Here is a 42,644-nt window from a genome sequence, read left to right as displayed (position 1 = left end):
CAGTCCTCCGGTCGCTGGAGTTACGGAAAAGTCGGATCCTTCCATGCTCGTGCCGTGCGAGGCGGCACCTGCGTCTCCGACCAGTGGTACACCTGCCCATAGGCAGCTGATCTAGTAGGGCCCACGCAGGCCGGTTGGTCGAGTCCCATCGCCAGAATTCTGTCGTTTAAGGATGATGTCCCGTTACGTGCCCTGATCCGCGAGGGCGAAAACCAAGGCAATCCGTAACTCGTCATCGCCTAACGTCGCTTATCGGGGGTTCGATTCCCCCCGCCTCCACTTTTTTTGCCTCGCGAGGTGGAGGGCGGACTTCGCTCAAAAGGTTGGGAGTTGACCTCCAGCGGGCGATTGCATGTCCTGCCATCATGTCCCGATGGCCTTGACTGCAAAGCCGCCACTTTGTTTTGCCTTGTGCGGCCAGACCGGAGCCTCCTCGGGCTCAGGGCTGGAGCAATACCAGTTGGCGGCGGCAAGGCTCGTTCGGTTACTTTCCCCGGGGGGGCACCGCGACGAGTAGCGGCTCCACCCCGCAGGTCTTCAGGTTCCGGCCGCCCTGCTGAAAGAGCTCGAGGCGCAGTCGCCGGGGCAATTGTCGGCGTCCATTCACCCATTCGACCTTCTGATCCAGATGGCCATCCACCGGAACGTCCCCTTCGAGTCGAATTCCCTTCCCCGCGCAGACCTTCGTTTCCGCGGCGCAAATATTGAGGCGCAGCAATTTCGAGGTATAGGCTCCAAGCGCCGGCCACGGCTCCGGTCCGGAATTGTGAAATCGCAGCTTGATCAGAAGCTTGTTCTGATTCCACGGGGGGCGAACGATGCTCAGAAGCTCGATCCTTCCCGGACAGCTTTCGCTTACGTCGGCCCGGGGGTTGCCTTCCAGTGTCCGAGCGCGGCTGAGAAAAAGGTCGCGCCGATTATCCTGCATGGGCAACACCACGCGATAGAGATCGCTCGAGCCATAGCCGCCGATATACTGCAGGCCCGGCATATCCCGCTGGGGCCACGGACGCATGGGTCGCCCCTTTTCCTTCCGGTGGATCACGATCCAGCCGATATCGACGGTGTCGACAAGGCGTTGGAGGGCGGATAGTTCAGGAAGCTTTTCTGCCAGAGTTTGAATGAGACCGTTTGAGTCGGGGGGATGACCGCTATAGCCATCGACGATCGGTTGCCAATGGGTCGTGCTCCCCAGCATTCGCTTCGCTGCCGTGACTCCCCATTCACCCTTGGGTAGCTCCAGGACGGCGCGGCCGTCGCCTGATTCAGCGAGCGCCCGGTAGACATGACCGGGTTCGGCCCCCCGATCGACCTTCCTCAAGGGATGCTGCTCGGGTGCAAAGATACCGATAAAGGAGACGCCAATTAGCACAGCGAGGATGCGCCGGGGCCAGGACGGAAGCCGCGCGAAGACCGCTTGCATTCCCAGTCCGGCCAGCAACGCAATCGAGATCTCGACGAGAACGAGAAAGCGCGTCGGGGAACGAACTGTCGACATGCCCGGAATCATATCGGCGGCAAGGGTGTAGACCCATCCCGTAGGAACGCCGATCAGCCGGCCGTGCGGTCCGGCGGCGAGAACGAAACCGAGAATCCCCACGAAAGATGCCCCCACGATCGCAGCCAGAGGCATTCGGCGACGGGGAATCAGCGCTACAAAAGCAAATGCCCAAACGAACCACGGTACCCAGTTGGCATTGAAATTTCGTATGGCCGCGAGCGTGCGCCGCTGGGACATATTCCAGGGAAGGTCTGCGCCTTGGATATAATCGGGAAGTTCCGCGCCCAGGGCGAGACGCAGGTAGGGTAGGTGCAGGGGTACCAGGATGATGACCGCGAGGAGCGCCGCGCCGGCGAGGGCAAGGAGTCGGCGCGCGTCCAATTGCGACCGGTAGAACCAAAGAGACGGTAATGTCCACGCCACCACTCCGAACATTGCAGCAAAGGCCAGATATACCGATGTGGCTGCCTGCATGCCGAGCATCAGCCCAAGCCCCAACATATCGCGCCAGCGCGCCGAGGCGAGAAGGCGATCAATGAAGAAGAGCGCAAAGATCAGGCCGAAGCTTGCGAGCAGGTAAAACTTGACGACTCTGGCATCAACGCTCGGCGAGAACGTAAAAAAGAGCGCCGCCAGAATGGCCGCCTCGGGTCCCGTATAGCGACGGAGCAAGACCTGGACCGAGAGCCCACGCAGGACAAAGATGGCGAGAATCGTGATGTTGGTCGAGAGGATCGGATTCGCCGTCGCCCAGTAGGTTGGCGCATACAACGGGAGCAGCCCAAAAAAGTGCTCCGAAAATGTCAAAGATTCGGGCATCGGGTAGAAGATATTCGCGTCGAAAATTCCCAGGGGGTCTGTGACGAGGGCCCGAGCCCCCCATGCGAGAGACCAGACGACCAGTTGGAGATCCTCAAAAACGAGAGCAACGCCATCCATTTGGCCGGTGAGGTGATCGTCGATGAACCAGACGAGGGGATCCAGCCACCAAAGAGCGAGACAAAGGTAGAGAAGAGCCGAACAGGCCAACTCCCGCCACGATGCTCCTTCCGGTTCGAGACCGGTCGCGCTGGGGCTCATGAAGGTCCGCATCCCGGACAGCGGCAGACTCCGCTTCGGCGCAACTCGTGCAGGCGAGCTGAACTCAGGTTAGCCCCCCGCCAGATAGAGTTTTGGGTTGCCGCCTTCATATTCCTTCCACCGGGACAGCCAAAGCGCCCGTTGAGCCTGAAGTTTTGCCGGAAATATGCGTGGACCGCAATGACTCGCGACGCGCTCGCTCCTTCAGGAAATATTCTTGCCCGCAGAGGCGATCGCGCATCCGGTCGGGGGTTGACCGCCAAGAGTCACTAGGGGAAAAGTACCACTCAATGATGACCGCCGTCAAGATTGTCGGGATGACGGCAGCAGCGTCTGGCCCCGCTGGACGGCGCCAGGTGCGAGTCTTTGCGTTTCGCTCCAGGTTCCTGCTTGCCGGTTGCGAATCTCGATCGACCGGATCGACAAAGGTTTCCCGTTCGATGCGAGGCGAAGCGCGGGCACTCTCGAATTCGTCATGCCGACCACACCTCTCTTCACTCTCCGAGCTCCGTGGCGACACAGCGTGGTGAGGCCTGAAGGATCACGGTCTTGTTAGGCGGGGTGGAGCGAGCCGGGAACGCCTTGCCTGCGCGTAAATTGCCGGGTGGGATCGAAACCTTTGGCTGGACTTTACTCTACCTCGCGGCCACGGTCCTCCAGACATGGCCGCTGGCCACGAAGATGACCAGCCACCTTCCCAATTCTTCGATCGCCGGGCTCGACCTTCTGCATATCGGTTGGTCCATGGCTCACCAGAGCCGCGCCCTGGTCGAGTCTCTGGGTGCCTATGCCGACGCAGGCATCTTCTATCCGGCGTCTCACTCGCTTTTCTACGGGCAGACGGCCATCGGGGCACTGCCGGTTTTCGCACCGACCTATCTTGCGACGGGTAATCCGACGCTGGCACTGAATATCCTCTTGCTGGTTGGCTGCACCGCGACAGCCCTCTCGCTCCACCTGGTGCTTCGTTTTGCCACGGGCTCCAACGCGGCCGGTTTTGTCGCCGCATGGACTTTTCTGATGTCTCGTTGGCTCCTGTGGACCTTCGTTCCATCCGTTCCGAACTACTCGCTGCTGTTCCTCTTTCCGATTGTGATTCTGCGTGTCTCGCAACCGTGGAGCAGCTTTCGCGCCGCCCTCTGGGTGCTTCCGCTGATCGTGGCGCAATGCCTGCCCGACGTCGCCTATATGGCCTTCTCCCTGCTCGCCGCTCTCGGGGTTGTCGCCGTGATGAACCTGGCCACCCGCTCGCGACGCGCGGACGGGTGGCGGCTCATGACGATCCTCGCGATGACTGTGGTCATCCTCGCTCCCCTCTACGCGATGTACGCCTATATCTCGTCCATCAATCCCGAGCTGGCAACGCAGACTCGATGGCTCGGCATGGGGCAGGGGCCAACCGCCTTTCCCTGGGCCTTCTATCGCTCCGGACATCCCGCTTCGGTGCCGATCCTGGCAACGCCGTTGGTCATCGCAGGCAGCTTGTTCCTGCTTTTGCGATGGCGCGAGGAAGGTAGCTCCCTTGTCACCCGCATTGCGGCTGTCTCGATGGTCTTTCTCCTGGTGGGGCTCTGGATCTCGCTCACCCCCAGCATCCTCTGGTTCGAGACCACGGTCGAAATGCCACATGCCTGGTTCGCGGAGATCTTTCCGCTTTATGAGCGCTTCCGCGTGCCCGCACGGCTGGGCATCAGCGCGCTGATCGGCATCTGCATGTTGGCGGGGCTGGCGACGGCAGAGATCATCCGGCGCCTTGGCGCGCGCAGGCAGGCACCCCTGTCACCCGCTATCGCTGCGTCCATTGCCATTGTCATCGGCGCGGTCTGGGCCGGACAGACCTTTTTGGGAATCGCCTCGCCCGTCGCGCCACCGGTGCGGCAATCTCTGCTCGCTTATCCCATGTTGAAGGCACCGAGCCGCGATTCGGACTTGGTGCAAGCTCTGGAATCGGGATCCGGGACCGTTCTTGAACTCCCGACAAATCCCCGTCGCCCTTTGCGCGATTCCGAGGCCATGTATCGCGCAATCTTTCATCAACGCCCGTTGGTGAACGGCTACAACGGCTACTGGCCGTCGGGCTACCTGGACCGAGTCTCACTGGCAAGGAAGCTTCCCGATCCCGAAAGTCTGGCCGAGTTGGTGCGGGGAACCAACTTGACGCATATCGTGGTCCACCCACGAGCCCTTGCGCCTGTGGCGCGGCAGCGTTGGCAAAAGCTGCCGGCGATACTTGACGGAGTTCTTGTCCGCGAAGCGCAGGACCCCGACGGGCGCTGGATCCTGTTCCGCGTGCAGGAACCAGATAGTCACCAACCCACTGCCCGGACGGGAGAGTCGAACACTTCTTTCCCTCCGGACCGCGAAGCGACTGGCGTCCAATAAGGAAAATTTCGCACCAATCAGAGCCCGGCCTGGTTCCCGAGAACCCGCTCGATTGCCCCCGGCGATTGCAGGAGCCCTTTCGCCGGTCTCTAGTCGGTGTAGCCGAGTGCTCTGAGCTTCGCTGCGGTATCTTCCGGTACGTTGTTGGTGTTGTCCGTCAGGTTGCCGCTCTGACTTTCGGTCCGGTATTGCGCGATCAGGGCTTTTCCTTCACTGCGCAGGGCTGGACTGTCGATGAGGGTTTCGGTCCCTGATTTCTCGTTGATGGCAAAGATCTGCAGGGCCCGCGGGTTGTCGCGGTGGCGCACGAAGCGATGGGTGTCGGTTCGTGCGGTGATGTGGTTGGCGATTTTACGACGGTTTTCTCCATACACGACACGCTTGGGTGGATTGGTCAGATCCTCGACATAGCGAAGCAAGGAGATGCCATTGGCCTCTGGCAGCGCAGGTTGGCCGGTAAGCTCCAGCAGGGTGGGCAGGATATCGACCACCGAAACCACCGAATCCACTCGAAGATCGGCCGGCAGTTTCCCGGGGGCGCGAATCATCAATGGTATGTGCATGACGGATTCGGGGAGGAAGCGGGAATGGCCGACGTGGCCTCCCACACCGAATGCTTCGCCGTGGTCTGATGTGATGATGACAATCGTGTCGTCTCCGATTCCGATCCTCTCCAACTCGGCAAGGAACTCTCCGACCACTGCATCGGTGTAAAGGACCTCACCGGTATAGGCGTTCAGTTGGTTGAGGTGGATCCGCCGAAGTTTGGTCGATAACCAATCGGGCGAGCCCGTGAAGCGATCGTGTTCTTCCGGCGGAAAGTAGGGAGAGTGGACCTGATAGGTGTGGACGAACAGGAAAAAGGGGTCCTTGCCGTGTTCTCGGATCCATCGGGTTGCGGTTGCCAGCGTCGCCTCGATGAAGCCGAGCACATGCTCATGGCTTGTGCCGTGTTCTTCACGGTAAAAATCGAATCCGCGTTCGAAGCCGCTGCTCGGCGAAATCATGGCGTTTTCCGTGACGGCCCCGGTAAAGTAGCCGGCCTCGGCGAAAAGCTGAGCTGCGATAGGGATTTCCCCCGCAAGGTGGCGATCCGGACCGACAACATGATGCTTGGAGGGGTAGACGCCCGTCAAGATGCTCATATGCGAGGCGGTGGTCGACGGGTAGGTCGTCATTGCCTTGGAGAAGGTGACGCCCTGGCGACCAAAGGCATCGATGTTCTCCGTCAGGCTGCTGCCGTCACGAACTTGCCCTACGAAATCGCCGCGCAGGGTGTCGAGTGAAATCAGAATCACGCTGGGCGGCTTGGGACCCTCCACCTGGCTTGTCAGCAGCGGCGATCCGAAGAGAGGCGCGATCAGGTTCGCACCCGGCCCCGATTCGGGTTCCGCCTCGAATTGGAAGACGGCTTCCTGCCCGGAGAATTGTTCCAGTGCCAGGCTATGTTTCTGCCAGACCGCAGGCTCGTCTGGCCGCAGAACCTTGTCCAGAAGATCGTGTCGCTTGCCCCCGGACTTCGCGATGATCCGGAAGCGAGTGGGTCCGGCCCCGACAGCGACCGCTCTGGGGTCCAGGCCCAGATGCACGACAAGCGTCTGGGCTCGGTTAATCTTCTGCGGCATGGATTGCCAAACACGTCTGTCGTCGGAGAGCTTCTGGATGCGAACCCTGACCTTGATGCTCTCGTCAGGGTCCCCGGCGCCTGGCAACGCTCCTTGCAGGCGGTCGGTTCCGGCGGGAAGCAGCAAGGGGGGCAGGGCACCGTCGTCGAGCAGGTTCCTCGGGTTGCGAACCGATTTGACCAGCGCGGCCTGACCTTGCAGTGATGGCGGCCGTTCCAGATCGAGAAAAGCGACGCCTTTCTTGTCGGTGGTCAGGAGGCCGTCAAAGATCTGTTGGCCACGCGAGCAGCCGAGGGCCGGCCGCAGGACGTCACCGACCGCGCAGCGTGGCGACTCTCGGGAGCCGACGTTCATGTCCTCCCATAGCCGCAGGGAAATGCTGCGCGATCGATCAGGGTCTGAACCCTGCGGGCAGCCGAGGAGGAACGCGGCTGTAGTCAGTACCAGAATCTTGGAAGGCAGGCGCACTGCCGCACCATAAGAAACCCGCGGCTTCAGGACAACCAACCGGAAATCTCCCGCCAGGGGCCTCCGGTGACGACCTAGGGTTTCTGGTCGTCAGATCCCCTCGGTGATGCCAGTCCTGAAAGTGGGGCTGCCAGTTCCCGCGATAGCACCGACGCAACGATCCCGTAGCCCTTCGCCGTCGGGTGCCTGTCGGGGAGAAAAAGCGGATCACATTCAGCTTCATTCCGACATACCACCTCGAAGGTCCGGTTGACGTCGATCAGAGTATCCTGCGCCTTCATTTCTGATCGAATGACTTCATTGGCCAGTTGATACAGGCCCTCGCTGGAGGGGTAGGTCAGCGCCACCAGAAGCGCGCCGGACTCGCGTGTCATCGCTGCGAGCGTGCGCAGGCTCTTTCTCAGGCCGCGTTCGGCTTGTCCCGGAGCCGCCGGTTCTCCGCGTGCACGAAAACCAACCGGGAAGCTCTCGCCCGAAATCGTGATGGTCTCCGACACATTCTCCTGCCGAAGAATCATTCCCTGGACCTGATCCTCCGCCTCGCGTGTGCGGAAATTCGGAGTTTCAGAAGGGGACTCATTGTCGCCGGCACGAGCAATGCGCCAAAGGCGATAGAGTCTGGACTGTTTGAGGAGAGTCGACGGTCCATCAAATTTTTCGGGAGACGAATCAGCAGCTGCAGGAAGCGCCCAGTAGTCGTTGGCCCCGACGAGCAGCAGCACGACGTCGGGGCGAAGCGTCGAGAGCAGCCTTTCGTAATCCCTCAAGATCGCTGCCGTTCCGTTGCCCGGGTAACCGAGGTTCAGGACTTCGATCTGCGCCCCTGCCGGATGTGTGGCATTCCAGAGCGCTTCCAGCTGGCTCGGATACGAATCCTGCTGATCGAGGTAGAGGCCGTAGGTGTTCGAGTCGCCCACGGCGAGCACCCGAAGACCCTCGCCCTGCCAGGCATTCTCGGCTTGTCGGCCTGTTTGCCGAATCACCCATGCCGCTCCCTGCAAGGTGCCCTCCAGAACCGCGACGGTCAACGCGATCAACGCGATCAGTCGGAGGCCGCGTCGGGCGAACAGGGCCATGGCTTACCTGCTCCGGGATCCGCCCAATTGCCGGCGGAGCGTGATCAGGCGTCGCCCGAACCTGAGAAATTCGGGAAGATGCTTCATCTTGGACGAACCAGTGGACCGCGGGGTGTAGGCCACCGGAGTTTCGACGATCGGAACCCCCGCAGAGACGAGCCGGGCAGAAAGCTCGAGCACGAATTCGAATCCTGAACTTTGGAGGTCATCGAGGGGCAAAACCCTGCGATTGAATGCCCGCACGCCCGTATAGAGGTCCGTCAAGTCTTGCCCGAACAGGAGATTGAAGAGTCCGGTCACCAAGCCATTCCCGAGCGATCTGTAGCGCTGCATGTCGATCGCAGAGGCTCCCGGGTTCAGAAATCTCGAACCGATCACGGCATCCGCATGGTCCAATCTGGCAATCATGGCCGGAATATCCTCCGGGCTGTATTCCAAATCCGCATCAATCACGACGACTCGTTCGCCGCTGCCGTACCGCATGCCGTCGAGAAGGGATCGGCCATAGCCGAGGTTCTCCGAGTGTTGGAGAATGTCGGCGATCCCGGCCTCCCGAAGCAATTCGACAGTCGCGTCGGCAGAGGCGTTGTCGACGAAGATGAGTCGGGCGTCCGGGCAGGCGTTGCGAAGTCGCAGCAGCAGATCCGGGATGGTCGAGGCCTCGTTGCATGTCGGGATGACGATGTCCGTGGGTCCCTTCACCTGCTTGCGTGCCTCCAGCATCTCGTCTACCCTCGGGCCGTGCCTGAGTTGTATGGCGTCATCCCTGCTGCCGGTCGCGGCGTCCGGGCCTACCCCTATACGAAGACGATACCGAAATCGCTTCTGGAAGTCGACGGAACGTCACTGCTGGAGCGCAACGTACTTCTCCTTCGCGACCAGTTGGCGATCAGCAAGATCGCAATCGTGGTAGGGCACCTCGGTGCAGCGATCCGCGATCACCTCGGCGACGGTTCGCGGCTTGGTGTGGAAATCGTCTACGTCGAAAATGACCGACTCAATCTCGAGCTTCCCTATTCGATCCACCTTGGATGCAGCCAATTCGACGGTCCCTGCTGCGTCATGCTTGCCGACGAATGCTACGCGGACACCAATCACTCGGAGTTGATCGGCCAGCCTGATGCACTGATCACCTGCACGTGGATTCAGGCCGAGTACCCCAAACACGTCCGAAACAACTACGAGGTCGAATTGGAGGGTAGCCGGATCCAGGCTCTTCGAGAAAAACCCGAGAAGGTGACGAGCCTGCGCATGGGAACCGGGACGTACCTGGTGTCCCCGGACGCCCAGCATCGCCTGGCTGCGACGTTTGCCGACGGCGCTCCGGGGCCTGGCGACTGGACGGGCTGGATCGACCGCCTCGCTCGATCCGGGGAACATATCGGCGCTCTTTGTCTGCGTGGCCGATACGTCAACGTGAATAGCCGCAACGAACTCAACTTCGCCAATCACCTCTTGCGAGAACGATCCTTCGAGGATCGCAAAACGTCGCTCATCTACGTCTGCGAGGGAAGGGACGAAGCCGAAGCCCTCGGGATTCGGCCTTTCGTCGATCGACAGGAAATAGCGGAGGTGATCGTCGTCGCCGGTCGAACGACGCCTTCGCTCGACCGGATCGCCGAGGAAGAGAAGGTTCGGGTCATCATCCCGGAAAAATCCAGCCCGGCACTCGGCGAAATGCTCCGACTCGGCATGGACTCCGCGACAGGCGATATACTCGTAACGACCATCTCCGACGATACCTTTTCGCCGGCCGACATCGCGAAATTACTCGTCTATCTGCAGGACGCAGACCTTGTTACCGGGACGCGGACAACTCGCCAGATGATCGAGCAGGGTGCAAATATGAGGGGCATCGTGCGCCTCGCGCATCTGGCTCTGGCGAAACTTCTGGAACTTTTCTGGTGGCGACTGGAGCCGCGCTTTACGGATATCTGCTGCGTCTATCGCGGCATGTGGGCGAACACGTACCGATTGATCAGAGACCAGCTCGAAAGTCCGGGAGTCGAGATCTTTCCGGAGATGATCATCGAAGTCCTCCGCGCTCGCAAGCGGGTCATTGAGGTTCCGGTCAACTATTTCAGCCGTGACCTGATCCACCCACACGTCCGATCAAGATACCAGACCCCCGGAACGTTTCTCCGTGTCCTGCGACTCATGGTACGCAAGCGTTTCGATGAGACCCGGCGCCTCTCGGGAGGTCGGTTCCAGGAAGGAAAGCCTCCCACTTGAAGCACGACGACCAGAAACTCACCAAGGGTGCCGAGGCGGATGAGTTCCGCCGTCTCGAGCGGGAGTGGCAAAATCAGATCGGCAAGGATCTGCTCGACGTCCCCTGGCAGCAGGAAGGAGCACGAGAAGTCTTCGAGCGGCAATTCGAGCGCATCGCTGAATGCCTCGACTTGAATTCCGCTGGTCTGATGGTGGAGATCGGATGTGGCAAGGGACACCTGCTCGAATTTCTTCAGGGACGCCGCGGTCCCGATGGACCCATGCTCGTGGGAATCGACGTATCCGAGGCCGCCGTTGGAGCCCGGGAGAAGGGCCTGCTCGCTCTTCGAGCGGATGGGGAGTTCCTGCCATTGCCGGACGAAAGCGTGAGCGCCTTTGTCTACGATGGGGCTCTCCACCACCTCATCGACTTCGAGGCCGGTCTGCGCGACGCCTATCGTGCGCTCAAACCTGGAGGCTCGTTCGTTCTTTTCGAACCAGTATCCTCGCCCTTCAGTCGTCTGGTGCATCGTATTCTTGACCCGATCGTGTTCAAGAAAGTTGAGTATGAGTCTCCGATCGATCAGCATTACAAAGACTTTTTCGAGGAGCGGCGCGTTTTCGGGACCCTTCGAGACCTTGGTATGCAATCCACGCATTGCCGAACGGATTTCCTCGCCTACCCATTGACCGGTTGTTATGCCGGATCGGCCTTTGGGCGATCGCCCCGGCTCATGAAAACGCTGCTCGCGATCGAGAGCGTCGCTCGCCGGATTCCCGTCTTCCGCCAGTTGGCCGGAGTCGTCAGCTGGCGTTTCCTGATCGTGGCAACGAAACCGGACGGCTGAGTTCCGTTCCCTCGTCTCCGTGTTGGCCCGTGATTCCTCCGGAACGCCGGGAGCTTACCTGACGTCCGCCGCCCCGGCGCGATATCGAGAGACGCGGTAAACACCCGGCTTGGCCACTGTCTGGTAGTTGGCATCGAGGAATCGTGCGACCTGCGGAAAAGCGGTTCGGAGATTCTCTGTGAAGCTGGACCCCGGTTGATCGATGAGCAGCGGTTTTGTCTGGCGGAGGCGCTCAATGACAAGTGCCTGGTCTACGCGCTTGCGTGCGCTCTCGTCGGGGAGCAATCCGAAGGCGACGAGATAGAGCGTGAATTCGTGCTCTTGCAGGGGCGAGGCTCGGTCGAGGAGGAAGTAGAAGAGCTGCTCGCCTGAAAATACGAATACGGGCTGGTCTGGTCGGGCCAGCTTGTTGACCCGTCGAATCACCCGATTGGTTTGGCGAAATTTCGTTTGGTTCGGGGAGCCACCCATCCATCCGATCTCCGTGGCGCGAGGCAACCAACCAATCGCGGCTGGCGTTTCGATTCGACTCCGCAGCAGGTCACGTACGGGAGCGGCCCCGAGCGCGAGAACGATGAGTGCAACGATCAGGCCCGGCCCGAAACGCCGGATCCCGTTTCGACCAAGCTCCTGGTCGGAGGAATTTCCGAGCCGATCGAGGATCGGGGCGAACAAGGGAAGGACGATCGGGATGACAGCGACAGCGTGCCAGATCTCGCCCGCGGGATAGAGAGAGAGCAGCGCGAACGAGGCGAAAATCGTGAACGCCAAATAGGACCGTTCTGCCGAAGAAAGTTGGACCCGGGTGTCTCGCCCGATCAAATGACGAACCTCGACCAGAGAGAACCAGACGAGGACAAAGGGCCCAAAGACCAGAAGATCGGACATGCCCAGAGTCCAGGGTCCGGGCCCGAACGCGTTTTGGGCGCAGAAGATCCAGGCCGCGAGGGCGGCCGCCGAGACGAGAGTCAGAACTCTCTTGCTCCATGGGAAATCTGGCGTGCCCGGCGTGTCTCGAGTCGAAAGCCAGCGCACGCCGAGAGCTGAGGCCAGTGCGACCACCCACAGGAGTCCTGTCGTCGTGTCGAGGGGCAGAGGTTCGATCCAGTTCACGAGGGCAGGGAGCCCGGAAACCGTGAGAAAGGTCTGACCGAGGCCCCGGCTGAAATAGAACGCTGCCCAGCAAGCGGTCGGAAGAAGGAAGCTGATGGAGAGGACGACCCATGCCCGGAATGTTCGCAGCTGGGCTCCCCTCTCCGGAGGCTGGCGAAGCTCTTGTCGTCCGAGAAGAGCGATGCAAAACAGAATCGGTGCGATCAGAAAGACGAAGTTGCTCGCCGGATTTCGTGGCAGGAGGTAGATGGCCGCCACCGCGGTCGCGATGAGCAGCACTGCCCATCGCGAGAATCGAACGACTCTATTCAGGAAAGCCGATGATTGCCGCTGTTCGCCGTCGGATTCCGTCAGAAGGTAGAGAGCGAGTGCCAGAAAACCGAAGGCACCGGCTGTCTGCTTGAAAGTCGTCGCAAAACCGAACATCAGGCCTGCCACGGCGCACGCCACCAGAAGGCGGCCCCGCAGCGCGAGAAACGCAAGGAAGCCACCGAGGCAGAGGACTGTGCCTACGAAACTCGGATAGATCGTGGTGAGAATGGGAAAGGGTGCCCCCCAAAGGGCCGTCAAGAGCAGGAAGACGCCCAGAGAGGCGATGCGACCCGAGACACGGCGCGCCGCCATGTAGACCAGAACGCAGGCAGTCGCCTTGAGGGTCAGTACCAGCATGCGCAGCACGGCCAGATCCTCACCAAACATCGAAAAGGCGCCACCCCCGAGGAAGAAAATGGAGGGACCGTAGAAAATCTCGAAGTCCTCTACCGGTAAATCGCCGTTGGCAACGCGCCAGGAACCGTAGGCGAGAAATCCCTCATCCAGTAATTCCAATGGGAGAAGAATCCCGAGGCTCATATAGGCAAAGGCGAAGGCGAATAGAGCGCCTCTGCCCGCGAGGCTCCCCGGATTCATGGCCGCGCCTCCATCGTCCGTCCTGCCTTATGCCTCGAGATCGAGAACCTGTATGCAGCGTTCCTGATCCGAAATGCCGCGTGCAAGGATATGATGATTCGATGGCTTGAAGCCATTGAGCAGCCGCCGACAGGACGACCGACAAGACGACCGAGAAGACGCTCGGGAAGCTGCTGCGGCGACATGCTCGGTAAGTTGCCAGCAACGAGGGGAAAAGCAAATCAACTTCCGGGTGTTCCGCTCGGAAGTACCGTTGGTCGGGAGCCTTGCCCGATGCTGCTGTCTGCCACGCGAGAAATGACCACAAGACGCAGGGGATCGCGTCTGATATCCTTCCCGGGATGGTACGCGCCATAACCCACCTGAAAGGGCAATCGACCCAGTGGCTCCGGTGTATTCAGTGCTTCCGGCTGCTCCAGTGGCGTCCGGAGAATCAGGTTGCCTCGGGGAGGTTTCCGACGTGAGGATCAAGTCCCTGCTGCTGCTCGGTTTACTCTTGGTCGTGGCGTTCCTCGGCCGAGGCTTCTTGTTCGAGGACAGCTCGCAGCCCTCAAGTCCGGCGCCTCAGGTCCAAAAGTCCTCCGACTGGAAGCATATCTTTCTGATTGTCGTCGATACTCTGAGGCGCGATCATGTCTCGCTCTACAGCGATGTTTTGCGGACCCCGAACATGGAGCGCCTGGCCGCGGAAGGACAGACTTTCGAGGCCGCCACGGCTTCGTTCCATCAGACCACGATGTCCATGGCCGCTCTTTTCACGGGTCGCACTCCCAGCCTGGAAAAGTCCGGAGGCGGAACACTGGACTGGAATGGGAAGACGTGGTGCGGGCTCGCCCGAATGGCCGAGGAAAATTTGGACTCCTGCATTCCGCGGGGCCTGCCGACCCTGGCCGAGGGTATGCGCGCGGCCGGCTTTCGCACGATCGGGATTTTAGCCAACGAACTCCTCTACACGCCAGGCGGTTTCGAGCGCGGCTTCGATGAATGGGTCGAGATCGCACCGGTCGACGGGAAAGCATCCACTTTCGGGAACGTTTCCAAGAAAATCTCGAGACGCCGGAGCGCTCCCGCAGTCAACGCGGAGCTCCTCCGGGTCCTCGACCAGCAACCGGCCGACCAGCGGCTCTTCGTCTACCTCCACTATATTGACGTCCACGAATATCTGGTGCTCCGACGACCCTACGCGGAAACGATCACCTCTTTCGACACACACCTGGGCGAGCTGCTCGACGAGCTCGAAGCACGAGGCCTTCTCTCCGACAGCCTCATTGTTCTAACCTCCGACCACGGTGAGGCTCTTGGGGAGGAGCACGCTCTCCCCTCGACAAGCGGGCATTTCGGCAACCCGTCGTTTCAACCCGTTCTTGAAGTCCCGCTGATCACTTCCCGCCCGATCCCCGTGCCCAGCGACACTCTCCTCCGGAGTCAGGACATATTTGATCTTCTATTGCGCCTCGCTGGCGAGGAGACGGCGGGTCCACAGGACGTGTCAGCGAGCGAACTCTTCGTCAGCGAAAACAACTTCCAGACGTATCGGAACGGCCGTTGGAAAAGTACACGCTCCCGCTCGGACGGCGTTCTGGCCCTCTTCGACCTCCAGACAGACCCTGGTGAAACAATCGACGTGGTGGGCCAGCATCCGGAGATCGCCGCAGAACACGAGAGCCGTATCGACGAAATCGCGACCAAGCTCGCCAACGAGACGGAAGGACCCACCGGCCTCAGTGCCTACGACGAAGAGCGACTTCGCCGCCTCGGATATATCGAGTAGGCGGTCGGCCCGGCGGGCCAGTCCGCAGGAGCACACGCAGGCCCGTGCACAGGACCACTTGCAGGATCGCTGACCGGCCAGGAAATCCGGCTCGCTCTTCCCCGGTGCCATTTCGGCGCGAGTCAGGAGCGGTTCCGGAGCAGTTTCCCGAGGCAACGGCCGAGTTCGGTGTCTGTCGGATCCCAGAGTCGCTCGGGGGCCTTGTCCACATTCGCCGGCCGCGCGTTCCAGCCACAAGGGTAGGCGCGGACGCCGACCTCCATCGCGGCAAGTGACCAGAGCAAGGCAGCGACAAAGGCGACTCGCGCGGGACCACGGCGCAATGGCGGCGCGATGGCGAGCCAGAGCGCGAAGAAAGGCAGAAGGTCGTTCATGTAGCGAGGACCGAATACCCACCCCGCCCACCATGTGGCGATGAATCCGTAGAGCGCGAAGACCAGCAGGCCCGCTACGGTGATCGCCTGCAGCGGTTCGGAAGATCGACTTCGTAGGCCGAGGAGAAGGCCCGGAAAAGCGAAGAGCAGCACCGGGCTGTAGACAAAGAGGCCTCGGCTGGGGGCCACCAACATGCCCAGAAGGTGTGCCGGTGAAAAGCTGAAATAGGAAGTGACGGAGTGACTCGTCGCGATCCCGGAAACGATCTCGGCGCGGCCTCCAAGCAGGGATCCGTGAAGGGCATAATTCGCAGCGAGTGCCGCCCCTCCGATCGCCGTCACGACTGCGCCGGTGAGCAAAGCCGATCGCCGATCGCTGTTGCGGTAGGCGTCGAGGATCACGAGGATCGCGGCTGGAACGAGAATCGGTCGACACGCCGTCGCCATGGCAAGTGCGGCGCCCGCCCAAAGGTAGGCGCGAGGAGTCTCCCGCGCCCGGGTCCATGCCCAGAGTCCGAGGACCATCCAGAGGGCACTGGAGGTGTGCTGCCAGAGGCCACTCGCATTGAGCGTACGATGGCTGGACGCAAGCGCGAAGATGACCGTCACCAGAATTGCGCGACCAGGGGAAACCGTTTGCAATAACCAGAGGAGAAGCAGGAAGACGGTGAGCGCTGCGGTGATCGCAGATACGCGCACGAAGTCATTGGGTCCCAATGGACCCTGCGCGGTTTCGACCATCCAGGCGATCGGCGCGAACGTCAGGGGGGAGGCGAGGGGCTCGATCCCCAGAAGTCTTCCGTCCCTCCAGACGACCGCATAGTTCGGATCTTTTCCCTGTTTGGCCGAGGGGTAGAACTCATCGAGATCGAGATCGCCGCGCTCGACCAGAGAGCGGGTGGTCTGCCAGCCCGCAATGGTTTCGCTGACGGCACCGAGAACCGGGTTGCGCATATAGAGAGAGACGAGCGCGGGAAGCAGCAGGATGGCGAGGACTGAGATCGCCAATATCTTTCGCTTGTTGGTGCGCTCCGCCGGGAGGATGCCCGCGGATTTGAATGGGCCGGATTGCATCGGAGAACGATTTCCAGTGCTCCGCGTTATCAGCTTTGTCGATCGGGGGGAAGTTGGATCCCGGGGTCTTCCCTCGCGGGGGCGTGACTTCGATGTGATTCTCTCCGACGACCGGTGCTATCCTGAAGGATCTTTTTTGCCCCTCCCGTCTTCGGGGAAGAAATAGAGGATCGTCCCGTCGAGGTTGGCTTCGGGCAGTTGTTTTGACCAGGTCAGCCAGGCGCGCTTGAACCCCTCGGCGGTGCCCGGACTGTTGGAGAAAAGTTTCTCGGTGAAGAAGAGGCCGGCCCAGATGGCTGTGCAGGCAGAGAAAATCAGCAACGCCTTCCGTGCTCTCGGCACGAGTGCGGTTGCTGCTCGGGCAAAGAAGAGCGTACCCGCTCCTGCAATGGGCAGCATATAGGAGCCCTTGATGGCGGCCGCCGACGGCGCTCGCAGGGAGAAAGCCAGAAAGAGAAGGACTCCGAAAGACCATAAGACGACCAGCGGGGTCCACCGCGAGCGTCCTCGGCTTCGCACCGCCGAGCCGACGGCGAGAAAGAAGCCCGCGAGCATCCCGGCTGCCGGGACGAGGCCGAGCGTGGCAAGCAGAAAGCCCCAGGGCGATCCGTCCCGGTGGAAGTCGTCATCGGTGCGATGGAGGAAGGGATCAAACCAGATCGAGGCGTGGGTCAGTCCCCAGACGTTGGCCATTGCGGGGTTCCGGTTGGCGAGTCTCGCCCGGAGCGGTCCCGTCTGAAAGAGTGAAGGGCGCCGGATGGCCATCGGGTCAATCCAGAGGTAATCCGTCACCTGGCGCGGCCGGATGATCATGCTGTTCTCGGTTTTTTGCATGGGGCCGATCTCGCGTGTCATCGGTACGGGGGAGCCCGTCACCAGGAAGTTGCGGAGGTAGACGGGGCCGGCGACGATCAGGAGCGTGACACCAAGGGTCGCCAGAGCAGCGAGTGTCCCGGGATTTGGTCGTCGCACGACGAAGGGCACCAACACGGCTGGGAGAAGAGGCAAAGAGTTGTATTTGGTGATGATGGCCAGACCGATTGTCAGGCCGGCAAGACAAGCGGCCCGACGGTTGGTGGGATCTGCCTGCAGGGCGAGAATCGGGGGGATCGCGAGCACCGCCATTGCGGCGCACAGGGCCTCGTTGCCGATCATTACGGCAGCCATCTGGTTGCTTGGTACAAAGAGGAAGAGGGCAGTGGCCACCCAGGCCGTGGGCCCGGACGCTCCAAGCGAGCGAGCGCATCTGTAGAGCACTATTGCAGCAAGAAGTCCCGCCAGCGCCCCAATCATACGAAGGCCGAACTGAACGACATCGGGTCCGAGGGGAGCCAGGAGCTTCCATACGCCTGCGCCGAGGACGTAGTATGTGGGCGGATGGAAGGTCGACCAGCCCTCGGTGGGATGTGGCAATCGCCCCTCGTCCACCAATGTGAAGACATAGGCGGCATGACCTGGGCCGTCGTACCCGCGCAGCGAGGGGATGGCGGCTGCATTCCAGGCGCGTTGGCCCGTCGCTGCGACCAGCAGAAGAGCGAGAAAGATCCACTCCGCGCGGGGCCGCCGTCGCGTTCTTTCTGTATCCTTCCTCGCTGATGTCACTTGCGCCCCAATCTCTTCCGTCGACCGGTCCCCGTGTTCGGCCGGACCTCGAACGGGTTGGCCTCATGGCCGATCGGTGTCCGTTGCCGATCCATGCCTGAACCCGGGGGTGTAACACATGGTGAGGTGCGACGGGAACGAAAGGAAGGATCGGGACCGGGCTTTACTCGCCAGGAGACCGCAGCTCCGGGGTGGAGAAGAACCCATAACTGGCAGGGGCCCGTATGTCCGCGGCGGCCCGGCGATGGATCAGAGCGTTGCCCTCGTCGTTCCGGAAGGGATAGAATGCCGCCGATGAGTGCCACATGGGCTATTGTTCTGATCGGTGCGCTGTTGGGCACCTTCGGGTTCTTCATGGCGCTCGTCAGTGAGGACGGCGGAGACACTCTGCGCGGAGTGTTCCTCATGACGGCCGCTTTCGGCTTGACCTCGGCGTGGCTGGCGTTGAAAGCCCTTCGTTGGCTCTGGCGGGAAATGCGAACCATCAGGATCGTCGAACTCGACGACGACGGAAATCCGAAAAGGTAGGGTGAGTGAACGCGCTTAAAGGAAGGAAAGAAGGACGAAAGGGGGCAGAGGCCGCCGCGTGCGAGGTCGGGAGTGGACGGCTGGAAGGCAAGTGCGGCAAGAAGGGCCTTGGTGTCAGCTACCGTCGACCCGGCCAAATGTGATAGAGCTTCCCCATGACGCGACTTTCACGACGAGAGGTACTGCGACTCGCGACGGCCCTCGGCCTGCTGCCCATCGCCGCCTGCGGCGATGGCAGCACGGCGGCCGACGGGTCGTCTCTGCCTGAATACGAATCCTCCGGGGAGGTCGGTCCCGAGGGGCTGTTCTCGCACAGCGTCGCGAGCGGGGATCCGCTCGCGGATCGTGTGATCCTCTGGACGAAGGTGTCCCCCGGACGCGACGGCACGGTCGACGTGTTCTGGGAGATGGCCGAGAGCGAGGACTTCGCCGCTCCCATTGCGGCGGGGTGGTTCCCCACGGACGAGTCACGCGACCATACGGTGAAGATCGACGTCTCGGGCCTTTTGCCCGGCGCGACGTACTACTACCGATTCCGCGCGCTCGACCGCGCGTCTACGACCGGCCGCACGCGCACGACTCCCGTGGGCGACGTCGAACGCGTCCGCATGGCCGTTGCCTCGTGCTCGCGCTACAGCTCGGGCTACTTCCACGCCTACAGGGGCATCGCCGCACGTGACGACCTCGACGTCGTGCTGCATCTCGGGGACTATATCTACGAGTACCAGAGCAATGGCCGCGATGGAGAGCGCGCGCATCTCCCCGACCGAGAAATCGTGACCCTCGATGACTACCGGGCGCGCTACGCACAGTATCGGTCCGACCCCGATCTCCAGGAGGCCCACCGCCGCCACCCTTGGGTCGTCGTGTGGGACGATCACGAGTCGGCGAACAACGGATGGCGTGATGGCGCGCAGAACCATCAACCCGACGAAGGCTCCTGGGTCGAGCGCCGACTCAACGCGGAGCGCGCCTACTCGGAGTGGCTCCCCATTCGCGACCAAGCCGATGGACGCATCTTCCGTGCCTTCCGCTTCGGCGACCTCGTCGATCTCACCATGCTTGACACCCGACTGTGGGGCCGCTCGGCGTCAGCGGAGGATGCGGCGGATCTCGCAACGATTCGTGATCCGGACCGGACGATCCTCGGCTTCGATCAGGAAGAGTGGCTCGACCTGCAGGTGCGCGACTCGAGCGCGCGGTGGTTCGTTCTCGGGCAACAGGTCGCGATGTCCCAGACCAAAGCGATCGGGCTTCCCAACTCTCAGGGAGGCGGCACTATTTTCAACGTCGATCAGTGGGACGGTTACGAGGCCTCGCGCACTCGGTTTTTCGATTCGATCGAGCGACACGGACGCGACAACCTCGTCGTTCTGACCGGCGACTTGCACGTCTCGGGCGCCGGCGACCTCACCCGCGATCCGAACGAGCCTTCTGTCTACGAAGCGGGGACCGGCCGGGGCACTCTGGGCGTCGAGATGCTCACTACGAGTGTGACCTCGCCGAGCACATCGATTCCGGCGGGGGTCGAGGAGATCATCTTCGCCCAGAACCCCGCGGTTCGCTACGTCGAGCTCGATTCGCGCGGCTATCTGGTGCTCGACGTCGATCACGAGCGGGCGCGCGGCGAGTGGTACCTCCTCGACGACGTCTGGGAGCAGGAAGCGGTCGAGAGACTCGACGCGGCCTGGATGACGCGAAGCGGCGCCGGCTACATCGAAGAAGCCTAGCCTCGGGAGCGGATCGCTCGAAATCTCAGGCTCCGCCTGATTTTACGTGCCGGGGCAAACCGACACGCCACCTCCGGGAGGGGCAAAGCCTTCCGAGTCCCTGATCCATCCCTTGACGGCCATGCAGCTTGCGAACATGCCGCCATTGAGGCAGCTGGTTTGCTTCGAGCCGGCGCTACCGAAGTCACTATTGATGTAGATGCCCAATTCGGAATACCGCATCATATTTTCCTGCAGGCACTGGTGTCGGGTCTCGAGGTATTCCTGATAGCTGCCACCGGGCTTCGAATACCTGCTGGCGCAGCCCGAAATCGCGACGGCCAGCAACAGGAGCATCGTGCCGTTTCCGAATCCTTTTCTCATGATGCTCTATTGTCCGACTTCTAGCCGTGCCGTCAACTCCATGTCCTCCCTGCCGATTGGTGAGAGGCTCGGACGGCTGGCGCCTCTTCGCGTGTGTCTCCGGTGCCGGTGGGAGCAGATTGCACGCGCTCGCTGTGCTGCCGGTCGCCCGCGGGGCAACCGGCAGGAATCCCGGCGCAGAAGGGTTCCTGATCGGAGTTGCCACCAAAGCATTTGCAATTCCGGCAGGCTGATGAAGGACTGGAAGGGGCGTCCCCGCAGCAGGATGCAGGCACAAGAAGGCCGGACAGGTTGAATCGAGGAGACAGAAGATGAAAGCACTCAAATATGGAGCGATCGCGATCCTTGTCTACATGGGCATCGTTTTTACCTTTGAATCCATGCTGGGGATCTTCCAGCCGGAGAGCGAATCGACCATCGTGATCATGACGGTGGATGCTTCCGGTCAAAAGGAATCGCGGGTCATCTCTCCGGTGTACGATGACGGCACGCTCTATGTTTCGGCCAATCACTGGCCGCGTTCCTGGTATAACCGCGCGCGCGAAAACCCCGATGTCGAGGTCACCGAGAAAGGCATGACACGGGCATATACCGCAGTCCCGGTAAGCGGTGCCGAGGATGCTCGCCTGCAGAAAGATTATGCGCACCCACTCTTCTTCCGCATCCTGACCGGCTTCCCGTCGCGCGATTTCCTGCGACTGGACCCTCGATGAGCGATCATTCGGTCCTGGTTGGTGCGACGTCTGCGGGGACCTTTCTCGAGGGGGCGGTTGGGCGCAAATTTTCGGGAACGCTGACGAGATTCACCCCAACTCGATTGATTTTTGCGGAGAAGAGAAGCCTTTCTCGTTATTCTCCAATGTATTGCGGCGGGGTTGGTTTCGTGGCCCCTTGGATGCGACGACTATGAGTGTGCGAAAATTAAATTATCAATTGATGATTGTGGGGCTCGGTGCGGTGCTGGTCTCGAGTTGCGCAGACTCGGCGCGAGGTCCGCAAGAACAGGCGATTACGTCTTACGTGATCCTCGGCGGGGCCGCGGACACCGGGCCTGCGGCTTACGCACGTGCCATCGTCACCGCGCAGAGCCGAGGCTGTCCGGAATTGATCGACGACGGCGGCGGCCGCCTGCCGATGAGCCGTCGCGAGAACCCACATGGGTTTTCTGTCGGCGTCTGCGAGGCCATCCTTCCGTTCGAAAAAGAGTTTCGGGTCTCCTGGTCCGGACAGTCGTTGCCGTTGGCGGCCCTCGCCCCCGAGCGGTTGCTCCTGGCTGGGGATACGGGGTGTGATGCCGACGATTGCCCCCCGGGTACACCGGCCCAGCCGCTGCAACGGATGGCGCAGAACATCTCTACCCTCGATCCAGCTCCGCAGGTCATCATCCACGTCGGCGATGTGAACTATCGAGGCACTCCGAAATATGCCGATGACGAAAAGACTCTGCTGATCTACGATGCAGGCGACCACGTCGACGGTCCAGGATGCAGCCTCGATCGCCCCTACATCAGTCAGAACGCAGCCTATAGCGATTTTCCCGACAACTGGGAAGACTGGTGGATCGAGTTCTTCGAGCCCGCAGAGCCACTATTGCGTGTGGCGCCGCTGGTGATCGCACGGGGCAACCATGAATTGTGCAGTCGCGCGGGTCCTGGCTGGCTCTACTTCCTCGATGCAGGAAGCAATCTCGATCAGTCCGGTCAGACTTCATGTCCGGCCCAAGGTGGGGCGGTGCCGCCGGTCGGCGACGTGCTCGACCGCGTCCTCGTTCTTCCGCCCCGAGTCATTGATCTTGGCACCCGGCGCCTGGTCGTCATCGATTCGGCCAACGCCTGCGACTATTTCGCTCCAGAGTCGACAACGGAGATCTACGCCGGCCAGCTGTCCGAGGTTTTCGATGCAACGGATCCGGATCCGAGCCGGCCGACCTGGATTGTCACCCACAGACCCTTGATCGGCGTTGTGGGACTCTGCTCCGTGGAGAGCGATCCGGATTGCCGTCCGGAGATCAACAACCGGACGCTGCAAGCCGCCTGGCTGCGGGCCTTCGGTGGACCCGCGGGCCTCTCCCCCGTGGAACTCGTGGTCTCGGGCCATATGCATCTGTTTCAGGGGTCCCGCACGACCGAGCCGGGCTCCGGCCTGTGGCCTCCACAGCTTGTGGTGGGCAACGGCGGCGTTGCGGCCGAGAGCGGCCCCGGTCCGGGATCGCTCTCCCTCGAATCCGGAGATCTCTCCATCCGTGGACTCACTTCAAGCGCTCACTGGTTCACGACCGTCACGGTGGAAAAAAGTGGAGGTTGGAGCGGGTTGGTTCTCTCCAGCCCGGACCGACCGGCAATCGCTGTCTGCAAGGATGCCAGTCCGGAGATCCGGCTCTGCAGCCCCGCAGGGGCTTCATGAATCGGCTGCTGCGAATCGCTCTCGTCATGCTCGGCGGAGCGGAGATCCTGATCCTCCACTGGGCCTTGCTCGTCGGGGGCGGCGCGGGGCTTTCGCCTGAGACAGCGGCTGTCGGGTTCGTCGTAGCATTCGTCGCGAACGTTCTTCTCCTGTCGCTGGCGCGCCGCCAAATGCGCGCCAAGGGCCTCGGCCTCGTGTTCAGCCGGACCTGGATTATCGGCAGTATCGCGGCCTTGTGGGCGGGGCTTCTGCTGGCGATATCCTTCGTGGCTCTGGGTCTTGGGCTCTTGGTGGTTGGGCTATTTGTCGATGTGGGCGGCTCGACGTCGGCGGCGTTGCTGAGTATCGGCGGTGGCGTCGCGATCGCGTTTGGTTTCGGGTCGATCCTCTGGGGGTACCTGATCGGACAGCGATGGGTATCGGTGAATCCTGTCGAACTGCCGCTGGCGGGGGCCGGTGATTCCCTCTCGGGGCTGCAGGTCGCCCAGATTACCGATCTTCATATCGGGCCGATGATGCGGGCACCGAAGCTCCGAGGTTACGTCGATCGCATCAACCGGCTCGAGCCTGATCTGATCGTCATCACCGGAGATATTTTCGACTTCGATCCGCAATATATTGAAGAAGGGTGCACGGAGCTGGCGCGGCTGCGCGCCAAGCGAGGCGTTTTTGCGGTTCTTGGCAACCATGATGTCTACACCGGAACCGAGCGTGTCGTTGCAGGCATTCGCGAGCATACCGATATCCGCGTGCTGCGCGACGAGTGGGTCGAGATCGACGTGGACGGCACGCCGATATGTCTGGCGGGAATCGAGGACCCCGGCGAGGGCTGGCGCGAGAAGGAGTCGGAGCATCCCGCGCTCGATGTCCTCGCACCGAAGATCCCCACTCATTTACCGCGAGTTCTGCTTGCACACCGCCCGAGCTACTTTGCCCACGCCTCAAGAGCCGGCTTTCAGGTGGTGCTTGCCGGACATACCCACGGCGGCCAGCTCCGTTTTCCTTTCGCGAAGAACTTCAATGCCTCGCGCGTCATCGCCCATCATACTGCGGGGCGTTTCGATATGGATGGGTCGACTCTCTACGTAAACCAGGGACTCGGTGTGGCAGGGCTGCCGGTCCGCCTGAATTGCCCGCGCGAGATCAGCCTGATCCGGTTGGTTGACGCCCCGGCGGTTGCTGTCGCGTGATGAGCTGACATTCGCCATCGGGCGGGGCTGGGTTTGCGGCTCCAGGGCAGGGATGAAGTCAGGCGCCACGGTGAAGTAAGTATAGGGTTGCCGGGTGTCGCCACCCTCGCTAAGCCAAGAAACAGTTGCAGATGTCAGTACGACCTTCTTCCCCCCCGTCCAGAACCAGGAGAAATCATGAAACTCACACTTGTCCTCGCCGTTGCCTCGTTGCTCTTTTCCGTTGGGACCGCTGGCGCCGCTTCGCGCGGGAAACTCGTCCTTCCCCTTGTCAATCCCGACTCGCTTGCAGGGTCCGCCTTGTGGAATAACGACGAAGTCGAAGGAAGCTACGTTTTCAATCGCTGCCGAACACGAATCAAGATCAACAGCCACGGTTCCTCGGGGCTCCCGGGCAAGGACATCGTTTGCCTGCTGAGCAGTGATAGCTACTCGACCACGAGCCCGGAGACTGCGGCTGGATCTACGGCGGTTTTTCGGGGCACGATCGATGCAACGACTGGCAAGCTCGATATGCGATCCGATGATCGCGCGGTAGCTTGCGGTCTCGCGACGCCAACGATTTCTTTGCAGAATCAAATGCAGTGCTTTGAGGACACCGGGTGGAACGCGGCATTGCGTTGCACGAACTCGACAGGAATCTGGCTGCCCGCCAATACGTTGCCTGGCACCGGCAAGTATAATGGGGGTGCTCAGATCGGGGTCTGCGCCGGTCTCACTTCCGGCTTCCGGATGACGCCGCCGGCCGGGGAGTTGCTCTCCGAGACCGGACTGCCCATCCGTTGCAAGAAGTGCTCCTGAGCTGGAACCTACTGGGGGTACTGTTCGGCGATCTCGGCCTCGAGGAGCGCTCGGAGTTGGTTTGAGCCAAACCGGACGAGTGGTTTCCCGTTCACGAAGAACTGGGGTGTTTTGCGGACGCCGAGCGAGCGCCCATCGGCCAAGTCCTGCTGCACCAGCTGTTCCATCTTCGGATCTGCGGCGTCCCGGCGGGCCTGGTCAACATCCACGCCGGCGTTCGGCAGGAACTGCCAGATGGCCTCGGGCCTTGGATCATGGTGGCTCGCCCACAAGGGCTGGGTCTTGTAGAGCACCTCGAGCGTCTCCCAATAGCGCCCCTGCTGGCCTGCGGCCTCGAGAGCCTTCACCACCTCTGCGGAGCCTGTGTGGAACGGTGCATAGCGCAGGACAAGCCGGACCCGACCCGGGTTCTCGGCAAGTAGGCTTTTTACGAAGGGGTCGAACGATCGGCAGGTCTCGCAAGCGGGATCAAAGAACTCGACGATCACGACCTTCGCGTCGGCGGGCCCTTTGCTGCGGGAGTGAGGGCGCTCCAGCGGGGAGTCGGCTGCCGTGGCAAGCGCTTCGATGCGATCAGCTTCGGCTCCCATGTAGAGCCAGGTGGCGATTCCGAAGGCGAGAGCGAGTCCGACCCCGGCGACCAAAACGATAGTAGATTTCTTCATGACGATTGTCTCCTCTTCAATTGCCAGAGCAATCCCGTCACCATGGCAAATACGACCAGCGAGAGCATGGGGATCGAGACAAAGCCCAGAACCTGTAGCTGCGCCTCGGCACACGAGACTCCCTGGCGGCAAGGCGCTGCACTTTCGGGGATGACTCCGATCTGCAGGAGCAGGTGATAGAAGGCGATCAAGCCACCGATGGCTGCCAGTGGCAGTGCGTATCGCACGACACCGGGGTCGTAGGGAAGAAGCCCCCGGAGCAGAATAATGGCCAGAGGGAACATGAAGACCCTTTGTGCCCAGCACAGAGAACACGGCGGCAGCTCCATGACTTCCGAGAAAAACAGGCTGCCGAGGCTCGCTGTGGTCACCAGCAGCCAGCTGGCGAACAGGATGGCCCAGTCGGACTCGGAAGGAGTTGCGTGTGTACTCACCTCGATAGGGATAACGGAAGAACCGCCTTGTTGGGTAGAGGCGATCGACACCGATATCGCTTGTTCCGGTTCGAGGGTCTTGATTTCGGCTGGCGTTGGCCGTTTAGCTGATCTGCGATGGAGCCGACGGAAAAAGTAGCCGTGATTGGCGCGGGGGCGGCGGGGCTTGCGGTCGCGCGCCAGCTTGCGCTGGAGGGGTTTGAGCCCGTGATTTTCGAGGCCGAGTCCCGCCTCGGCGGCACATGGGTTTATACCGAGGATCTGGAATCGGACCCTCTGGGCCGGGATCCCGATCGATATCGCGTGCATACCTCGATGTATGCCGATCTGCGTACCAACCTTCCCCGCGACCTGATGGCCTTTCGCGAGTTTCCGTTCGATGCGGTGGAAGAAGGCGGGGAGGGCGGGCCCGAGCGGCGCGACAAAGGACTCCGCTTCCCACCCCATGTGGATGTCCTGCGCTACCTCGAGCGTTACGCCGAGCGATTCCATCTTGCCGATCGAATTCGCTTCCAGTGCCGGGTCGAGACCCTGGTGCCGCTGGATGCATCGGGAAATGTCTGGACCGACAGGGGTAACAGGGGTGACGAGCCCGCCAGCTGGCGCATCTCTGCGACCGACGCCAGCGGGGCCAGGCGCGACGAAGAATTCCGCGCTGTCGCGATCGGGAACGGGCATTACGCATTTCCTCGGGTTCCCGATCTCCCCGGTGCTGGTTTGTTCAAGGCCTCCCAGCTCCATAGCCATTCCTACCGGCATCCCGAAAAATATCGCGATCAAAAGGTGGTCCTTCTCGGGGCCCGAGCGTCGGGTATCGATATCGCGTTCGAGATCGGCAAATGCGCTCGGGAGGTCTACCTCTGTGCTCGTGGTGTCGAGCAGCAGCAGCCCCTCTTTGGCCGCGACAATATCTCTCTCAGCCCGCCGATCACCTCATTGGAAGGCGGGGCCACAGCTGTATTGTCGGGAGAAGGTCGCATCGAGGATATCGACACACTGATTTATTGTACCGGTTATGAGTACCGTCTGCCCTTCCTCGATCCCGCGGGAGTTGCGTCACCCGTCGTGACTGTCGAGGACAACTGGATCCATCCGCTCTTTCTGGATCTGCTTGCGGCGCGCGCGCCGTCTCTGGGGCTCATCGGCCTGGGCAACCATATCGTGCCATTTCCCCAATATGAGCTTCAGGCGAAATTTTACGCCGGCATGCTGGGGGGGCGGATTGCCTTGCCCGACCGCGCCGAGCGCGAGGGGCTCGCTGGCGCGCGTGCCGCCGAACAACGAGCGGCCGGGGTCGCGCAGCGGCATTTTCTGCAGCAGGGCGACGCCCAATTTGCCTACAACGACGAATTGGCTCGCCGCATTGGTGTCGAGCCTCTGCCTCCTTCTTTCAAGGCGGTCTACAAGGCCGTCGAACAGGCGCGCTTTCGCGACCCCGAGACCTACCGGGAGGAGGACTTCCCGTGGGTGGACCGGTCCGGAAGCGCGGGCGCCGAGCTTCGTCAGTAGGACGGGCGACTCCAGTGGTCGTCAGGAGGAAGCGTTGCTGTCGGCGGGAAAAGCCGTTTGAAGCTTGCTCTCGAGTTCCCCGAGTTTTTCCTGAATCTCGGGTCGCAGCTCGTGGCGCACGATCCCCAGAAAAGCGAGATTGAGGCCGTAGAGAGCACGCGCTTCGAAGTGGGCATCGTCGATCCTGCCCAGGGCCCATTGCACCGATGCAAACTGCGACCCATGCTCAATTTGCCATGCGACCTGCATGCAATTGACCGGCTCCGCGAGCAGGCCGCGTTGCCGGGCCGTCTCGAGAATTCCCGTCAGGATCTCGATGGAATGTTCCATGGGTTCGACAGGGGAGCGCCTTCCGGCGATTTCACCCTCAAGCCAGGCGAGAGTCATCGGCCGGAAGAAGTCGTGCTGCCGGCAGGTCTCGCGGATCGCATGCTGCACGAGGGTTCGGCAATACTCGATCGGATCCTCGGGGGAGGGGTTGATCGAGAGCGTCGCCTTCATGCGATCTCGAGCGTCGAGGGTCAGGGCGCGGAGAATTTCTTCCCGGGTGCCCCATAGGTTGTAGAGCGTATTGACACTGAGGTCGGCCTCTTCCGCGATTTTACGCATCGAGAGTGCCCCGATACCGCCACGGCTCAGGAGTGTTCGCGTGGCCTGAAGGATCTGTTGGCGTCGTGCCTCGACGTTACGCTCCCGTCGTCCGGAAACGGCAGGGCTTGGGCCACTCGATTCTTGCTCCATATCAGGTCATGCCACCGTGGAATTTTGATAGGCCGTGCCCGATTTTCTGTCAACTCGGAGGAAATCTCCAGGCCGTTTCTCGCGCCAGGCGCCGCATCCTCTGGATGTCCGATGAAAGGACGCCTCGGAGGGCTGGGTCGGGCTTGCTTCCGCGATTGATGAAAACGGTCGCGTGCAGGATGCGGTCGTCATGGAGTCCGAGCCCGCAGGCCTGTTTGACGAAAGTGCTCTGGCGGCGCTCGCGCAATGGCGCTACCGACCCCGGGTTGAAAATGGCGTCCGCGTACCGCGCGAGAATGTCACGGTCGTGGTCTCCTACGATATCCAGAAATAACCGAACCGGCACTTCCCGCGACTGGTTGCGAATCACCAACTAGCGGGCCTCGAAATATATTTTTGTTGACACCCGATCGCCACCTCCTGAGGGTTGGTCCTACCGGATGGAGGTGCAAATAGAATGAGACGGTCCTATGGGTTGGTCTGGTTTTTTGCGTTGGTATTTTCAACGGGGTTTCTTTTAACGGCGTGGCCAGGGATAGCGATGGAGGTGGCTGACGGTCCTTTTGAGACCGGGGAGGCTGATCCGTCGGTTTTCTCGAGACGTCCGAAGGCCGATTGTGGTGGAGTTTCGGTTCTTTCGAGTCTCCTTCGGTTGACGTGAAGGGGTCCTACGTTGGCTGTCTTGCCAGCGAGGAGGGGATTGTTCTGTATACTTCTGGGAGTTGCGCTTCCTGGTTTGCGTATGGAGGCGAATCGAACAAGATGCGCCCGGGTGAGACACGTGCGGATATGGACCGGCGGAGTTCGGCGGGTCTGGCGCTGATGCGGGCCGGGGGCGAGGTCGTTGACCAACTCGAATTTGCTCCCGACGCGGATTTTGATGGCGAAGGTCTCAAGCGATTGATCCGCGGGGCGGCAGCGATCTCGATGCCGAGAGCGTGTTCCGTGAGGGTTCCGTTTCGGGCGAATCAGCACGTGGAAGAATATTCGAAGATGCTCTACGCACAAAGAAAAGAGTTCACGTCCATTCGGTGCGAGAGGCTGCGCAATGCGACGACGGTGATCTCTGTACTGTCGATGCGTGTGACGAGACAACGAAGTTGTGCATCCGTTCTCCCTATATCGGTTGCGATGACGACAATGTATGCACGGAGGATTTATGCAGGCAGGGAGAGTGCGATTTTATCCCCAGGGAACCCTGCATGGATTGTTCTACGTGCACTCGCGACACATGCCATCCCCAAAAAGGCTGCCAGTTCGAGCCTCGACCTTGTGATCCGACCAAGCCCGAAACCTGCGAGTGTCAGTCTCTCCCAACCGATATTTCAGCGGCAGAGTAGGCCAAAACCGTTCCGCAACCCGGCTATTGCACAACGATCCGGAAAGGCTATCTCCGACGTGCAGGAATTGAGTGCGGTCTTGTCGCATTCGAAAACCGAAAGGGGCGCACGTCGATGATGGAATTGAAATTTCGTGAGGTCAGCTCGGAGGAAGTCGCGCAGATCAAGGCGCGGTTCAAACGCTTCATCGACGAAGAGGTGATTCCCGCCGAGCCGGTTTTGAACGGGCACGACGAGGCGGCCGATGCGAAGATGGAAGAGCTCAAGGCGCGCGCCAAGGATGCCGGCCTCTGGGCGCTCGGCCACCCCGAGGAGATCGGCGGGGGCGGGTTGCCGTTTCTGGCATTCGCCGAGATGAACGAGGTCATCGGCCGGTCGCATTTCGGCCAGATGGCCGTCGGCTCGCTCTCGATGCAGGACTCGATCATGTTGCATCTCTATGGCAACGCCGAGCAGAAAGAGCGCTGGCTGCAGCCGTTGGTCGCCGGCGAGATCTATCCGTCCGTCGGCTTGACCGAGCCGGAAGTCGCCGGATCCGACCCCACTCTGATGCAGGCAAGTGCGCGTCTGGATGGCGACCAATGGGTCATCAATGCGCATAAATGGTTTACCTCGGGTGCCAACCGCGCGGCCTTCACCACGGTCTTTTGCGAGACCGAACCGGAAGCCGGTCGCCACGCGAAGTTTTCCTCGATTATCGTGCCCACCGATACGCCGGGCTATGAACTCGTGCGTGTGGTGCCAACCATGGGGACGACTCACGGCGCGCATTGCGAGATCCGCCTGACTGACGTGCGGGTGCCCCGAGACCACCTGCTTGGCGAACGTGGTGCCGGGTTCGTGATCGCACAGAAACGTCTGGGTCCGGGCCGGATCTTTCATTGCATGCGTTGGCTGGGCCAGGCGCAGCGCGCGTTCGAGTTGATGTGCGAGCGCGCCAATACGCGCCATGCGCACGGATCTCTGCTGGCCGAAAAAGGCGAGATCCAGCGCTATGTCGCGGAGTCAGCCGCCGAAATTCAGGCGTCGCGTCTGATGACCTTCGATGCAGCACGCGTGCTCGACTCGGGCGAGGAGGCCCGGATCGAGATCTCGCTGATCAAGTTCTGGGGCGCACGTATGCTGCATAATGTGATTGATCGCGCGATTCAGGTGCATGGAGCCCTGGGAGTGACGGCCGACACGCCCCTGGAGCAGATGTATCGCGAGGCTCGCTATGCGCGCATCTATGATGGCCCCGACGAAGTCCACCGCATGGTCGTGGCGCGTCGATTGATGCGCGATCCGGTCGGGAGTCCTCCTTGGGCGCGTTGATGGCCGGGTTTCACCCAGGCGGCGGATCGGATTGTAAGCACCCGTAAAGAGGCTTAACGTAAGGGATCTTGCGATTCAGAGTTGAGACCCCGAAGCCATGGATTCCTGTAGACACGCGACATTGGTGCTTGTTCCCGTCGAGATAAAGCGGCGGTGCTGCCGGTGCCACCTGACCGTTTCCCGCGAGGAGCTTGCGGATTCCTACTGTCCGGAATGTTTCGAGTCGAGCGGTCGGCGTCATTATGAGTTCGAGGATGTTGAGGCGGGCGGCAGCCACGAATCCCCATACGTTTGCGAGGATTGCGGCGTTGGCGTGGGTTGAGAATGGGCCTGGGCTGGCGAGAAGTGGCGTGATTCGTTTTAGGTTTGAAGGGACGACAAGGCGCAGGAGCGACGATCATGAGCGAGCAGGACGAGAAGACAGCTGATTTTCTGGACCCGAACGTCTGGACACCGGAGATGGAGATGGCCGAGGCCGGTGGCGGTGTGTCAGGGGCAGCCGACCTCGCTCTGGACGAGATCAATTTGGCCAACCCCCATCTGTTCCGGGAAAACCGCTGGCACGAACATTTCGCGCGATTGCGGGCCGAGGACCCGATCCACTTCAACGAGCTCGAGTCGGCCGGGCGCTATTGGTCGATCACCAAATACGACGATGTGCGGGCGGTAGATAGTGATTGGCAGCGGTTCTCCTCGGCTGAGGGAATCACCCTCGGACCGCCACGTTCGCCGGAACAAGATTTCGCTGCGGAGCCACTGACCTCGTTTATTTCGATGGACCCCCCGACGCACGACGAGCAGCGCCAAACCGTGCGTGCGGTGTCCGCGCCCCGGAATCTTCCCAAACTGGAACCCCAGATCCGGGAGCGCACCGTGAAGGTGCTTGAATCCTTGCCGGAAGGAGAGACCTTCGATTGGGTCGATACCGTATCGGTCGAGCTCACGACCTTGCTCCTCGCGACGCTCTTTGACTTTCCGCTGCCGGACCGACGCAAGCTTACGCGATGGTCCGATATCGTTTTTGCCGTCCCGGGCCCCGGCGGGATCGTCGAGACCCAACAGCAGAAGATCGATGAGCTGATGGAATGCGTGGCGTATTTCGAAGGCCTCTGGACCCAGCGGCGCGAGAAGCCGGGCTTTGATCTGGTTTCGATGCTCGCCAACGGGGAAGCGACCCGTGATATGCCGACGCTCGCTCACCTCGGCAACCTTCTGCTGCTGATCGTCGGCGGGAACGACACAACCCGCAATACGATGACCGGAAGTGTCTACGGGTTGAATAAATTCCCCGATCAATACGACAAGCTCATTGAGAATCCGGACCTCGTGGCGAACCTGGTGCCCGAGATCATTCGCTGGCAGACGCCACTGTCCTATATGCGGCGGACGGCGATGGTCGACTGCGAACTGCGCGACAAGAAAATCCGGGAGGGAGACCAGCTCCTGATGTGGTTTTTATCCGCAAACCGGGATGAGGACGTTTTCGATCATGGCGATGCGATCGACCTCGAGCGTCATAATGCAGATCGTCACCTCTCGTTCGGGTACGGCATCCACTTTTGTATGGGCAGTCGACTGGCCGAGCTGCAATTGCGCATCTTGTGGGAGGAAGTTCTCCGGAGATTCAAGCGTATCGAGGTTCAGGGTGAGCCGGAAAGAACTTTCTCGTCGTTTGTGAACGGATATGTGGACTTGCCGGTGAGAGTCACCCGCCGATAGGGAGCGACCAATCGGCTACCGTCGGTTGAGGTGCTTTTGGATCAAGTCTTTTACGATTTGACCCTCTCGGAGAAAGGAGTCAAAGCATCGGGATGGGTGGCGAAGCGATTCCCGCTTCGTGCCGGATATTTTCTTTCTGGACCCGGGAGGGCTTATGGACGGCTTCATTGCCTTTGTGATGGGTAATTTTACCTTGACCTTTCTTGTGATTGGCGCGGTCTTCTCCCTTGCCGGAATCGCCCGGTCACCGCGACCACTCGCCGCGCCCGTGGTGGTCGAGAAGTTTTTCTTCTGGTTCCTCTTTTTCTCGATTGGCTGTTCCTTCCTCTATAATGGTTTCTTCCACGCGGCCATGCCCAAAATGGCAGCCGAACTGATTGGCTGGGCGAATAGCCCGTTCCAGATCGAGCTCGGTTTTGCGAGTATCGGGTTCGGAATGGTCGGTGTGATCGCGCCGTGGAAAGGTATCCAGATGCGTTTTGCGGCGATACTGCCGGTGGCGTCTTTTCTCTGGGGGGCTGCGGGGGTCCATATTCAGAGCATGATTAGCGAGAGGAATTTCGCTCCCGGGAATGCCGGGGTGATCTTCTGGACCGATCTGTTGTTGCCGCTGATGGGGCTGGTCTTCCTCTGGCTGCAAAATCGCTACGAGAACGAGGGCCGTTCGGTAGCTCCCTGACCGAACTCGGAGCGCCAGCATTGATTGCCCAGTTTTGAGCGCCGGTCTTCTGTCCGATTCCCTCTGACTCGTTCTGCCGGGATGGATGGCACTAATACTGGCAGTCGCAGGCGCCCGCTTGCAGCATGCAGGTCCCGCCGCATACCGAGCACGGCGCCTCGGCGGCGCATGGCCCCGCCGAACAGACGCCGCTCACGCAGGTGTCGGTTCGGGTACAGAGGTTGCCATCACAACTGGCGGCTCCGTCGGGTTTGAACGCGCACACCTTCGTGCAGCAGCTGCTGCCGGTGCCATTGAGATTTCCGTCATCGCAGATCTCACCGGGTTCCAGCTGGCCGTTGCCGCATATCGAGGCGATCGGGTAGGCGTCAAAGTCCATCGCATCGAAGTAGTCGATCCGATGGGGGATCGTCTGCTCAATGGTGTCGGCCAATTCCTGGGTGATGCGCTCGGGTCGGTAGCGCACGGCAAGGTAGGGCAGGAAGCTTTCGGCGATATCCTCTCGCCCGGGATAGGATTCGGCATAGGTCGAAATGAAATCGGGGTCAGCACTCTGGGCGGCAAGCCACGCGCTCGCATTGGCGTGGATGGGGTCGAGTGAAGTGTGGGCTGCCTCGTGGACAAAGGTTTCCTCGAGGATGCCGCTTGCTTCATATAATTCGCCCCGCCCGGTGTGGATGAGCAGGTTGTTGTTCCCCCCACCGAACGGATTGACGCCCTTATGAATCCAGAAGGTCTCTACCCGGAGGCGCAGAGACGTGGGCAGGCGGCCGACAACTTCGCCGTATTTGAGTGCCTCGATTTCTGCTTCGGGCATGCTGCCAAATTCGGGGTTGACCTGGATCTCGGCGCTCAGACCGTCATCGTAGGTGGCCTGAAAGAGGTAAGCGTTGTACCATACCCAGCCGTTTGTTCGGCGATCGAACATCAGGCGCTGGCCACGCCCGGTGTAGACGGCATCCAGAAATGCCGTCGGATCCGAGGCCGTGATGATATCCGGGTCGATAAAGATCGTGCCAAAAAAAGGCGGCTCGGCGCCTGCCGTCGACGGCCCCAAGTTGGGGATCTCGAGCGCCAGCATTGTCAGCGTCAGGGCGACGGTGGACAGGATTTTTCTCGGGTTCATGGAGATCCCCTGCGGCAGATGCGCATCACGCAATCCGTATACGAAGCCCCGTCGCAGTTCCAGAGCCGAATCGGAGGCTCGCGACTTATCCCTTTGTGTAAAGCTGCTCGCAGACCTCGATGCTGTCGTTCACGGTGTCTTGCACCATAGCCTCCATCTTGGGCTGCTTCCCGCCACCGACAGATTGGAAATTGCTCGCGGCCCAAGGCGCGCCGAGGTAATATTCGTCGGCCAGCTTGCCGTACGCCGCGCCGGTCGGGCTGATCCCGCGGATCATGAAGATTCCAGCTTCCTCGGGGCCGCCGCCGATCGCTTGAAACATGCCCATCTCGTAGTCGGGATGACCACCTTTGTTAATGTCCGCCTCCAGTTTGGCGATTCCCTCGCGGTAGGCGTTCACGTTCTCGGGGGCGATCTTGACGCGTTGCACGCGCTCGAAGCCGGGCGCGAGAGTGAAGGGGATCAACGGCTTCCAGGCGGCGATGTATTTGATGGTGCGAAGTTTCTTGATTTTGGGAGTGGCCGCGCCGTGTTCGAGAGTCTCGATGGTCGCGAGTGCCTTCTCCAGGCTGGGATAGGCCGCCCAGACGAATGCTTCGCCGGGGAAGCGCTGGCCGCTTTTGACGATACAGATCCCGCCGGCATCGGCACCGGTGGCCTCGTAGGCTTTGGGGTTGGCTTTGAGGAAGTCGCGATAGGCTTTGACGTCGTCGGTTTGTACCGTGACGGTCATGAATGCGCCTTCACCTGCCGGGACCGGTGGGCCCTGAGCGAAACTCATTGTGGCAGCTAGCAGGGTAATCATCGTGGTGGTCAGCATCTTCTGCAGCATCGAGGTTTTCTCCTGATGGGGCCGCCTTGCCGGGAAAGGCAAGGCGATGTTTCGCCGTGATTGAGGTTGGTTGTCAGAATTCAGGACTTTGAGGTCCGGGGTTTCTCGCCTCTGACCACCCACGTCCACCTATTTGCAGGAACAACACAGGTCAAGGCTTGGCGCGGCGCGCCCGGCTGGATTTGTCGCCGGTATCTTGATTTTCTTGCTTTAATTCTCGACGATTTCGATTCGGCGGGGCGACACGAGCGCGAGAGGCTTCAAGGCATGGCAGACAGTTCAAGAATGGAAGATCCGACAGACCTGAGCGAATATCGGCAGGAGGTGCGCGCCTGGATGGAGAATAACCAGCCGCCCGCACCTGCCTTCGCCCTGCCGCAGGGGATGCTTTTTGTCGATAGCGACGAGCAGTTTGCTTACCTGCGAGATTGGCAGGCCCGGGTCTATGACGCAGGTTTCGTTGGAGTCGAGTGGCCCGCTGCCTATGGCGGCGGTGGGCGAGGGCCCGGCCACCAGCGCATTGTGAGCCAGGAGATGAGTCGCGCGGGGGTTCCCTTTCTGATCAATCTGGTCGGTCTGGCATGGGCGGGACCGGTGATCCTGGCCTACGGTACCGAGGCGCAGAAAAAACGATATATCGCGAAAATTCTGCGCGCCGACGAAATCTGGTGTCAGGGTTTCAGCGAGCCGTCGGCGGGCAGTGATCTGGCCTCTCTGCAAACTCGCGCAGTGCGCGACGGTGACCAATGGATCGTTAATGGACACAAGGTCTGGACGTCTTTGGGGCGCTTTGCCGACCAGATGATCCTGCTCGCTCGAACTGACCCGGAAGCCTCCAAGCATGCCGGGATCTCGTATTTCCTCTCGCCCATGAAAACCGAAGGCGTCGAGGTCGCACCGCTGACCAAGATCACGGGCGAGGGCGGTTTCAACCAGATCTTTTTCGGCGACGCGCGCTTCCCCGGAGATTGTCTTCTCGGGCAGGAAGGGCAGGGCTGGGAGATTGCTCTGGCGACCCTCAGCTTCGAACGCGGTGCTTCCGAAGGTGCCGCCGGTGGCGATATGGGCGCCACATTTGACGTCACAGCCGCCATTGATCTGGCGCGCACGACCCGTCGGGATGGTGGGACCTGCATTGATGAGCCCGAGGTACGCGACCGGCTGGTCGGGTTTGCGATCGATGCAATGGCGCTTCGTTTCTCGGGCCAGCGCGCTCGGATCCCGGGCTTGGTGGCGGACCGACCGTTGGCCCTGCCGCTGATGTCGAAAGTTGCGGGAACAGAATATGCGCAGGCGGTCGCGGATTTTGGGTGCGAATTGCAGGGCTATGCCGGCACTCTGAACAAGGGAGATACGGCTGCGGTCGCCGAAGGCGAATGGCAGCGCGCCTACCTCAACAGCTATGCGGGCACGATCGCGGGGGGAACCTCCGAGATTGTCCGAAACATTCTGGGCGAAAAAGTCCTGGGACTGCCGAAGACGAAATGATGACTCTCGATTCGATCTCGACACGCCTTGCCTTCAGCGAGGATCAAACGATGTTGCGCGAGGAAGCCCGACGGCTTCTGGAGGCACGAGCGCCTCTGGGTGCCCTGCGCGGGTGGATCGCCGATGGGGGTCGTGATGATCCGGCGATCTGGAAGGAGTTGGCCGAAGGTGGCTGGTTCGGCTTGGGGACTGACGCGGTCTACGGCGGGGCGGCGCTTGGTGCTGTCGAGTTGGTTTCTCTGGTGGAGGAGTCGGGTCGGGTTCTGCTCGCGGCCCCGCTATTGGGGCAGTTGTTTTCTGCTGCCTTGATCGGCGCGGCCGGGTCCGCAGCACAAAAAGCGTTCTGGCTGCCGCGGCTGGTCAGCGGTGAGGTGCGGATGGCCTGGGCGCCCACGGATGCAGGCGGCGCCTGGCATATGGCGGACACCGGATTGGAAGATCGCGGCGGCCGGCTTTCCGGCGATCGGGCATTCGTCTGGGCGGGCGATACCGCCGATGCCTTTCTGTTGCCGTGCAGGCGCAACGGCGGCGTTGTGCTGGCGGTGGTTTCGGCGACCGCCGAAGGTTTGTCGCGAGAAAGCGAGACAACGTTGGACCCGACGCGTGCGCAGGGCCGGTTGCAGCTTGACGGCGTGGTGCCTGAGGCGATCCTCGAGGCGGACGCCGGGTCGGTTGAAGAGGATTTTCTACCTCTGGCGTGGGCAGCGATGGCTGCCGAATCGGTCGGAGGCGCGTCCGCGGCATTGGATATGACGGCTCGCTATGCGGCCGAGCGCGAGCAATTTGGCAAGCCGATCGGGGCTTTTCAGGCGATCAAACATCCACTGGCCAACGTTTTGATCGCGGTGGAGCAGGCGCGCTCGCTGGTCTATGCGGCTGCTTGCGCGCTGGACCAGAAAAATGGAGACGCGCCGTTGCTGGCGCGGATGGCACGGGTCGCCGCCGACGAGGCCTATGGTTTTGCCACCTCTCGCGCGATTCAATTTCACGGGGGGTTCGGCTTTACCGACGAATGCGACGCCCACCTGTTCCGTCGGCGCGCCATGGCGTCGCGGGTGGCTTTCGGAACCCCGGCGCATCATCGCCAGCAGATTGCTGCGATGATCCTCGGAGCACCCGCATCTGGCTGACCTCGACCGATGGAGGCACTGTAGTGAGGCCCTGCCGCAGCCTGCCAGGAGCTGAGCCGGGAGGGGGTGGGGAGGCTTCAGTCCTTTCCATTCTGCGAGTGGGATTTTTGCGGCATACGAATCGGCATTCGGTAGGGCGGTTCGAGCTTGTCGATGCCGCCGAATTCATAGAGCGCAGCGGACCGCCCCTTGCCCCGTTTGGTGGCAGGTAGAGCTTCGCCTTTCGGCCCTTTCTTCTCCTGAAAGATGGCCTTCAGGAAACTGGTCTCCGAGTCTTCGCTGCTGCCCTTCTGTATGGCCAACACGCGCCGTCGGAAGTTCGCGGGGTCGAGCTGGTGGACGGCCTCTCCCCAGACGGCCCGATAGACGGCATGGAGTTCGGAGATCGTGAATTGCGGGTTGAGGAATTCGACTGCGATTGGTGTTTCTTCCAAATCCTTGCGAATGCGTGCAAGCGCCGCCTGGAAAATGGTCCAATGGTCGAAGGCCGAGAGGACTGTTTTCGCAGTCTGCTTGTCGACGACATCGCTGATGCTGGCGACGGGAAAGAAGGCAGCGTCCGCAACGCCACCCGCGGGTTTCGGGGTTGTACAGCCAGCTTGCAGTTTTGCGTAGGCAACCGTGACGACCCGGTCGGCTGTCGCTCGCTTGTCACGCTCCGGGTCGCCGAAGGTCCGGAGTTGCCTGAGGTCCTTTTGCGAAATTATAATCCCGGTCTTTTCCTTCAAGCGCCGAGCTGCGGCTTCTTCGAGAGTTTCTTCGAGTCCGACGAAGCCGCCCGGCAAGGCCCATTCGCCGCTATGCGGCGTCTGGTCCGGCCCCCGTCTAATCAGCAGCACCTGAAGTTCTCTTTCGTCATCCTCCTCGCGAGGCGCGACGGTGAAGATCGCGAGATCGACCGTCACCGCAAAGCTGGGAAAGTTGAGGCCGTGATCCGAGGTTGCCGATGTATCTTCCACCCTTCCTACTTAAAGTAACTTGACAATAAGAGCAATACCGGATATAGTCAAAAGACATTAACCTGGTTTGGAGGGAGTTTTTATGCAAGCAGCAGAAAAGGTGAGTGATGCAAGGGCAACAATAGCCGTGCGCAAGGGAAGGAAGCCGATCGGGAAAACGCCCATGACCTTCCGGCAGCAGATCAGGATGGATGAGCAGATGTACGACGAGGTCGCGGAGTTAGCCGATGAGCAGGAGCGCAGCCTCGCGATGATGCTTCGCTTGCTGGTCAAGATCGGGCTTGAGTCGGTTGGTAATAAAAAGGGAAGGGCTTAGTCTCTCTCGACCAGCGCGACTTCAATTGAGGACATAGTGCAGTCAATTCAGAGAGGTGGGCAGATGTTGCGCGACGCGATACCAAACCCGGTCCGGGAACCGTCGATTCGTTCGCTGGATCGAGCGAAAGGCTGCCTGCTTGGACTGGCAACGGGTGATGCCCTGGGCACGACTCTCGAGTTCCAGCCGCGTGGCAGCTTTGAGCCCATCGATAATCTGGTGGGCGGTGGTCCCTTCGGGCTGCGGCCCGGGGAGTGGACGGATGATACCTCGCTGACGATCTGTCTGGCGAGGAGCCTGATATCGTGCGCCGGGTTCGATCCGCAGGATCAGGCCGAGCGCTATCTCGCCTGGCGTGAAACCGGGCAGCCCGGACCTCGGGATTATTGCTTCGACATTGGAAATACCACGGCAACAGCTCTCGATCGGTTCCGGCAAACGGGGGATGCCTTCAGTGGTCCGGACGGTGCCTGGTCTGCAGGAAACGGGTCACTCATGCGTCTTGCCCCCGTGGCCCTCTTCTGGGCTTGCGACGAACGGACCGCTGTAAACTTTGCCGGGGAGAGCTCGCGTGTGACACACGGAGCCGACGAACCCATTGACGCGTGCCGGGCCTATGCGACGTTTCTGGTGGCGGCGTTGCGAGGCTGCGATCGAGAAACGATCCTTGCCACAACACCACCCCAGGGGCCGGATGCTCGCCCGCTTTCGCCCGCAGTGCTCGAGGTTTTGCAGGGGAGTTGGCGAGACAAGCGCATGGATGAGATCCGCGGGTCAGGTTATGTCGTGTCCTCTCTCGAGGCGGCCATCTGGTGTTTTGCAAACACCGCAAGTTATCGCGAAGCGGTTCTCTGCGCTGCGAATCTGGGTGAAGACGCGGATACAACGGCCGCAATTTGTGGCCAGTTGGCGGGTGCTTTCTACGGGGCATCCTCGATCCCTGCGTCGTGGAAGGAGCGCGTTTTCATGCGCGAGGAGATCGAACTCCTTGCGCAGCAGCTTTGGACAGCGGCGACCGCACGGCACCAAGGGCAGACGATACGAGCGAAAGCGCTTCGCTAGCCGGGCGAAATCGAAGCCGACAACAGGGAGATTCTTTCGAGAATCCCCGGACCCGGGCAGGGGAATTGCCTGACAGGAGGTGTGCGTGATGAGCAGTGCGGAAAATTTCGAGATTGTCCTGGCCGATACGAGCATCGAGATCTACAGGGCTCTGGAGGAACGTATCCTGATGTCCTCCGAGGATTGGATGGCGCTGGGTCGGGTCTCGGCCTTTCATGCAAGCGTATTCGACTTTCCGGGCGAGGGCACGGCGCTGGTCTCGCCGGCGAATTCTTTTGGGTTCATGGATGGGGGAATTGATGCGCTCTATCTCGAGTTGCTCGGTGAGGATCTCGAGGATCGCGTCCGCGATGTTCTGGCGGCAGACTACCACGGTGAACTTCTGGTCGGGCAGGCGACGATTGTCGACACCGAACATCCCGACAGCTTCCCCTTTTTGATTGTCGCCCCGACGATGCGGGTGCCTGCTGTTTTGCCTGAGGACACAATCAATCCCTATCTGGCGTTGCGTGCGGCGTTACGTGCGGCGGCGGCTGATCCGCGGGTCAAGCGCGTGGTCCTCCCTGGGCTGGGCACGGGCGTCGGTCTTGTCGACGCCGATCGATTCGCCCTGCAGGCTCATGCTGCGCTCCAGGAATTCTTCGAGGGCGCGTGTTTCCCCGGTAGCTGGTGGGAAGCTGCCGTTGCTCATCAAGCTCTTTATGGTCAATCACCCCGTGACCTGCAGTATGAGACGGGAGACCATCTACCTCGGGGATTTTCCGACAGCGAGGCCTGAGCCGAATGTCCGGTGGTATGGATTGCACTCGGGACTGGCATTTTTCTGCCGAGAGCGACACACTGGAGGCAGGACCGCGACGCGGTCGGCAGGAGATATGGAATGAGCAACGAAAAGCAAACTACGCCTGAAAATGGATCGATTGAAACCTACGACGCCGTGATTATCGGTGCCGGTGTCAGTGGGATGTATGCCCTGCATCACCTGCGCGAGATGGGCCTCTCCGTGCGCGTCTATGATGGCGCCACCGACGTGGGTGGGACCTGGTGGTATAATCGGTATCCGGGGGCCCGCGTTGATGGTCCGGGGAGTCCATTTTATTGCTACACCTTCTCGGACGATTTGATGAAGGATTGGGAATGGAAAGAGACCCAGTCCGAGCAATCTGATGTTCTGGATTATATCGAACACGTCGCCGATCGCTTCCATCTGCGTCGCGACATCCAGTTCGAGACGTGGGTGCAGGGTGCCCGCTACGATGAGTCGACCCAACGATGGACGGTGACGACCAGCACGGGCGTTACCGCATCCGCTCAATTCCTGATCTGCGCGGTGGGTGCTCTCTCGACGGCCAACCTCCCGGACATCCCCGGCATCAAGGAGTTTTCTGGCGAGTGCTATCACACAGGGCAATGGCCGCATGAGCCGGTGTCTTTTGAAGGCAAGCGCGTCGCGGTCATCGGTACGGGCTCCTCGGGGATTCAGGCCATGCCCGAGATCGCCAAGGAGGCCGCTCATGTGACGGTCCTCCAGCGAACACCGCAATTCGCTTTTCCTGCCGGGAACCGCGCCCTGACCGACGAAGACAGGGAAGCGGCGCGAACGGAATGGGATGCCATCAAGGGGAAGATGCTGGCGAACCCCGGAGGCTTTCCGATCGATAATCATTCGCGGTTGGCCGTCGAGGCAACACCCGAGGAACGCGAAGAAATGTACGGGCGTCTATGGGAGCGTGGCGGTTTCGGCTTCTTCCTCGAGAGCTACAACGATATCGCGCTCGACGAGGAGGCGAACAAATCGCTGGCCGACTTCGTGCGCGCCAAGATTCGCGAGACCGTTCGTGATCCGGAGGTCGCCGACAAGTTGATGCCGGATCATTTTGTGATGACCAAGCGCCCGGTGCTCGAAAACGGGTATTTCGAGGCCTATAACCGGGACAATGTCGAGTTGGTGGATTTGCGAGAGGATCCCATCGAACGCTTTACCGAGTCCAGTGTGGTCACCCGATCCGGAGAGCATCCGATCGATATGCTGGTTCTGGCAACCGGTTACGATGCGATCAGCGGATCGATGCTGCGGCTGAACCCCAAAGGGCGTGGCGGCGTGAGTCTCAAGGATCGCTGGACAGATCGCTTCCACAACTACCTGGGCCTGACGATCAGTGGCTTCCCGAACCTCTTCATGATTCATGGACCCGGTTCGCCGGGCGTTTTTTACAATATGCCGCTCGGAGCCGAGCGACAGATGGGCTGGGTGGGTGATCTCGTGCAGCGTCTGCGCGAT

At 61.0% G+C, this 42,644-nt stretch carries 35 protein-coding genes and 1 pseudogene; 22 read left to right on the top strand and 14 right to left on the bottom strand.

From position 1 onward, the window contains the following. Positions 1 to 484: 484 nt before the first annotated feature. Complete coding sequence (locus P8K07_05435; GenBank protein MDG1957966.1) at positions 485 to 2,581, bottom strand: hypothetical protein; 2,097 nt, start codon at positions 2,579 to 2,581, stop codon at positions 485 to 487. A 549-nt stretch (positions 2,582 to 3,130) separates the two neighbouring features. Between P8K07_05435 and P8K07_05430 the strand changes: the two genes are divergently transcribed. Then, positions 3,131 to 4,963 (top strand): hypothetical protein, encoded by a 1,833-nt coding sequence (locus P8K07_05430; GenBank protein ID MDG1957965.1) that lies wholly within the window; start codon positions 3,131 to 3,133, stop codon positions 4,961 to 4,963. Positions 4,964 to 5,052: 89 nt separating this feature from the next. On the opposite strand, the gene P8K07_05425 is transcribed toward P8K07_05430, so the two are convergent. Genes P8K07_05425 through P8K07_05415 form a run of 3 tightly spaced genes read right to left on the bottom strand, consistent with a single transcriptional unit; the run spans position 5,053 to position 8,855 of the window. Next, positions 5,053 to 7,095 (bottom strand): sulfatase, encoded by a 2,043-nt coding sequence (locus P8K07_05425; protein MDG1957964.1) that lies wholly within the window; start codon positions 7,093 to 7,095, stop codon positions 5,053 to 5,055. A gap of 35 nt (positions 7,096 to 7,130) precedes the next feature. Beyond that, complete coding sequence (locus P8K07_05420; GenBank protein ID MDG1957963.1) at positions 7,131 to 8,132, bottom strand: GDSL-type esterase/lipase family protein; 1,002 nt, start codon at positions 8,130 to 8,132, stop codon at positions 7,131 to 7,133. Positions 8,133 to 8,135: 3 nt separating this feature from the next. Then, positions 8,136 to 8,855: a glycosyltransferase family 2 protein gene (locus tag P8K07_05415; GenBank protein MDG1957962.1), complete on the bottom strand. Its 720-nt coding sequence runs from the start codon at positions 8,853 to 8,855 to the stop codon at positions 8,136 to 8,138. A gap of 18 nt (positions 8,856 to 8,873) precedes the next feature. Here P8K07_05415 and P8K07_05410 point away from each other — a divergent pair, with 18 nt between their 5' ends. Together P8K07_05410 and P8K07_05405 are read left to right on the top strand one after the other, a co-directional pair. Further along, a complete protein-coding gene (locus tag P8K07_05410; GenBank protein MDG1957961.1) occupies positions 8,874 to 10,364 on the top strand; it encodes an NTP transferase domain-containing protein in 1,491 nt (496 codons plus the stop codon). Beyond that, positions 10,361 to 11,191 carry a methyltransferase domain-containing protein gene (locus P8K07_05405; GenBank protein ID MDG1957960.1) on the top strand — a complete coding sequence of 277 codons (831 nt, stop codon included), beginning with the start codon at positions 10,361 to 10,363 and terminating at the stop codon, positions 11,189 to 11,191. The genes P8K07_05410 and P8K07_05405 overlap by 4 nt, the downstream gene beginning before the upstream one ends. Before the next feature lie 54 nt (positions 11,192 to 11,245). Here the strand turns inward: P8K07_05405 and P8K07_05400 are convergent, their stop codons facing one another. After that, the gene (locus P8K07_05400) at positions 11,246 to 13,213 is read right to left on the bottom strand and encodes a hypothetical protein (GenBank protein MDG1957959.1); all 1,968 of its coding nucleotides are present in this window, start codon (positions 13,211 to 13,213) and stop codon (positions 11,246 to 11,248) included. A 460-nt stretch (positions 13,214 to 13,673) separates the two neighbouring features. Between P8K07_05400 and P8K07_05395 the strand changes: the two genes are divergently transcribed. Beyond that, positions 13,674 to 14,984 carry a sulfatase gene (locus tag P8K07_05395; protein ID MDG1957958.1) on the top strand — a complete coding sequence of 437 codons (1,311 nt, stop codon included), beginning with the start codon at positions 13,674 to 13,676 and terminating at the stop codon, positions 14,982 to 14,984. Between the two features lie 122 nt (positions 14,985 to 15,106). Here the strand turns inward: P8K07_05395 and P8K07_05390 are convergent, their stop codons facing one another. Together P8K07_05390 and P8K07_05385 are read right to left on the bottom strand one after the other, a co-directional pair. Then, positions 15,107 to 16,432 (bottom strand): hypothetical protein, encoded by a 1,326-nt coding sequence (locus P8K07_05390; protein MDG1957957.1) that lies wholly within the window; start codon positions 16,430 to 16,432, stop codon positions 15,107 to 15,109. Between the two features lie 117 nt (positions 16,433 to 16,549). Further along, a complete protein-coding gene (locus P8K07_05385) occupies positions 16,550 to 18,034 on the bottom strand; it encodes a phospholipid carrier-dependent glycosyltransferase (protein ID MDG1957956.1) in 1,485 nt (494 codons plus the stop codon). A gap of 294 nt (positions 18,035 to 18,328) precedes the next feature. On the opposite strand from P8K07_05385, the gene P8K07_05380 reads away from it, so the two are divergent. Together P8K07_05380 and P8K07_05375 are read left to right on the top strand one after the other, a co-directional pair. After that, positions 18,329 to 18,562, top strand: coding sequence for a hypothetical protein (locus tag P8K07_05380; protein ID MDG1957955.1), 234 nt, complete (start codon positions 18,329 to 18,331; stop codon positions 18,560 to 18,562). Between the two features lie 155 nt (positions 18,563 to 18,717). After that, entirely contained in the window at positions 18,718 to 20,292 is a 1,575-nt protein-coding gene (locus P8K07_05375; GenBank protein MDG1957954.1) for an alkaline phosphatase D family protein, read from the top strand. A gap of 42 nt (positions 20,293 to 20,334) precedes the next feature. Here P8K07_05375 and P8K07_05370 read toward each other — a convergent pair whose 3' ends face one another. Continuing rightward, positions 20,335 to 20,655 carry a hypothetical protein gene (locus P8K07_05370; GenBank protein ID MDG1957953.1) on the bottom strand — a complete coding sequence of 107 codons (321 nt, stop codon included), beginning with the start codon at positions 20,653 to 20,655 and terminating at the stop codon, positions 20,335 to 20,337. A gap of 311 nt (positions 20,656 to 20,966) precedes the next feature. Here P8K07_05370 and P8K07_05365 point away from each other — a divergent pair, with 311 nt between their 5' ends. The 4 genes from P8K07_05365 (at position 20,967) to P8K07_05350 (ending at position 25,049) form a co-directional block, all read left to right on the top strand. After that, a complete protein-coding gene (locus P8K07_05365; protein ID MDG1957952.1) occupies positions 20,967 to 21,368 on the top strand; it encodes a nitroreductase/quinone reductase family protein in 402 nt (133 codons plus the stop codon). 193 nt (positions 21,369 to 21,561) lie between these two features. Further along, entirely contained in the window at positions 21,562 to 23,058 is a 1,497-nt protein-coding gene (locus P8K07_05360; GenBank protein MDG1957951.1) for a metallophosphoesterase, read from the top strand. Further along, complete coding sequence (locus P8K07_05355; GenBank protein MDG1957950.1) at positions 23,055 to 24,248, top strand: metallophosphoesterase; 1,194 nt, start codon at positions 23,055 to 23,057, stop codon at positions 24,246 to 24,248. Before P8K07_05360 ends, P8K07_05355 begins: the two co-directional genes overlap by 4 nt. A gap of 177 nt (positions 24,249 to 24,425) precedes the next feature. After that, entirely contained in the window at positions 24,426 to 25,049 is a 624-nt protein-coding gene (locus tag P8K07_05350) for a hypothetical protein (protein ID MDG1957949.1), read from the top strand. An 8-nt stretch (positions 25,050 to 25,057) separates the two neighbouring features. On the opposite strand, the gene P8K07_05345 is transcribed toward P8K07_05350, so the two are convergent. Beyond that, on the bottom strand, positions 25,058 to 25,714 hold the full coding sequence (locus P8K07_05345; protein MDG1957948.1) for a thioredoxin domain-containing protein: 657 nt from the start codon (positions 25,712 to 25,714) through the stop codon (positions 25,058 to 25,060). Continuing rightward, positions 25,711 to 26,148 carry a disulfide bond formation protein B gene (locus P8K07_05340; protein MDG1957947.1) on the bottom strand — a complete coding sequence of 146 codons (438 nt, stop codon included), beginning with the start codon at positions 26,146 to 26,148 and terminating at the stop codon, positions 25,711 to 25,713. Before P8K07_05340 ends, P8K07_05345 begins: the two co-directional genes overlap by 4 nt. A 117-nt stretch (positions 26,149 to 26,265) precedes the next feature. Here P8K07_05340 and P8K07_05335 point away from each other — a divergent pair, with 117 nt between their 5' ends. Next, on the top strand, positions 26,266 to 27,657 hold the full coding sequence (locus P8K07_05335) for an NAD(P)-binding domain-containing protein (GenBank protein ID MDG1957946.1): 1,392 nt from the start codon (positions 26,266 to 26,268) through the stop codon (positions 27,655 to 27,657). A 21-nt stretch (positions 27,658 to 27,678) separates the two neighbouring features. On the opposite strand, the gene P8K07_05330 is transcribed toward P8K07_05335, so the two are convergent. Further along, positions 27,679 to 28,398: a TetR/AcrR family transcriptional regulator gene (locus tag P8K07_05330; GenBank protein ID MDG1957945.1), complete on the bottom strand. Its 720-nt coding sequence runs from the start codon at positions 28,396 to 28,398 to the stop codon at positions 27,679 to 27,681. A gap of 139 nt (positions 28,399 to 28,537) precedes the next feature. Between P8K07_05330 and P8K07_05325 the strand changes: the two are divergent. The 5 genes and pseudogenes from P8K07_05325 (at position 28,538) to P8K07_05305 (ending at position 33,450) form a co-directional block, all read left to right on the top strand. Further along, positions 28,538 to 28,732, top strand: a pseudogene (locus P8K07_05325) (TonB family protein). 1,120 nt (positions 28,733 to 29,852) lie between these two features. Then, a complete protein-coding gene (locus P8K07_05320; GenBank protein MDG1957944.1) occupies positions 29,853 to 31,052 on the top strand; it encodes an acyl-CoA dehydrogenase family protein in 1,200 nt (399 codons plus the stop codon). A gap of 97 nt (positions 31,053 to 31,149) precedes the next feature. Further along, the gene (locus P8K07_05315; GenBank protein ID MDG1957943.1) at positions 31,150 to 31,374 is read left to right on the top strand and encodes a hypothetical protein; all 225 of its coding nucleotides are present in this window, start codon (positions 31,150 to 31,152) and stop codon (positions 31,372 to 31,374) included. Positions 31,375 to 31,451: 77 nt separating this feature from the next. Next, positions 31,452 to 32,771: a cytochrome P450 gene (locus P8K07_05310; protein MDG1957942.1), complete on the top strand. Its 1,320-nt coding sequence runs from the start codon at positions 31,452 to 31,454 to the stop codon at positions 32,769 to 32,771. 118 nt (positions 32,772 to 32,889) lie between these two features. Beyond that, a complete protein-coding gene (locus P8K07_05305; GenBank protein ID MDG1957941.1) occupies positions 32,890 to 33,450 on the top strand; it encodes a hypothetical protein in 561 nt (186 codons plus the stop codon). 91 nt (positions 33,451 to 33,541) lie between these two features. Here the strand turns inward: P8K07_05305 and P8K07_05300 are convergent, their stop codons facing one another. After that, positions 33,542 to 34,576 (bottom strand): hypothetical protein, encoded by a 1,035-nt coding sequence (locus P8K07_05300; GenBank protein MDG1957940.1) that lies wholly within the window; start codon positions 34,574 to 34,576, stop codon positions 33,542 to 33,544. Between the two features lie 85 nt (positions 34,577 to 34,661). After that, positions 34,662 to 35,408 (bottom strand): hypothetical protein, encoded by a 747-nt coding sequence (locus P8K07_05295; protein MDG1957939.1) that lies wholly within the window; start codon positions 35,406 to 35,408, stop codon positions 34,662 to 34,664. A gap of 267 nt (positions 35,409 to 35,675) precedes the next feature. On the opposite strand from P8K07_05295, the gene P8K07_05290 reads away from it, so the two are divergent. Together P8K07_05290 and P8K07_05285 are read left to right on the top strand one after the other, a co-directional pair. Beyond that, positions 35,676 to 36,896: an acyl-CoA dehydrogenase family protein gene (locus tag P8K07_05290; GenBank protein MDG1957938.1), complete on the top strand. Its 1,221-nt coding sequence runs from the start codon at positions 35,676 to 35,678 to the stop codon at positions 36,894 to 36,896. Then, positions 36,893 to 38,026 carry an acyl-CoA dehydrogenase family protein gene (locus P8K07_05285; protein MDG1957937.1) on the top strand — a complete coding sequence of 378 codons (1,134 nt, stop codon included), beginning with the start codon at positions 36,893 to 36,895 and terminating at the stop codon, positions 38,024 to 38,026. Before P8K07_05290 ends, P8K07_05285 begins: the two co-directional genes overlap by 4 nt. 77 nt (positions 38,027 to 38,103) lie before the next feature. Here the strand turns inward: P8K07_05285 and P8K07_05280 are convergent, their stop codons facing one another. Continuing rightward, positions 38,104 to 38,985, bottom strand: coding sequence for an NUDIX domain-containing protein (locus P8K07_05280; protein MDG1957936.1), 882 nt, complete (start codon positions 38,983 to 38,985; stop codon positions 38,104 to 38,106). 82 nt (positions 38,986 to 39,067) lie between these two features. Between P8K07_05280 and P8K07_05275 the strand changes: the two genes are divergently transcribed. The 4 genes from P8K07_05275 to P8K07_05260 form a co-directional block, all read left to right on the top strand. Further along, positions 39,068 to 39,301: a hypothetical protein gene (locus tag P8K07_05275; GenBank protein MDG1957935.1), complete on the top strand. Its 234-nt coding sequence runs from the start codon at positions 39,068 to 39,070 to the stop codon at positions 39,299 to 39,301. A gap of 63 nt (positions 39,302 to 39,364) precedes the next feature. After that, positions 39,365 to 40,363 (top strand): ADP-ribosylglycohydrolase family protein, encoded by a 999-nt coding sequence (locus tag P8K07_05270; GenBank protein MDG1957934.1) that lies wholly within the window; start codon positions 39,365 to 39,367, stop codon positions 40,361 to 40,363. 88 nt (positions 40,364 to 40,451) lie between these two features. Then, positions 40,452 to 41,141 (top strand): macro domain-containing protein, encoded by a 690-nt coding sequence (locus P8K07_05265; GenBank protein ID MDG1957933.1) that lies wholly within the window; start codon positions 40,452 to 40,454, stop codon positions 41,139 to 41,141. 102 nt (positions 41,142 to 41,243) lie between these two features. Continuing rightward, positions 41,244 to 42,644, top strand: a 1,401-nt coding sequence (locus P8K07_05260) for an NAD(P)/FAD-dependent oxidoreductase (protein ID MDG1957932.1), incomplete at its 3' end; no start/stop codon positions are given.

This window comes from Candidatus Binatia bacterium (assembly GCA_029248525.1).
Classification (GTDB): Bacteria; Desulfobacterota; Binatia; order UBA12015; family UBA12015; genus UBA12015.
Note: the sequence above shows the minus strand (reverse complement) of the source record. Positions and strands in the feature narration are given on the sequence as shown.

Coding starts and splice junctions, on each gene's coding strand:
- P8K07_05315 (MDG1957943.1), top strand. CDS start 31,150: ATGGATTCCTGTAGACACGCGACATTGGTGCTTGTTCCCGTCGAGATA.
- P8K07_05400 (MDG1957959.1), bottom strand. CDS start 13,213: ATGAATCCGGGGAGCCTCGCGGGCAGAGGCGCTCTATTCGCCTTCGCC.
- P8K07_05345 (MDG1957948.1), bottom strand. CDS start 25,714: ATGAAGAAATCTACTATCGTTTTGGTCGCCGGGGTCGGACTCGCTCTC.
- P8K07_05375 (MDG1957954.1), top strand. CDS start 18,718: ATGACGCGACTTTCACGACGAGAGGTACTGCGACTCGCGACGGCCCTC.
- P8K07_05355 (MDG1957950.1), top strand. CDS start 23,055: ATGAATCGGCTGCTGCGAATCGCTCTCGTCATGCTCGGCGGAGCGGAG.
- P8K07_05415 (MDG1957962.1), bottom strand. CDS start 8,855: ATGCTGGAGGCACGCAAGCAGGTGAAGGGACCCACGGACATCGTCATC.
- P8K07_05290 (MDG1957938.1), top strand. CDS start 35,676: ATGGCAGACAGTTCAAGAATGGAAGATCCGACAGACCTGAGCGAATAT.
- P8K07_05365 (MDG1957952.1), top strand. CDS start 20,967: ATGAAAGCACTCAAATATGGAGCGATCGCGATCCTTGTCTACATGGGC.
- P8K07_05350 (MDG1957949.1), top strand. CDS start 24,426: ATGAAACTCACACTTGTCCTCGCCGTTGCCTCGTTGCTCTTTTCCGTT.
- P8K07_05265 (MDG1957933.1), top strand. CDS start 40,452: ATGAGCAGTGCGGAAAATTTCGAGATTGTCCTGGCCGATACGAGCATC.
- P8K07_05390 (MDG1957957.1), bottom strand. CDS start 16,432: ATGCAATCCGGCCCATTCAAATCCGCGGGCATCCTCCCGGCGGAGCGC.
- P8K07_05310 (MDG1957942.1), top strand. CDS start 31,452: ATGAGCGAGCAGGACGAGAAGACAGCTGATTTTCTGGACCCGAACGTC.
- P8K07_05285 (MDG1957937.1), top strand. CDS start 36,893: ATGATGACTCTCGATTCGATCTCGACACGCCTTGCCTTCAGCGAGGAT.
- P8K07_05370 (MDG1957953.1), bottom strand. CDS start 20,655: ATGAGAAAAGGATTCGGAAACGGCACGATGCTCCTGTTGCTGGCCGTC.
- P8K07_05420 (MDG1957963.1), bottom strand. CDS start 8,132: ATGGCCCTGTTCGCCCGACGCGGCCTCCGACTGATCGCGTTGATCGCG.
- P8K07_05275 (MDG1957935.1), top strand. CDS start 39,068: ATGCAAGCAGCAGAAAAGGTGAGTGATGCAAGGGCAACAATAGCCGTG.
- P8K07_05380 (MDG1957955.1), top strand. CDS start 18,329: ATGAGTGCCACATGGGCTATTGTTCTGATCGGTGCGCTGTTGGGCACC.
- P8K07_05330 (MDG1957945.1), bottom strand. CDS start 28,398: ATGGAGCAAGAATCGAGTGGCCCAAGCCCTGCCGTTTCCGGACGACGG.
- P8K07_05270 (MDG1957934.1), top strand. CDS start 39,365: ATGTTGCGCGACGCGATACCAAACCCGGTCCGGGAACCGTCGATTCGT.
- P8K07_05335 (MDG1957946.1), top strand. CDS start 26,266: ATGGAGCCGACGGAAAAAGTAGCCGTGATTGGCGCGGGGGCGGCGGGG.
- P8K07_05360 (MDG1957951.1), top strand. CDS start 21,562: ATGAGTGTGCGAAAATTAAATTATCAATTGATGATTGTGGGGCTCGGT.
- P8K07_05295 (MDG1957939.1), bottom strand. CDS start 35,408: ATGCTGCAGAAGATGCTGACCACCACGATGATTACCCTGCTAGCTGCC.
- P8K07_05435 (MDG1957966.1), bottom strand. CDS start 2,581: ATGAGCCCCAGCGCGACCGGTCTCGAACCGGAAGGAGCATCGTGGCGG.
- P8K07_05320 (MDG1957944.1), top strand. CDS start 29,853: ATGATGGAATTGAAATTTCGTGAGGTCAGCTCGGAGGAAGTCGCGCAG.
- P8K07_05300 (MDG1957940.1), bottom strand. CDS start 34,576: ATGAACCCGAGAAAAATCCTGTCCACCGTCGCCCTGACGCTGACAATG.